This is a genomic window from Glycomyces sp. NPDC021274, from assembly GCF_040641195.1.
In the GTDB taxonomy this organism is placed as follows: domain Bacteria; phylum Actinomycetota; class Actinomycetes; order Mycobacteriales; family Micromonosporaceae; genus Glycomyces.
The window spans coordinates 114,044-169,060 of record NZ_JBFADC010000002.1 but is presented as its reverse complement, the minus strand read 5'-3'; the positions used below and the strand labels follow the sequence as shown (position 1 = coordinate 169,060).

The following is a 55,017-nucleotide window of genomic DNA, read 5'->3' as shown; positions in this document are numbered from 1 at the left end:
GCGGCGATGGGCTTCGGTCTGGCCGCGGCGGTCATCTTCGACGCGTTCGTGGTCCGCATGGCGATCATCCCGGCGGTCATGGCCCTCATCGGCCGCGGCTCGTGGTGGATCCCCAAGTGGCTCGACCGCATCCTGCCGAACGTCGACGTCGAGGGGGACAAGCTCCAAGAGCACCTCCGCGACGACGCGCCGCGCGAAGACGAGCGCGAACTCGTCGGAGCGTCCAAGTAGCCGATGCCTGCAGGGGACCGGGCCGACCCCCGGCCCGGCCCCCTACCGGCACTCGGTGAACGGGGGGACCCATGACGGTCTTCTTCTGGGCGATGCTCATCCTCATCGGCATGGTGGTCGCGGACTTCTTCGCACCCGTGCTCCCGAGCGCGACGCTCGTGACCGCCGCCGCCGGGCTCGTCTTCGGCAACCCGCTCCTCATCGGCGTGCTGCTCGTCGGCGCCGCCGCCGCCTCGTGGCTCGGCGAATTCCTGGGCTACCGGCTGTTCCGGGCACTCCGGACGGGCCTCGCCCGCCGCAGCCCCCGCGTCGTTCGCGGCCTCGTCACCGGCACCGTCGCGAAACTCGAGACGCTCCTGCAGCGCACCATCAGCGACCACCCGTACCGGACGACGATGGTGGCGCGGTTCCTTCCCGCCGGACGCACCGCGCTGGCGTGGGCGGCGTCGGGCACCGCCAAGCCGCCGTACGCGCGCATGGCCGCCCTCGGCGGGGCCCTGTGGGCCGTGTACTCGGTCGGCCTGGGGTTGATGATCGCCTGGATCGCCGGACCGGGGCTGCAGTCGCTCGCCGGCTCGGTCGTCACCATGACGGCGGTGGGGCTGTTCCTCGGCTGGCTCGCCCGCCGCTGGCAGCGCACCCATCCCGAACAGCCCGGCGACACCGCCACCGTCCTCGCGGTCGCGGCGGCACCCGCGGTCGTCCAAGCGCTTTCGCCTGCAGGCGAACCGGACGACGCGAGCGGCACGGCGGCACGCGCCGCCTGAAGCACCAGTGGCATATCACATGTCACATTCCGAAAGGGCCCGTGCACTGGTCCGGCCAAGGCGTCGGTCGGCGAGTGGACGGGCCCTTTCGGCAATGCTCGGGGTGTTGCGGTGTGCCAATGACACTGCCGAACACCAATTGTCGATGATCTGACAATTATTCAGGTTTAGTGTCCTTTGCGGACCGGTACCCTGATGCCTGTACCAGGACCCGCATGCGACGGGTGGGCGTCGGCAGGGACTTGCGAAAGCGACACAGGTGGGAGTCCATGATCCGCGTACTCGTCCAGCACGACCAGTGCCTCTGGCGCACGGCCCTCCGCCGAGGGCTCTCCGGCGAGCAGGGCATCACCCTCATCGACGACGCCGAACGCAATGAAGACGCACTCACGGCCGCACTCCGTCTGCAGCCCGACGTGCTCGTCCACGACACCGGTTTACTGCCTCCCGAACGCGCCGAAGCACTCTGCGCGGCACTGCCGGACATGAGCGTGCTGCTCCTCGTCGACCCCACCCGCACAGCGGGCCTCTCGCAGGACCTCACGCGGCTCGCGCCGCGCGTCGGCTTCATGACCACCGGCGAGACCTTCGAGCGGCTCATCGACGCGATCCACCGGCTCACCGGCGGTGAGGCCGTGATCGACGGGACGATCGCTCTGGCGGCCATGCGGGCCCGGAGCAACCCGCTCACGAAGCGGGAGCGGGAGGTCTTGAGCCAGGTCGGGACGGGCGCGACAACGCGGGAGATCGCGGACCTGCTCTTCCTGCGGGTGGAGACGGTCCGCAACTACCTGTCGAACGCCATCCACAAGTCCGGGGCGCGCAGCCGCATTGACGCGGTGCGCATCGCTCAGGAGGCAGGTTGGATCTGACCCGCCGTGATGCGGTCGGGGCCGGCCGTCGCCTTGTGCGGCATGGACTCCGGGGCGATCGGCTGCTCGTCGCCCCAATGCGCCAGGAGGCTCCTGTAAAGCGGTGACGTGTCGCGCAGGTACTCGTGGTCGCCGATGGCGGCGCGCTCGCCGTCGAGGACGAGGAGCCTACGGGCGCGCATTGCGGAGCTCGCGCGGTGGGCGATGACGATGAGGGTGCCGCGTGCGGCGAAGGCCGCCTCGGCGCGGGCTTCGGCGGCCGGGTCGAGATGGCAGGTGGCCTCGTCGAGGACTGCGATCGGGGCGGGGGACCGGTAGGCGCGGGCGAGCGCGAGGAGCTGGCGCTCCCCGGCCGAGAGCCGGCGCGGATCGAGCACCGCGTCGAGGCCGCCGAGCCGGTCGACCAGGGCGGCGGCGCCCACGGCGGTGAGGGCGGCGGCGAGTTCGGTGTCGGTGGCGGACGGGTCGAGGTAGCGCAGATTGGCGCGGGCGGTGCCGGTGAAGACGTAGGCCTCCTGGGGGATGAGGACGCGCCGGTGGGCGAGTTCGGCCGGGGTGAAGGCGTCGGCGTCGATGCGGCCGTACGCGACCACCCCTGCATCGGGGCGCAGGAGCCCGCAGAGGAGCCCGGCCAGGGTGGACTTGCCGATGCCGCTGGGGCCGATGATCGCGAGGTGGTCGCCTGCGGGGACGGTGAGATCGAGGTCGTCGACGGCCGGTGCGGCGTGCGGGCCGTAGGCGAAGGTGAGACCTTGCGCGGTGAGGGCGGGAGGTCTGTTGCCGGGGTATTGGTCTGGTTCGTCCTGCCCCCGGGGTCGGGTGTGTCCGAACTGGACCGCCCCCGATGCAATGGTGGCGTGAGGGTCCGACAGTTCGGGGGCGCCCGCGCTGTCGATCGGGGTGGCCGGGGTGCTCGTGCCCTTGATTGCGGTGGCCGGGGTGTCCGGTTGGTCGTTGAGGATGCGGCCCAGGGCGACGCAGAGGCGCAGGCCGCTGTTGCCGAGGCCGCTGACGAGGGTGTTGAGGGCGGGCTGGATACCGGTCAGGACGTAGAGGAGCGCCCCGGTGAGTGCTCCGGCGGTGAGGCCGCGGTCGGCGAGCCACGGAGCGGCGGCGAGGACCGCCAGGAGCGGCAGCCAGCCGCCGATCGCGAAGCACATGGCGCGCAACGCGGCCGCTCCGGCGAGCGCCCGCTCGGCGGCGGCGAGGCGCTCGATTGGTCCGGCGGTGAACGCCTCGCCGTACGCTGCGCCGCCGCAACCGGCGAGGTCGGTCGCGGCTGCGGCGACCTGGCGGACGCGTTCGGCCATGCGCTCGTCGGCTTCGGCGGCGCGGCGGTGCCGGGCTGCGGCGAAGCCGATGGTGGCGATGAAGGCGAAGAGCCCCAGGAGGAACGGGGGCAGCACGAACAGTGCGAGTCGGGGATCGAGGGTGAGCAGGCCTGCGGAGACGCCGACTGCGGTGACGAGGCATCCGCGGACGGCGAGCACGACGCCCGCGTAGGAGTCGCGGGCGATCTCGACCTGCCGGGCGAGGCGCGAGACGGCTCCCGAATCGGGTCGGCCGGCCACGGAGGTGTGTAGCGCGTGACATATCACATGGCGTACCAGGCGGTCCCGGAACGGCTCCACTGTGGCGCCGAGGGTGGCGTAGAGACCGCGGGTGCCGAATGCGCCGACGGCTGCGGCGGCCATGAGTCCGCCGAGCCAGGCGGCGCCGGTCCAGGGGCGCCCGGCGAGGAAGCCGTCGTCGAGGGCGCGCGCGACCATGAGTCCGAAGAGCGCGGTCGGGAGCGTCTCGGGGATGGACCAGAGGAAGAGCGTGAGCAGGGCCCTCGGCCGGAGTCCGGAAGCGGCGTAGCGGAGGACGGCTTTCATGGCGTGGCTGCCGAGGGGAGCGGGCGGTGATGCGTGATATGCCACCGTGTTGCGCGAGGAGATGCGGGTGGCAACGCGGGGGAGCTGGAACGGCCGTGGGCACGGGCGGGGTGCCGTTCGGTCGGAAGGTTGAGGTCACAGTGGGTGGGGTGCGGCGGCCTGCAAGATGCGTTCGTCGAGGCGGCGGTGGTCGGTTGCCGGTCTCGGTTCATTGGTGGAAGACCTCCCGGTAGTCGGGGTCGGTCCACAAGGCTCGATGCGGTCCCGAGCCTCGGACTTTGCCCGCTTCCAGCCACACCACGAGGTCCGCCTGCGCTGCGACCCGGACCTGGTGGGTCACGACGAGTCGAGTACGGCCGCTCGCGGCCAGCGCCTCGGCGATGCGCAGTTCGCTGACCGCGTCCAGTGCGGCGGTCGCGTCGTCCAGGACCAGGAGTCGTTGGGCCCGCCAGGCGCGGGCGAGGCCGATGCGCTGGGCTTCGCCGCCGGACATGGGGACCTGCTCCAGTGGTGTGTCGTAGCGGTCCGGGAGGCGTTCGGCGAAGCCGTCGGCGCCGACCGCCGCCGCCGCGGCCGTCACCGCTGCTCGCGGTCGGCCGGGTCCCATAGCGTCGGCGAGGGTGGCCCCGGCGAGTGCGGGGCGTTCAGATGCGATGCCGACCGCGTCCCGCAATGCATCGGATGACAAGTGGTGCAACGGGACTCCGTCCAAGCGCACCTCGCCGCGGTCGGGGTCGCGCAATCGTGCGGCCACTGCCGCGAGCACCGATTTCCCCGAGCCCGATGCGCCCACGATCGCAGCGACCGCCCCGCCCGGGACCGAGAACGTGACCTCATCGAGGAGCGGCCCTGCCGGGCCTTCGACGGTCACCGCGCGCAGTTCGAGGTGACCGCGAGTCGGATGATCCCCGGCGGGGCCGGCAGGCGGGGTCGCCTTCCCGTGGCCGGTCATGGTGTGGGGCGGGGTAGGGAAGAGGATGCGACTCGGGACGGTCGGCAGGTCCGGCCCGGTAGCGGGTGCGAGCTGCCGGCCGGTCGTGGAGTCGGGTGCTGTTGGTGGCTCCGGTGTCGATCCGCCCGCCCAGTGGTCTGTGGATTCGCTGCTGGGCTCGCCGTTCGAGCGGGTGCGCGCGTGGGGCAGTTCGCGGTCGCCGTACTCGAGCATCGGCACCGCGTGGACTTCGCTGAGCCTGGCCACCGCCGCTTTCGCGCGGGCGAGCACGCCGAGCACTCCGGTGAGTGCGCCCAGGCCCGCGCCGAGCATCGCGTACTGGCCCGCCGCCAGCACCTCGCCTGCGCTCAGCCGTCCCTGCCCGACCAGGAATCCGGCGACCGCCAGGACGCCCACGGTCGCCAGTGGACCGGCGAACGCCGCCCGTGCGCCGGCCGACGACAGGGCCCGCCAGCTCGCCTTCCCGTGCTCAGCGAGTTGCGGCAGGTCGGCGAGGACGCGTTTGGTCTCGGTGTCGACCGTGCCGGCCGCCGCGATGGTGCGCCTGCCGCCGATCGCCTCGGTCAGCCGCGCCGCCATGGTCCCCTGCACCCGCTGGTAGGCCATCGCCGCCGCGGCGGTCTCTTTCGCGAAGAGCCGCAGCACCATCGCCACCATGGCGAGGCCGACCGCGAACGCCAGCGCGAGCGTCCAGTCGAGCCAGAGCAGCATGCCCAGTGCGCCCACGGGCGGCAGCGTCGCGGCCAGCGCGCCGATGACGCCGGGTCCGGCCTGGGCGGCGTCCGCTGCGCCGGCCGAGGTGCGGGCGACGAGGTCGCCGGTGTCGAATTCGCGGATGCGGTGGGGGATGCCGAGCATGCGCCGCACGAGCCCGCGGCGCAGCCATGCCGCTGCGTCCGCGGTGCAGGTGGTCTCGGTGAAGGCGTCCGTGAGGTCGCACGCGACGCCGAGCAGGATGAGCGCCGCCGCGATCCACGTCCAGGTCGCGTCGCCGCGGCCCGCGACTGCGCTGTCGATCGCGTTCGCGAGTGCCAGCGGCAGGGCGAGCAGGCTCAGTGTCCCGATGATGGCGGAGGCGCCGAGGAGGGGGAGCGTGCGGCGGGAGCGGCGCACGACGGCGCCGAGTGCGAGTGCGGGGGTGGCCATCGGCGGCTCCGTTCATCGGCCTCGGCCCCGGGCGGCGGTGTGCCGTCCGGGGCCGAGTTCAGGACCGGCTAGTGGCAGAGCAGGACGCTGAGGCTGCTGGTGCCGCCGCAGAGGGTGGCGCTCAGGTTGGAGGGGCAGGAGTGCCCGCTGTTGCTGCTGCCGGCCGTGTTGAGTTCGTTGTTGCCTTCCATGCCTTGCAGGTCGAGGAGAGCCATGTTCGTCTTCCTTTCGTCGTTCTACTGGGAAACTGGATTCACCTGCGCACGCGGCGCGGGTGTCTGTGGGGCAGTTGCACTGCCGATCAGCGGGAGTCGGGCTCCCGGGTCGCCGCCGAGGGCGGCGGCGAGTGCGAGCAGGATGCCCGCGCCGCCGGTGGCGAGGTCCATGGAGAGGCGCAGGAGGCCGGTGCCGGGGAAGGCCATGCCGTCGGCGTACGGCAGGGCGTGCCAGGAGAGGGCCTGGACCTGTTCGCGCACTTCGGGGTCGCCGGCGGGGTGGGGGCTGCGTCCGGCGAGGTAGAGGAGGATGCCGGCGCGGCCGGTGAAGAGGCCGGGAAGGATGTACATGGGTGAGCGTGCCGCGAGTGCGATCTGCGCGGAGGCCTCGGTGAACTGCGGGTCGGGCCGGTGTGCGAGGTACGCGTCGAGGGCGATGCCGAGGCCGACGCTGCCGGCCTCCAGGTAGGGCATGGTCCGCCAGCCTTCGTCGATCTCGCGGGAGCCGTTGGAGCGGACGACGCTGCGGTCGAGGTCGGCGCGCAGTCCGGTGGCCGCGGCGTCGAGGAAGCCGGTGTCGCCGGTCGCTTCGTAGGCGCGCATGAGGAGCATGGCGCGTCCGGCGCCGCCGCGCATGAGCCCGGCCCACGGGTCTTTTCCGCCGCTTCTGGGGCCGCCTGCGGTCTCGGCGCCGAGGCGGTCGGCGACGAGTTCGGCGCAGTGGAGGCCGGTCTGGGCCAGGTCCGGTTCGCCGCGGGTTCCGGCCAGGTGGAGCAGGTGCAGGCCGATGCCGGACAGGCCGCCGAAGAGGTCGCCGCCGAGGGACTTCCAGTCTTCGGCGAGGAGGATGTCCATCGTGTCCAGTGCGGCCTGGTGGTGGCCGAGTCGGTCGAGTGCGAAGGAGGCGCCGGCGAGGCCGTCGTAGAGGCCGAGCCGGGAGCCCGGGGCGGGTGCGACGGCGTGCGTGATGAGCCAGTCCTCGAACCGGTCGATCCGTTCGGCTCCGGCCGCCTCCAGGGCGACCAGGACGCCGGCGGCGCCGTAGGCGAGGCCGAGGCCGCCGGACTCGAACTGCTGCACGTCGCCGGGGAAGAGCCGGTCGTTGCGTTCGGGGGTGGCGCTGGCGGTGATGGCGCGGCAGATCTGCTCGCGCACGTCCGGCCAGGCGTCGGGGTCGGTGCGGGGCGGGTCGTAGGCGAACTCGGGCGGGGCGATGGCGTCGACCGCGTCGTCGAGCCAGCCGTCGGGGACGGGGAAGCGCTCGCGGATGATCTGGGCGAAGTGCCGGGCCTTGAGCCGGTGGAGGCCGAGGAGGTTCGTCATCGGCAGGAACAGGGCGAGCTTCATGCAGGCGAGGGAGTACCGGTCGGCGGCGGCGCCGGTGAGCGAGCGCGGCGCGGCGAAGCCCTGGTTGCCCAGGCCCGCACGGCGTTCGGCGTCCACGTCGCCGGCCACTTCGAAGTCGAGGAGGGACACTCGGCCGTCGGGTCGGACCATCACGTTGAACAGGTGGAGGTCGCCGTAGGAGAGGCCGCGTTCGTGGATGCCGTCGACGATGGCGCTGATCTGGTCGTGCACGTCCACGGCCCAGGCGGTGAACCGGGCGTAGTCCTCGGCGGTCGCGTCGGCGTCCACGAGCGGGTAGCGGGTGACGACGGCCTTGCTCAGCACGTCGCCCTCGATGTACTCCATTGCGAGGAACCGGTGCTCGCCGAGCCAGAACGCGCCGTGTGACTCGGGGATGCCGGGGACGCCGGCGAGGCGGCGCAGTACTTCGTGCTCGTGCTCGACCCGCTGGACGGCGTCGTGGCCCCACGTGTCGAGGCCGGCGTGGGGGCGGCCCTCCTTGAGGACCACTTGGCGGCCTTCGCGGTCGCGGGCGAGGTAGATGCCGCCGCCGTTGGAGAAGTGGAGGACCCGTTCGACGGTGTAGGGGATCTCGTCGACTTTGACGGCGTTGCGGGCTTCGAGGTGGGGGGCGAGGAACGCGGGGAGCTCGACCCAGTCGGGCACGTGGAACACCGGGTCGCGCCGGTCGGCCACGAGCCGGCCTTCGCCGTCGAGGAGCGCGGGGACGATCTGTCCCCGCTCGTCGGTGGTGTACCGGTTCGCGAAGGCGCCGTAGCGGACGTGCAGGGGGCCCTTGCCCCAGCGCAGGTCGCTGAGGATGTACGGGCCCGCCTCCCCTTCCAGGAGCGCTCCCAGCTCGTTGAGCACGGCCTCGCACTCGGCGTCGCTGCCGGGGTAGACGGTGACGAGCTTCCCGGAGTAGCCGCGGGGCGCGTACTTCGAGACCCGCACCAGCAGTGCCGCGGGCGACCGCAGGAACTTGAACTGGATGCCGCGCGGCACGCAGTAGTCCCACACGGTCTCCAGGACCCGCTCCGCGCCGTCCATGGTGGCCGAGGCGTGGATCTTCCAGCCTTGCAGCGGCAGTGCGTCGTCGTCGCGGCGCATGGTGAGCCAGTCGTCGGAGGCCGAGGAGCGCCAGCCTTCGGGGAGGGGCCGCTCGGCCACGGGGAACGACGCGCCGGCCGTCTCGGCCGAGTACATCGCGTCGTAGAACGCGGGATCGGCCATGGTGAAGGCCGCGTATCTGTCGTCCATTCCGGATCTCCTCGGGCCGCAGCAGGGGTGGTGCGTTGGAACTCATCGTGCAGGAACGAAGTACACCGAACCACCCTGATTCATCACGTATTGACCGGTGAAAAACCCATACTCGGGCCCCGCCCGAGTCCACCGGAACAAGGCCGAACCGGACGCTTCCCCTGGGCACACCCTTGGGACACGCCCGGTCCGGTCCGCGGCGACTTGCCGATTCACCACCGCATTGATAGCGTCTGCCAGCGTGACCTCACCGCTGCGAACCTTCGGACCGCTCGACCACAGCCGCACCGGGTGGGCCTCGGCCGCGCTCGCGATCGGCAGGCCCGCCGCCGAGCTGGCCGCCGCCGGCCCCGACGCCACCCCCGTCACCATGTCGAACCACTCCCACGCCGAGGACTGGTTCGAGCTGCTGACCCGCCCGCTCTGGGGCCTGGCCGCCGCCAAGGCGACCGTCCCCGACGACCTGTGGGCCACCCTCGCCGACACCCTCGCCCGCGCCGTCGACCCCGAGGACGCCTGGTACGTCGGCGACCCCGCGAACGGCGGCCAGCGCATCGTCGAGGCCGCCGCGGTCGGCTGGGCCTGCAGCCTCGCCCCCGACAAGCTCTGGGAGCCCTTGGCCCCCAAGGCGAAGGACAAACTCGCCGCTTGGCTCCAGGGCGCCTACAACGGCCCGGTGGCCGACATGAACTGGCACTACTTCCCGGTGTTCGCCGGCCACGGCCTGGCGCGCCTGGGCATCGCCCACGACCGGGCCGTCGCCGACGGGCACCTGGAACGGCTCGGGGAGTTCGCGCTCGGCGACAGCGTCTTCGAGGACGGCCCGGGCGGGCGCGTCGACTACTACAACCCCTTCGCATTCCACACGTACGCGCTCCTGCACTACAAGCTCGCCGGCGACGACCGGTACGTGGCGAACGCGGCCGCGTTCGCCAAGCGCTTCCGCTCCTGGTTCGCCGCCGACGGCTCGGCCGTCCCTTATGGGCGCAGCCTGGGCTACCGGTTCGCGCAGGGCTGCCTGTGGGGCGCGCTGGCCGCCGCTGACGTGGAGGCGGTGCCGTGGGCCGAGGCCGCGGGGTTCAGCCGCCGCCACCTGGAATGGTGGTGGGACAAGCCGATCCTCGACCCGGAGGGGCGGCTCACGGTGGGATACGCGTACCCGAACAACGCGGTCGCCGAGCAGTACTTGACCGCGGGTTCCCCGTGGTGGGCGACGAAGGTGTTCGCGGGTCTCCTGGCCCCGGCCGAGCATCCGTTCTGGACCGTGGAGGCGGCGGTGCCGGGCCCGGTGGTCGAGCCGCACAAGGCCGCTCGGGCGGTGCACGTGCGGGACCGGGGCGGGCACGTGACCCGTTTGAACGGCCAGGCGTGGGTGCCGTGGGCCCGCACGGGCGAGGCCGCGTACGGCAAGCTCGCGTATTCGACGCTGGCGGGGTTCTCGCATGCGACCGGCGGGCCGGGCCTGGAGTCGGCGGTGCCGGACGGGGCGCTGCTCCTGTCGGAGGACGGTCGGCACTGGCGGGGCCGCGAGGACTCCGATGAGGGGTCGATCGATGAGAAGGGGGTGCTCACCGTCAACTGGCAGCCGTGGGAGGACGTGACCATCACGACCTCGCTGGAGGCGGCCGTCGACGGGTGGCACGCCCGCGTCCACGTGATCGAGACCGAGCGGGTGCTGCACACGGGGGAGGGCGGCTGGTGCGTCCCCAAGCCCGGTCACGTCGCGGAGGTCGACGATTCGCGCGTGGTCGTGTCGAGCGCGGGCATGCGTTCGGAGCTCATCGACAGCACGGGGGAGCGGGAGGCGGCCCTCATCGAACCGATGCCGGGCACGCACTTGTACTGGCCCGCAACGGTACTGCCGGTGCTCAGGGGCGTCCTCGAACCGGGTAAGCACGTGCTGAAATCTCTGATATATATCGGTACCGAGGCTTAATGTCTCTCCTCTAGAAACAGACAAAAAGACTGAAACGTGCGCGGCTTCGCCGCGCTCTCACCAGAAGAACGACTGCGAGCCCGGTCACGATCGCGATCGGGGTGTCACAACGGCGGCCCTGTTCGGCTCTTGGAATGCGACAGGCCGACAACGCTGAGGAGGGCCGCCGTGAACGCAGTTCCAGATCCACCGGCCGCGGTGTTCGATGAGCACCGCGAGCTGCTGTTCGGCATCGTGTACGGGATGCTCGGCACGGTCGCCGACACCGAGGACGTGCTCCAGGACGTCTGGCTGGCGTGGGAGCGCCGTTCGCACGGCGCGCCGATCGAGCACGCCCGCGCGTACCTGGTGCGGGTGGGCGTCAATGCCGCGATCGCCCGCCAGGAGGCGGTGAAGCGCCGCCGCGAGACGTACATCGGGCCGTGGCTGCCCGAGCCGCTGCTGACCGAGGCGGCTCCGGACGCCGCGGAGCCCGCGCTGCGGGCGGAGTCGGTCTCCTTGGCGCTCATGGTGGTCCTCGAATCATTGACCCCGGCGGAGCGGGCGGTGTTCGTGCTCGCCGAGGTGTTCGGGTACGCGCACGGGGAGATCGCGGCGCTGCTGGGGCGATCCCCGGCGTCGGTGCGGCAGACCGCGCACCGCGCCCGGTCGCATGTGCAGGCGCGGCGCCCGAAGTTCGCGGTGGACCCGGCGGTGCACCGGCAGGTCACCGAGCGGTTCATGGCGGCCGTCGCGGGCGGTGACATCGACGGTTTGCTCGGTCTCATGGCGCCCGATGTGGTGCTCACGTGCGACGGCGGGGGCCTGGGTCCCGCGGCCGGGCCGCGGCCGATGCGCGATGCCGAGCGGATCGCGGCGCTGCTGGTCAGCCGCCGGTTCCGCCGTTCCGGGGGGCTCGAGGTCGAGTTCCGGCCGGTGAACGGCTCGCCTGCAGCGCTGATGTGCCGCGAGGGCCGGGTCGTCGGCGTCCTCATGCTCGACCTGACCCCGGACCTCGAGCGGGTCGCCGCGGTCTACGCGGTCACGAACCCGCAGAAGCTCACCACCCTCCACTGAACCGTTCGACCCGCGGCCGCTCGGACGCTGCTTTCCCGCACCCATGAACCCACCGTCGTCGCGGCGACGCGCGGAGGCGGCCGTGTTCGCCCGACCCCCCGAAGCGGGCCGTGACGTCACCGCCGTCGTCCGCGATCGACCGGCTCGAGCCGGTTCAACGCCGTCACGGGGCCGGGGTCTCCGTTCCTTCGACGACCCGCGCGCGACGCGGACCCGTATCACCACCGTTCACTGACAAGGAGTCACACATGTCCACGCTCTCTTTCGTCCTCGCGATCGCGTTCGGCGTCCTCAACCTCGGTTCGGGGGTCGGTGCGATGGTGCGCCTCAAGGTGATCCTGCCGCTCATGGACGGCGCGAACGTGCCGCAGTCGATGCTGGTCTTCCCCATCGGGGGGCTCAAGGCCGCCGGCGGGATCGGCCTCCTCGTCGGCGCGGCCGGGTTCCCGCTGGTGGGCACGGCCGCCGCGGCGGGCCTGGTCCTGTTCTGGACCTGCGCGGTCCACACGCATGTGCTCGCGAACTTCTGGCCGAAGGAGACGGTCCTGACGTTCATCTTCCTCGCCTCCTCGATCGCGCTCCTGGCCCTCGGTCCGGTGGTGTGAGCGCGCGAGGGTTCACCGCGAGGCGGGGCGGGGTTCTCCCGGCAGTCTTGAACATTTCGCATTATTCGGGCAATCTGAGGGCGCCATAACCGAAGCCGGGTCCCCCTCGGCCGCAAGCCCTTTGGAGCCGCATGCACCTCCCGCCCCGCCTGGCGGCGCTCACCGCGCTGACCTCGCTCGCCACCCTCGTCCTCGCCGCCGCGCCCGAACCGGTCGGGGCGCAGGAGGTCGCCGCCGGCGGCGACCTCTCCGTCCTCTCCTACAACATCGCGGGCCTGCCGCTCGGCATCGGCGACGGCGACCCGGAGACCAACACGCCGATCATCGGCTCCCGCCTGGGCGCGTACGACATCGTGCACGTCCAGGAGGACTTCAACTACCACGCGGCGCTGTACGCGGCGGACGACCATCCGCACCGGACGGCCACGAGCGGCGGCGTGCCCTTCGGCGACGGCCTCAACACGCTGTCGGACCTGCCGTTCGAGGACTTCGAGCGCGTCAAGTGGAGCCAGTGCTCCTCCGGTTCGGGCGACTGCCTGACGCCCAAGGGCTTCACGTTCATGCGCGCCCGCCTCGCCGAGGGCGTGTGGGTCGACCTGTACAACCTGCACACCGACGCCGGGAGCGAGCCGGCCGACATCGCCGCCCGCGAAGCCAACCTCGCCCAGGTCTCGGCGTACATGGCGTCGCACTCGGCCGGGAACGCCGTGATCGTCTACGGCGACACCAACACCCGCTACACGCGCGGCGACGGCATCGCCGAGTTCGCGGCGGGCAGCGGCCTCACCGACGCCTGGGTCGAGCTCGTCCGCGGCGGCGACGCCCCGAACGAGGGCGACGAGGCGCTCGTCTGCGACGACGCCACCGTCGACGCCGGGTGCGAGGTCGTGGACAAGGTCCTCTACCGCTCGGGCGAGCACGTCAAGCTCGACGCCGGCCAGTACCGCAACGACCACGCCGCGTTCAGGGACGGGAACGGTGCGAACCTCTCCGACCACTACCCGATCAGCGTGGACTTCTCCTGGAGCACGGGCGGTGACTTCATCCTCAGCGACCAGGCCGGCGGCCCGCACGGCGACTTCTTCACCGATGTGGACGACCTCGACCCGCGCGACGCGGCCCGCGTCCTGCGCCTGCGCGCCGGGGAGCGGATCGACCACCTCGGCGCGACCCTCGCCGACGGCACCGTGCTCGCCCACGGCGGCAGCGGCGGCACGCTCAAAGAGCTGACGCTGGCGGTGGGGGAGTACCCGACCGCCCTCCGGGTGTGCCAGGCCAAGCACAACGATCACACGCGGATCTTCTACGCCCGCTTCACGACCAGCACCGGCCGGACGCTCGAGGGCGGTACGGTCACGGGCGACTGCACCACGTTCACGGCCCCGTCGGGCTGGCAGATCGCCGGTTTCCACGGCCGGGCCGGCACGGCGCTGGACAAGGTCGGCGTGGTGTTCACGCGCCGGTGACCGGGGTTCAGTAGCCGTCGGCGTAGACGGGGGCGAAGAACCCCAGCGGGGCGCTGACGGCGGTGAGGATGATGAACCAGACCAGGTAGCCGGGGTCGGCGGCGTGGAGCAGGAATCCCAGCAGGACGACGGCCGCGATGCAGACCAGTGCGAGGAGGCCGAGGAAGAAGCCTCCGGCGGCGTCGATCGCGGCGGTCGTGTGCAGGATGAGCGCGCCGGCGGCTCCTGAGACGAGCATTGCGACGCCGATGGCGACGATGCCCCAGAGCAGGTTGTCGAAGGTGTGCTCGGACCAGGCGACCGCGCCGTCCCAACTGAGGTCGGGTCCCGGGTCCGAGGGCTCCGGCACGGTGCCGCCGGTTTCGGCGGTCTGCTGCTGGGTGCCCTCGGATCCGGTGGGATCGGGTTCGACCGTGCCGGTGTTCTGGGCGGCGCTCGGGGCGAGGGTCCAGCCCTGCTGCTCGAGCCATTGCTGGCCGCCGAACAGAGCGAAGATCGTCGCGATGCCGGACAGGAGCGCGACGGTCCAGGCGAGGCCCTTCACGAACGTGGACAAGGGGTCTGAACCTCCATGGCGCAGTGCACGGCGCCGGCCGGGGCGGCCGGGTGCTCGTGCGGGCGGGCACGACCGAGGCTGATCCTATTGGCATTGCGCCACTGCGCCGGCGCGGGTTGTCAGTGGTCGGCGCGCATGGCCAGGCAGCGGCGTACTTCCCACATGCGGTAGGCGATGTGGTCGCTCGTGTCGACCTCGGTGCTGCCGTTGCTGTGGACGAGCCCTGCCGCCCAGAGGCATTGGGCGGCGTGGCGGGCGGCCATGAGCAGTGGAAGGTGCGCCTCGAGTGCGGTCGGCAGGTCGCGCACGGACCGGTAGCCGTCGAGGAACGCGGTGCGGAGCCGCTTGAAGTGCGGGTAGTCGCTGAGGTTGCCGAGGACGGGGCCGAGGTCGGCGAGGTAGTGGCCCCAGCCGCTTTCGTCGAAGTCGATCACGCCGATGCTCCAGCCTCGCGGTGTGCGCAGGGGATGGCAGTTCAGCAGGATGAAGTCGTGGTGGACGATCCCGTACGCGTCCGGGCCGGAGCCGAGGCGGTCGAAGAGCTCGGCGGTCTGGTCGGCGACGGTGTCGAAGACCGAGCGGTCCGCTGGGTTCAGCAGGTCGTGGAGTGGTCCGGGCCGGTACGGCGAGGCTTCGGTGAAGAGTGCCTTGGCGTCCCAGGTCGGCAGGTGGAAGTCGGCGGGTGCGGTGAACGAGGCGGCCGCCTGGTGGAGGTGGTCCAGGGCGCGGCCGGTCTCGCGTACGCCGCTGAGGCCGAGGCCGGTTCCCGGTCGCTGGACGTAGCCGTCGACCCAGGTCAGGAGGTCGCAGTGGACGGTCTCGTCAGTGCCGGGGACGGTGACCGTGAGGGCGCCGTCTTTGGTCGGCACCGGTTTCGGCACGCGGACGCCGGCGGCGGCGAGGTCGTCGTGGACGGCGTCCAGGTAGGCGAGTTCGGAGCGGGTGTGTTCGGTGAGGCGGTAGCGGGGCCGGTGGACGCGGAGGGCGTAGCGGTGGCCGTCTGCGGCCGTGACCGCATACACCGCGTTGTTGAGCAGGCGGATCGGCTCTACGGTGAGCGGTGCGGGGAGGTCGTAGGCGAGCAGGGCGGCCTCGGCTGCGGTGCTCGCCGCGTCGGCGTAGGCGGTGGGCGGCAAGGAGGCTCCTTCGCTGGGGCACCGGTCGGTGCGGAGTCATCACAGCAGATCGGCCGGTCGTGCGCAATCGGGTATCGAAGGGGCCGAATGCGGTTGCACCGCATGCGCAACCGGGGTGCGGGGGTGGCGCGTGGAGTACGCGTACGCGAAAGCAGCAGGCCCGCGCGGTTGGCGGGACTCGACGAGAACGCGGAAGGACCGAGCGATTGCAGCACGCTTCAGGACAGACCACCGATGAGCGGTTCCAGAAGGTCGACAACTACCGCGACGAGGCCGGCCTCGCGGTCCGGCAAGGGCTCTACGCCTACAAGACCCCGGACTACGATCTCCCCGGCGTCGTCATCTCGCGCCTGGCCGGGCGGCCGAAGCGGGTGCTCGACGTCGGCTGCGGCAACGGCCGCTACACGACCCGCCTCCGTGAGTCGTTCCCCGGCGCGGAGGTGATCGGGGTCGACCTCGCCCCGGGCATCCTCGAGAGTGTGCCGGAGCCGACCGTGGCGGCGGATGTCGCGGATCTGCCGTTCGAGGACGGGTCGGCCGATGTGGTGCTGGCGATGCACATGCTCTACCACGTGCCCGATATCGCGGCGGCGCTCGACGAGCTTCAGCGGGTGCTCGCCCCGGGCGGGGTCCTGTTCATTTCGACGCTCGCCTCGGACGACAAGGTCGAGTACGAGCCGCTCTGGCAGGAGGCGGCGCGAGCGGTGCTCGGTACCGAGTTGCGGTTGCCGCGTTCGGTCCTCATCGAGCGGTTCTCGCTGGAGATCGCCGAGTCGATGGTGACCGAGCGGTTCGGCTCGGTGGAGCTGCACGACCTGCCGGGGGTGATCGAGCTGCCCGAGCCGGGGCCGCTGATGGCGGCGTTCAGGTCCGAGGAGGACTTCTTCGCGTTGTCGCCGGGGGATTTCGGGCGGCTCATGGACGAGATCGAGCGGCGGTTGGAGGCGCGTTTCGCGGGTGGTGGGGTCCTGCGGATCACCAGCCGCAGCGGCATCCTCGAATGCCGGGACGCGAAGCGCTAGCGAGTGTGAAGGAGGCCGGGAGCCGTGCGGCTCCCGGCCTTTCGTCGTTCTTGTGACAGCTCCGACAGATCGTTGGTGACACTAACGAATATGCTATCGTTAGTTCTACGAACGTTAGTATTTCCAATGATCAGCGTCCCTGGAGCGACCACCATGAGCACCACCGACATCCACCCCTTCCGCATCGACATCCCGCAGGCCGACCTCGACGACCTCAACGACCGGCTCGCACGCACACGCTGGCCCAACGAGGTCGCCGATGCCGGATCCGGCTACGGCTTCCCGCTCGCGCGGCTCAAGGCGCTCGCCGAGTACTGGCGCACCGGCTACAGCTGGCGCGAGCACGAGGCGAGGCTCAACGAGCTGCCGCACTTCACCACGGAGATCGAAGGCCAGAACGTCCACTTCGTCCATGTGAGGTCCGCGAATCCCGATGCGGTGGCGCTGGTCCTCACGCACGGGTGGCCCGGTTCGTTCCTGGAGTTCCTGGACGTGATCGAGCCGCTCTCGCGCGACTTCCACCTCGTGATCCCCTCGATCCCCGGCTACGGCTTCTCCGGGCCGACCCACGAGCGCGGCTGGGGCGTGCCGCGCGTCGCGCGGGCGTGGGCCGAGCTCATGCGCCGCCTCGGGTACGAACGCTATGGGGCGCAAGGCGGCGACTTCGGCGCCGGCGTCTCCATCGCACTCGGCGCCCTCGCGCCCGAGCACGTGATCGGCGTGCATGTGAACTACCTGCCGACCCGGCCGGACCCGAACGCCGGCCTGACACTGTCCGCATCGGACGAAGCCCGGCTCGACACGATCCGGCACCTCATGGCGAACCGGCCGCCGTACCAGGCGCTGCAGGCCCTGACGCCGCAGACCATCGGGTACGCGCTGACCGACTCGCCGGTGGGTCAGCTCGCGTGGATCGCCGAGCGGTTCGCGCAGTGGACGGACCCGGCCGCGCCGGTGAGCGACGACCGGATGCTCACCGACATCTCGCTGTACTGGCTGACGGCGACGGCGGCCTCCTCCGCGCGGCTGCACCGCGACTCGCTGCGCGGCACGACCCAGGGCGAGCCGTGCCTGGTGCCGCTCGGGGTCGCGGTCTTCGCGCACGACATCACGTTGTCCGTGCGGCCGCTGGCCGAGCGGCTGTTCGACGTGCGGCACTGGTCGGAGTTCGAGCGCGGCGGCCACTTCGCGGCGATGGAGGTCCCCGAGCTGCTCGCCGCGGACGTGCGTGAATTCTTCCTGGCCCGCCTCAAGGAAGCCGCGTAGGCCGGTGCGGTCGGGCCGGTCGGCGACCGCAGGCGCGGAGGCCGACCGGCCCGGAGGCCGACCGGCCCGGTGGCGTCCACCGAGGCCCGCCTGGGATGCCGGGTGCGGTTGCGCCGCTAAGTCAGTCGGTGCCGATGAGGTGCTCGGCGTTGGCGAGTTTTTCTAGGCCCCAGGCCTGTCCGAACTCGAGGACCCAGAGGCCGGTGGCGACGCGTTCGAGGAATCCCCATTCCCAGATGGCCTGCGGGTCGACGCCCGTTGCTGTGGCGAGTTGGGAGCAGAGGCCGCGGGTGAAGGCGGCGGGGTCGGGTGCGGCGGCGATTTCGCCGTCCCAGTCGCGGAGGATGACGCCGAGGTCGTAGGCGGGTTCGATGGCGCCGCCGTCGGGGTCGATGAACACGTATCCGGATGCTGCTCCGGGGCGGGGCCGCTCGACTCGCAAGGCGTTGCCTGCGTGGGGGTCGCCGTGTGCGTAGACGCATCGGTCGGGGTCGTGTGCGGCGGCGCGGCGTTCGGCGTAGCGCAGGGCCAGGTCGACTACCGCGGCGGAGCAGGGCTTGCCGTAGGTGCGCCAGTTCCGTTCGATGATCTCGGCGAGGTCGTTCGCTTTGCGTTCGCCGAACCACAGGGTCGTCTCGTCGACCGGCACGGTCCACGCCTGGGTGAGGAGGGTGGTGAGGACGGCGATGCGGTGTTCGGGTTCGGGCTCGGTGTCGGCGAGTGTGGGGCCGAGGGCTTCGAGGAGCAGTGCCTGGTCGTGGCGGTCGGCGGCGTAGACCTCGGCGTAGGCGTTGCCTCGGGCTTGTTCGAGGACGTCGATCTGGCTGCGCCGGTAGTCGAGGGGGAGGTTGAGTTTGAAGACTGCCGGTGTTCCGTCTTCGCGTTTCGCGCGGGCGACGTAGCCTTCGCCGGCGCCGGGCAGGGGGTCGGTGACGGTGATCGTCCACCGTGCTTCGTAGGCGGCGACGAGGTCGGGGAGTTCGGTGAGCCATCTGCGGCCGGGTTCGCCGCTGTGTTCGGCGCGGCTGCGGGTGGCGGGGGAGACGGTGACGGGGCGGGTCGGCATCGGTCGATCCTCGTCACTGCGGGTCGGCGTGTCAATCGGTTAGCGGCCGGTGCTGCTGTAGTGGCGGCATTCGCCGGGGAAGAGCACCGCCAAGCGCGCCTGGAGGATCGCGGCGGCGGCGTCGCCGACGGGACGTTCGCCTGCGGCGCGTCCAGGTTCGCGGTAGAGGTCGTCGGCGAGGCCTTCGGTGAGGGCGGCGAGCTCGGTTGCTGCGAGTTCGGCGTCGGTGTCGGGCTCGACTTCGCCGCATTCCTTGCCGTTCTCGACCGCCCTGGCGATCTGGGCCCGAACGACGGCGGCGGTGCGGCGTGCGAGGTCGGCGATGGTGGGATTGTCGAGTGAGCGGGCGAGGAAGACGCGGCCCACGCGGTATTCGCCGCGCCGCGCGTCGTCGAGGGGCCAGAGCTCGGGCATGCAGCGCAGAAGGATCGCGCGGATCGGCTGCCGGTCGGCTTCGCCTGCGGCGATGAGGCGTCCGACCCGGGCGAGCTGGTCGGCGGTCATGCGCTCGTAGGCGTAGCGGAGGAGTTCGTCCTTGGATGTGAAGTAGTGCTGCACGAGTCCGACCGAGATGCCGGCTTCGCGGGCGACGGCGGCCATGGTGGCGGCGTCGAAGCCGGCGTGGGCGATGATGCGCTGGACTGCTGCGGCAATCTGGGCGCGGCGGAGATCATGATCGGCGGTCCTGGGCACCCCTTAACCATATACCTGTATGGTTTTCAGGTAGCCATATATCCGTATGGTTATCGCCGGACCCCACCGCACCCTGGGAGACCCCATGTACACCAACCTCATCGCGACCGCGCTGGCAGCGCTCGCGCCGCTCACCGGCCCGCTGCCGCAGGCACCGGCCGACCAGGAGCAGACCGACACCCTCCGGGCCGTCGGCGACTACCTCGACGCGGCCTTCGCAGACGCCGGCGTCCCCGGTGCCGCCTACGCCGTCCTCAGCCCCGACGGCGACGTCAACACCGCGTTCTGGGGCGAGGACGGCGACGGCGAACCGGTCGGCGAGGACACGCCGTTCCTCTGGGGATCGGTCGCCAAGCCCGTCACCGCCACCGCCGTCATGACCCTCGTCGAGGACGGCCTGCTCGACCTCGACGCACCCGTCGTCACCTACCTGCCCGACTTCGCGCTCGCCGACACCGCGCACTCCGACCGGATCACCATGCGGCACCTGCTCGAGCAGAGCTCCGGGATCCCCGAGGGCACCGGCATCACCGACCGCTTCGAGCACCGCGACGACCCCTACGGCGACGCCGTCGCCGACCTCGCCGACGTCCAGCCCCTCGCCGAACCGGGCGAGGCCTTCGAGTACGCCAGCGCGAATTACGTGGTGGCGGGTGCGGTGGTGGAGGTGGTTGCGGGTGTGTCTTATGGGGAGTATTTGCGTGGGGCGGTGCTGGATCCGCTGGGGATGGACGGTGCGGTGCTGACTGCCGATGATGCTGCGGGCGTGGCGGACGGGTTCGCGCCGGTGTTCGGGCGTGCGGCGAGGGTGGCGACGCAGTTCGATCAGGCGGGTCCGAGTTACGGGTATCTGGGTGGTGATATCGGGGATCTGGCGGCGTTCGCGACCGCGCAGCTGGGCCGGGCGGCGGTGCCGGTGGTGTCGTCGGAGTCGTTGGCGCTCATGCATACGGGTGCGGTCGAGGTGAGCGGCACGATTGACTACGGGCTCGGGTGGCGGGTCGATTCGCGCAATGCGGATTTGGGGACGACGACGGTGTGGCATACGGGTGCGGCTCCGGGGTTCGCGAGTGGGGTGCTGCTGCTTCCGGAGCTGGGTAAGGCGCTGGTGGTGGCGCAGAACCGGTACGGGCATTTTGAGGAGGGTGTGCTGATCGGGGCGATGCTCGGTGCGGTGCGGATCCTCGCTGGGGGTGAGGCCGAGGATCTGGGAGTGGATCCGCTGTACGTCGGGCTGTTGGCGGCATTGTCGTTGTTGGTGGTGGCGGCGGTGGTGTTCGCGGTGTGGTCGTTGACGCGGATCGCGAAGGGCCCGAAGCCGGCGCGCAGCGGTGTGCGGGTGTTCGTGGGTGCGGCTTGCTGGGTGGTTGCTGCGGCGGTGGTGGCGTATGTGTCGTGGGTGGTGGTGCCGGGTCTGGCGCCGAGTCGGGTGTTGTTCTTCCTGCTTGCTCCGGATGTGGCGTGGCTTTTGGTGGTGCTCGGTGTGGTGGGGTGGGTGTTGGCGGTGTCGCGGGTGTGGCTGGGTTGGGTGCGTTTGCGGCGTCGTTCGGTGTGATGGGTGTGAGGTCGGGGCCACTGCTGTTGCGGTGGCCCCGGTGGTTGTGGGTGGTCAGGCGGCGACCCAGACGCTTTGCGGTTCGAGGCCGAGGTCGGGGATGGAGCCTTCGCCTGGGACCAGGTAGGGGCCGCCCATGCAGTCGTCCAGGGCGAACAATGCGGCGTTGGCGGTGTGGGTGTTGATGGCGGAGTTGGCGCGGCCGTCGCCCCAGCCGTGGTCGACGAGGCTGACGCAGGTGCCGGGTTCGACGAGGGAGCCGACGGTGAACCGTGCACCGGTGAAGTTCTCGCCTTCGTAGAGGCAGAGGGCTTCGGTGAACGGGCATTCTGGGGGTGGGGCGGCCGCCGTGGGTGCGGCGGCGGCGGGGGCGGACATGGCGAGGAGTGCGGCCGCGGTGAGTGCGAGTGCGGTGGCCGGTTTCCGCATGCGGTGGAGGGTGTTGGTTCGGGGCTGGTTGCGCATACGCAGGTGGTCCTTTGAACGCGTGGTGTTTTCGTAATCAAGCATATCTATGCCTGGGAGCGGTGTCACCCGTTGAGGAGTGTCATTTTCGAACGGTTTGTCGATCGTTAATCTTGCCTGCGCGTTCTGCGATCGTGCGGGCTTTTTTACGCGCGCGCAACGGGAGTTCATACGGCCGTTCTTGACGTGAACGGCAGTGAAACATCGCGACCCTAGCTTGGATCCATAGCGGATACGACGTTGTATACGCACCTGTACACCGCCGCTGCCTGCGGCGATACCCCTTGCCCGGTCCCCATCGAGCCGGGACGCTCACCCCCGTGAAAGGTCGAACACCGCATGCCACAGCGATTCACGTTTCCTCCCCGAGACCTCGCCCGCTCCTTCGCCGCCACGGCGGCCGTGACCGCGCTCGTCCTGACTTCGGCGTGCGGTTCGCGCGCCGGGGAGGAGACGGCGGCGGCCGAGTCGTGCGTGGACACTTCGGGCGACACGATCAAGGTCGGTGCGCTCAATTCCCTGTCCGGCACGATGTCCATCTCCGAGACCACGGTGCGCGACTCGATCTACCTGGCGGTGGACGAGATCAATGCGGCGGGCGGGGTGCAGGGCAAGCAGATCGAGATCGTCGCCGAGGACGGGGCTTCCGAGCCGACCGTGTTCGCCGAGAAGGCCGAGAAGCTCATCCGCGAGGACTGCGTCGCGGCCGTGTTCGGGGGCTGGACGTCGGCGTCGCGCAAGGCGATGCTGCCGGTCTTCGAGGACAACGACTCGCTGCTGTACTACCCGGTCCAGTATGAGGGTCTGGAGGCGTCGGAGAACATCTTCTACACGGGCGCGACCACGAATCAGCAGATCATTCCGGCGCTGGACTATCTGGCCGAGACGGGCGTGGAGTCGCTGTACCTGGTCGGGTCGGATTACGTGTTCCCCCGGACGGCGAACGCGATCATCAACGCCTACGCGGTCGACAAGGGCATCGAGATCGTCGGCGAGGATTACGCGCAGTTGGGTTCGGTCGAGTTCTCCACGATCGTGAACCAGGTCAGTGCGTCCGGGGCCGACGCGGTGTTCAACACGCTCAACGGCGATTCGAACGTCGCGTTCTTCCGCGAGTACGCGAACGTGGGCCTCACCGCTGAGGCGATGCCGGTCATGAGCGTCTCCATCGCCGAGGAAGAGGTCGGCGGCATCGGGGTCGAGAACATCGAGGGTCAGCTGGCGGCCTGGAACTACTACCAGACCATCGAGTCGCCGGCCAACACGGCGTTCGTGGACGCGTTCAAAGCGGCGTACGGCGCGGACCGGGTCACCTCCGATCCGATGGAGGCCGCTTACAACTCCGTGTACCTGTGGGCGGCGACTGCTGAGAAGGCCGGATCGTTCGCCGTCGCCGACATTCAGGCGAGCGCGGACGGGGTCTCGTTCGAGAGTCCTGAGGGGACTGTGGTGATCGACGGTGAGAACCACCACGTGACGAAGACCGCGCGGATCGGGGAGATCCGGGCCGACGGGCTGCTGTACACGGTGTGGGAGTCGGAGGGCGCGATCGAGCCGGACCCGTTCCTGGAGGGGTACGACTGGGCCGTCGACCTCGCGGTGACCGAGTAGTGGTGCGGGCGATCGGGAGGGGGGCGCTGTGGATCTTCTCGTAGGGCAGTTGTTCACGGGTTTGAGCACCGGTTCGATCCTGCTGCTGGCGGCGCTGGGCTTGTCGCTCACGTACGGGCAGATGGGCGTGATCAACATGGCGCACGGCGAGTTCATCATGGCCGGCTGCTATACGGCGTACGTGGTGCAGCAGGTCGTGGGGGACGCCGGGGTGTCCCTTCTGGTCGCCCTGCCTGTCGGGTTCCTGGTCGGCGGGGCGATGGGTCTGGTGCTGGAGTGGGTGCTGATCCGGCACCTGTACCACCGGCCGCTGGACACGCTGCTGGTGACGTTCGGTGTGGGGCTGGTGCTGCAGCAGGTGGCGCGGGACGTGTTCGGGGCTCCGGCGGTGAACGTGACGGTGCCGCAGTTCCTGCGCGGCGGGGTCGACCTGCTGGGGACGGCGGTGCCGAAGACGCGGCTGTTCATCCTCGCGCTGGCGGTCGTCGCGGTGGCGGCGGTGGCCCTGGTCCTGCGGTTCACGCCTGCGGGGCGGCGCATCCGCGCAGTCGTCGGCAACCGGGACCTGGCCGAGACGGCCGGGATCTCGTCCCGGGCCGTGGATGCGGGGACGTTCTTCATCGGTTCGGGTCTGGCCGGGGTCGCGGGGGTGGCGCTGACGCTGATCGGGTCGACGAGTCCGACGACCGGCCAGTCCTATCTGGTCGACGCGTTCCTGGTGGTGGTCGCGGGCGGTATGGGCCGGATCAAGGGGGCCGTGGTCGCGGCGGTCGCACTGGGGACGTTCCAGGCCGTGTTCGAGACGTACTCGACGGCGTCGCTGGCGAAGGTCGGCGTGTTCGTCGTCATCGTCGTCTTCTTGCAGCTGCGCCCGCAGGGGCTGTTCACGCTGCGGACCAGGAGCCTCGCATGAGCAAGTTCTTTTCGACGCGCGCGGGCGCCTGGGCGGGGTTCGGTGCTGCGGCGCTGGTCCTGTTCGGTGCCGCGCCGCTCGTCCTCTCGGGGTTCCGGCTGGGCCTGCTGGCGCAGTTCCTGTGCTACGCGATCGTCGCGGTCGGCATCGGGCTGGCGTGGGGGCGGGGCGGGATGCTCACGCTCGGGCAGGGCGTGTTCTTCGGCATGGGCGCCTACCTCATGGCGATGCACCTGAAGATGGCCGACGCCGAGTTCCGGGGCGGGGCCGGGGCGGTGCCGGACTTCATGGAGCTGGCCGGGATCCGGGAGCTGCCGGCGTACTGGGTGCCGTTCGCGTCGCCGGTGTTCACGATCGCGATGATCCTCGTCCTGCCGACGGCGTTCGCGGTGCTGCTGGGGTTCGCGGTGTTCAAACGGCGCGTGAAGGGCGCGTACTTCGCGATCCTCTCGCAGGCCCTCGCGGGGGCGTTCGCGATCCTCCTCATCGGGCAGCAGTCGATGGGCGGGTTCAACGGGCTCTCCAGGTTCCGGTACTTCTTCGGGTACAACCTCGACGACCCGGTCAACCAGCAGATGCTGTACTTCATCGCCGCCGGGGTGCTGCTGGTCGTCGTCGCGGTCGCATTGCAGCTGCGGCGCTCGCGGTACGGGGAGCTGCTCGTCGCCGTGCGCGACGCCGAGGAGCGGGTCCGGTTCCTCGGGTACGACGCGGCGAACATCAAAGTGGTCGCCTACGCGACCGCGGCACTGTTCGCGTCGGTCGCCGGTGCGATCTTCGTGCCGGTGGTCGGGATCATCTCCCCGGCGAGCATCGGCATCGTGCCCTCCATCATGTTCATCCTCGGCGTCGCCATCGGCGGGCGCGCGAGCCTGGTCGGACCGGTCGTGGGCGCGCTCGCGGTCGCATGGGCGCAGACGGCCCTGTCCGAGCAGTTCCCCTCGGCGTGGACGTACGCGCAAGGACTGCTGTTCATCGTCGTCATCGCCCTGCTCCCCGGCGGGATCGCCTCGATCGCCGCCGCCACCAAGCGGTTCCGGAAGGAACCGGCCACCGCGGAGGCACCAGCATGAGCACGAACGCACTCACCTGCACCGCCGTCAGCGTCGACTTCGACGGGTTCAAAGCCGTCAACGGCGTCGACCTGACCCTCGAGCGGGGGGAGGTCCACTTCCTCATCGGCCCCAACGGCGCCGGGAAGACCACGCTGGTCGACGCCATCACCGGCCTCACCAAGTACGCGGGGTCGGTCGTCAAAGACGGTGTCGAACTGCGCGGCAGGAAGGTCCACCACATCGCCCGCCGCGGCATCGGCCGCACCTTCCAGACCGCCCAGGTCTTCGAGCAGCTCACCGTCGCGCAGAACCTCGACATCGCCGCCGGCGCCGCACGCCCGGCCCTGAGCCTCCTGCGCCGCCGCACCGCACTGCCGGAGCACGTGGTCGCCGTCATGGACCAGATCGGCCTGGCCCGCCACGCGCAGACCCCCGCCGGGATCCTCGCCCACGGCCAGAAGCAGTGGCTGGAGATCGGCATGCTCCTCGTCGGCGACGCCGACGTCCTCCTCCTGGACGAACCGATCGCCGGCATGGGCCAGGCAGAGCGCGACACGACCGGGCGGCTCCTCCACGACATCGCCCAGACCCGCGCGGTCGCCGTCGTCGAACACGACATGGACTTCATGCGCGCCTTCGCCTCCCGCGTCACCGTCCTCCATGCCGGCGCAGTCCTCGCCACCGGCTCGGTCGACGAGGTCACCAACGACCCCCGCGTCCAAGAGGTCTACCTCGGCGCCGCCCACGAGCAGGAGACCGCCGATGCTGCGACTGCGTAACCTCACCTGCGGATACGGGCGCACACCCGTCGTCCACGACATCGACCTCGACGTCGGCGCCGACGAGGTCGTCGCCGTCATGGGCCACAACGGCGTCGGCAAGACCACCCTCCTGCGCGCCGTCGTCGGCCTCATCCCCGTCATGTCCGGCACCATCGAACTCGACGGCCGCCCCGTCAACCGCACCCCCGCCAACCAGCGCGTCAAAGCCGGCATGGCCTACGTCCCCCAAGGCCAGCAGTGCTTCGCGCACCTCACCACCGGCGAGAACCTCCGCCTCGTCGCCGACGGCCGCAAGCACGGCAAGGCCCTCATCGACGCGCAACTCGACCTGTTCCCCGCCCTGCGCCCACTCCTGGCCCGCCAGGCCGGGCTCCTCTCCGGCGGCCAGCGCCAGCAGCTGGCCATCGCCCGCGCCCTCATCACCGAACCGCGCCTGCTCATTCTCGACGAGCCGACCGAAGGCATCCAGCCGAACGTCGTCGCCGAGATCGAAGCGACCGTCGTCGACCTCGCCGGACGGGGCGGACTGTCGGTGCTGCTGGTCGAGCAGCACCTCGGGTTCGCGTTGCAGGCCGCATCGCGGTTCGCGGTGCTGCGGTCGGGCCGCGTCGCCTCCCGAGGCGAGACCGGTGCCGGCGCGGTGGCGCGCGTGCGGGAGGCGATGGCCCTGTGAGCGGCTTCACCGCACTGCCCGATATGGACGGTCCGCTCGGTGCGCGGGTGTACGTGGCGCTGCGCGCGGACCTCATGGCGGGACGGTACGAGCCGGGCAAGCGGCTCGGTGAGGAGCGGCTGGCCGGGATCTACGGGGTGTCGCGCACGCCGGTGCGGGAGGCGCTGAGCCGCCTGGCCGCCGACGGGCTCGTGTCCCGCGAGGTCGACGGCCTGTACCCGTACCGGCCCAGGATTGACCAGCTCAACGACCTGTACGAAGTGCGGCTCACCCTGGAGCTGCGCGGGCTCGCGCGGGCCGCCGCCGACCCCGAGGTCAGGCACGATGCGGACCTGCTGGGTCCGGAGCTGGAGCGGTGGTACCGGCTGCGGGACGCCCCGCCGGGCCCGGACGCGGGGTTCGTCGAGTCCGACGAGCGCTACCACTTGACGCTCCTGGCGGCGTCGGGGAACCCGCAGCTGGCCGAGTCGCTGCAGCTGGTGAACAACCGGATCCGGCCGGCGCGGATGTTCGACTACTTCACCGCCGAGCGCATGGCCGACACGATCGCCGAGCACATCCAGATCGCCGAAGGCGCCCTCGAGGGCCGGTACGAGGAGGCGACGCAGGTCCTCACCCGCCATATCGAGACGTCCCGCCAGATCGTCGTCGGCCGCGCCGAAGCCGCCCTGACGTGGGCGCACCTGGCGAACGCCGTCCGCCCCTGACCCCCATCTTCTCGAGAGTGAGCCCTGTCGTGTTCGACCGCATCCTCATCGCCAACCGCGGCGAGATCTCCCGGCGCATCACCCGCACCGCCCACCGGCTGGGCGTCGCCACTGTCGCCGTCTACTCCGAAGCCGACGCCGCCTCACTGCATGTGCGGGAAGCGGACGAGGCGGTGTGCGTGGGCCCGGCCGCGCCCGCCGAGTCCTATCTCAACGTGGACGCGATCCTGTCCGCGGCGAAGGACACCGGCGCGCAGGCCGTGCACCCCGGGTACGGGTTCCTCGCCGAGAACGCCGAGTTCGCGCGCCGCTGCGCGGAAGCCGGACTGGTGTTCATCGGCCCGACCCCGGGCCAGTTGGAGCTGTTCGGCGACAAGGTCACCGCGCGGGAGGCCGCCACCCGGGCGGGTGTGCCGCTCGGCGCCGGCACTGCGGCCCTGGACTCGCCCGAGGAGGCCGTCGCGGCCGGGCAGGCGGTCGGGTTCCCCGTGATCGTCAAGGCCTCCGCCGGGGGCGGCGGCATCGGCATGCGCGTCGCCGAGGACCCCGCGCAGCTGGCCGACGTGTTCGCCACCGTCAAGCGCCTCGCGCTGGACAACTTCGGGGACGACGCGGTCTACCTGGAGCGGTACGTGCGGCGCGCCCGGCACGTCGAAGTGCAGGTCTTCGGCGACGGCGCGGGCCGTGTCGTGAGCCTGTCCGACCGCGACTGCACGCTCCAGCGCCGCCACCAGAAAGTCATCGAAGAAGCCCCCGCCCCCGGCCTGCCCGCGCACGTGCGCGAGGCGATGCACGCCGCCGCCCGGGCCCTCGCCGCGTCAGCGGCCTACCAGTCCGCGGGCACCGTGGAGTTCATCTACGACGCCGAACGCCAGGAGGCGTCGTTCCTGGAGTTCAACACGCGCCTCCAAGTCGAGCACCCGGTGACCGAGCAGATCCTCGGCATCGACCTGGTGGAGTGGATGATCCGCGCCGCCGCCGGCGACACCGAGTTCCTGGCGGGCCTGCCCGACTCCGGGCCGGCGGTCAACGGCGCGGCCGTGGAGGCGCGGGTGTACGCCGAGGACCCCGCCCGCGACCACCTGCCCTCGGCGGGACTGCTCACCTGCGTGGACTTCCCGGCCGGCGCCCGGGTGGACACGTGGATCGAGCGGGGCCTGGACGTCCCGGCGACCTACGACCCGATGCTCGCCAAGATCATCACCGCCGGCGCCACCCGCGCCGAAGCCTGGACCGCCCTCGCCGGCGCCCTGGGGGCGACCAGGATCGAAGGCGTCCACACCAACCTCGGGCAGCTCCAGGCCGCCGCCGCCGACGAACGCGTCGCCCGCATCGAGCACGACACCGCCACGGTCGCCACCATCCGCGACACGTCCCCGCGCATCGACGTCACCGCCGCCGGGGTCCTCACCACCGTCCAGGACTGGCCCGGCCGCACCGGGTACTGGCAGGTCGGCGTGCCCCCGTCGGGGCCGATGGACGACTACTCGTTCCGGCTGGGCAACCGGGCCCTGGGCAACCCCGAAGGCGCCCCGGGCCTGGAATGCACCATCGCCGGCCCCACCCTCCGCTTCTCCACCGCCGCAACGGTGTGCGTGACCGGGGCGCCCGCACCGGTCACCCTCGACGGCGAGCCCGTCGCGCAGTGGGAACCGGTCGAGGTCCCCGCCGGGGGCACCCTCGCGGTCGGGGCCGTCACCGGCGCCGGCGCCCGCACCTACGTGCTCTTCCAAGGCGGCCTCGACGTCCCGACCTTCCTCGGCTCCGCCTCGACGTTCCCGCCCGCGCGCATCGGCGGCTACACCGGCGACCAGCTCCGCGCCGGCGACCGCCTCGTCCCCGCCAGCGCCCACGGCCGCACCGCCGCCCCGGTGCCCGTGGCGGAGCGGCCCGCGTTCGGGCACGAGTGGACCCTGGCGGTCACGCCCGGCCCGCAGCCGGCACCGCACTACTTCACCGTGGCGGACATGGAGCGGATCTACGCCGCCGACTGGACCGTGCAGGTCCACGCCGGACGGTCCGGGGTGCGCCTGGACGGGCCGCGGCCCCAATGGGCGCGGACCGACGGCGGCGACGCCGGCCTCCACCCCTCCAACCTGCACGACAACCCGTACTCGGTCGGCACCGTCAACTTCACCGGCGACACCCCCGCGCTCCTGGGCCCGGACGGGCCCAGCCTCGGCGGCTTCGCGTGCCCGTTCACCGTCACCACCGCCGACCGGTGGAAACTCGGGCAGCTGCGCCCGGGCGACACCGTCCGGTTCCTGCCCGTCGGCGAAGACGAAGCCGACCGGCTCCGCGCCGACCCCGTCAAAGTCCCGGTGCCGCTGGTCGGCGCGCAGGACGACACCGCGACCCTCGCCCAGATCCCGGCGGCCGAGGACCGGCCCGCGGTCGCCTACCGGCGCGCCGGCGACGACGCGGTCCTCCTCGAATACGGGCCCATGCACCTCGACCTGGGACTGCGCATGCGAGTCGGCGCCCTCATGGACGCCCTCGCCGCCGCCGCTCCGGCCGGACTCATCGACACCACCCCCGGGGTCCGCTCCCTGCACCTGCACGTCGACCCCGACGTGCTCCCCATCCGGTCCCTCACCGGGCTCCTCGTCGAACTCGAGCAGGACCTGCCGGGCATCGACGACATGGTCGTGCCCTCCCGCGAAGTCAGGCTGCCGATCTCCTGGAACGACTCGGTCGTGGACGAGGCCATCGCCCGGTATGCGACGAACGTGCGCGACGACGCGCTGTTCAACCCGTCCAACATCGAGTTCATCCGCCGCATCAACGGCCTCGACTCCATTGAGGACGTCGCGGGGATCGCGACCAGCGCCCAGTGGCTCGTCCTGGGACTGGGCGACGTCTACCTGGGTGCGCCCGCGGCCGTCCCGGTCGACCCGCGGCACCGGCTGGTCACCACCAAGTACAACCCGGCGCGCACCTGGACCGCCGAAGGCACCGTCGGCATCGGCGGGTCGTACATGTGCATCTACGGGATGGACTCGCCCGGCGGCTACCAGCTCGTCGGCCGCACCGCCCCCATCTGGGCGGGCCTGCGGGACCTCGCGTCCTTCCACGACGGCCTGCCCTGGCTGCTGCGGTTCTTCGACCGCGTCGTCTTCGAACGCGTCACCGAGGACGAACTCGCCCACACCCGCCGCGAACTCGCCGCAGGCAGAGCCGAGATCGACATCCGCCCCGGGCGGTTCGCGTACGCGGACTACCGGCGGCTCCTGGCCGACAACGCCGCCGAGATCGGGGCGTTCCAGTCCCGGCAGGCCGCCGCGTTCGAAGCCGAACGCCGGCGCTGGGCCGCCGCCGGGGAGTTCGACCGCGACCACACCGAACCGGCCCCGCACACCGGGCCCGCGGTCGACCTCGCGCCCGGTGAGACCCTCGTCGAAGCGCCCATGGCCGCCAGCGTGTGGCGCGTCAACGCCCGCGAAGGCGACACGGTGGCCGCCGGGGACACCGTCGTGGTCCTGGAAGCGATGAAACTGGAGATGCCGGTGGCCGCACCCGTCTCCGGCACGGTCGCGCGCGTGCTCGCCCGGCCCGGCGAACAGGCCGCGCCCGGCACACCGCTGCTGGTCATCGCCGAACCGTAGACCACCGTGCACCCCGACGACCGCGGTGCACCGAGACGACAGTGGAGCAAGTGGACAACCAGACAGGGGACCTCGTGAACAGTGACAGCGCTACGCAGCGAGTCGAAGCGGCGCTCGCCCGCATCAGTGCGACCGGCCGCCCCGAAGCGTGGATCGCACTGCGCGGCGAGGACGACCTCCTCGCCGAAGCCGCGCGCATCGACGCCGCACGTGCTGCGGGAGCGGACCTGCCGCTCGCCGGGAACGTGTTCGCCGCCAAGGACAACATCGACGTCGCCGGCCTGCCCACCACCGCCGCCGCCCCCTCCTTCGCCTACCGGCCCGAGCGGGACGCGACCGCCGTCGCCCGCCTGCGCGCCGCAGGCGCGATCTGCCTGGGCAAGACCAACCTCGACCAGTTCGCCACCGGCCTGGTCGGCACCCGCAGCCCCTACGGGGCCGTCCGGTCCGCCGCCGACCCCGCCCTGATCTCCGGCGGATCCTCCTCCGGGTCCGCCGTAGCCGTCGCGCTCGGCATCGCCGACTTCGCCCTCGGCACCGACACCGCCGGATCCGGGCGCGTCCCCGCCGCCCTCAACGGCCTCATCGGCGTCAAAGCGACCCTCGGGCTCGTCCCCGTCGACGGCGTCGTCCCCGCCTGCGCCTCCTACGACTGCCTCACCGTGTTCGCCCCCGACCTCGCCCTCGCCACCACCGCGATCCGGACCATGACCGGACCCAGTCCCGCCGACCCCGCCTCACGGGACTGGCCCGCCGACACCCCCCTCGCCGCACCACCGGCACCGCGCATCGCCGTCCCCCACCCGGACGCACTCCAGGCCCTCGACCCCGACTTCACACCATTGTGGGAGGCCGCGGTCGAACGGTGCCGGGCCGCCGGCGCCGACACCGCCGTCATCGACGTGCAGCCGCTGCTGGACGCCGCGCTCCTGCTCTACGAAGGCGCCCTCGTCGCCGAACGGTTCGCCGCGTTCGGCGAGCACCTCGACGCCGACGACACCGACCCCACCGTCGCCGCGATCGTCCGCTCCGCCGTGAAGTTCTCCGGCGCCGACCTCGCCGCCGACCAGCAGCGCCTGCGCGCCGTCCGCCGCGACGCCCGCACACTCCTGGCCGGGTTCGACGCGCTCCTGCTGCCCACCGCGCCCCTGCACCCGAGCCTCGCCGACGTCCACGCCGACCCCATCGGCGTCAACGCCCGCATGGGCACCTACACGAACTTCGTGAACCTCCTCGACATGGCCGCCGTCGCCCTCCCCGCCGGCACCGCCGGCACCAAGGGCTTCGGCGTGAGCCTCATCGTCCCCGCCTTCCACGACCAGGTCGCCATCGACCTCACCGCCCGCCTCCAGCACACCAGCGCGCCGCTGTTCGCCCCCGCCGGGTCCGACCTCGTCGTCTTCGGCGCCCACCTCACAAAGCAGCCGCTCAACCACCAGCTCACCGACCTCGGCGCCCGCTACGCCGGCGACGTCCGCACCGCACCCGCCTACCGGATGTACGCCCTCGACACCGACCCGCCCAAACCCCTCGTCATCCGCGCGGGCACCGGCGGCGCGAGCCTCCCGGGGGAGCGCTGGCAGCTCAGCCCGGCCGCACTCGGCCGGTTCCTGACCGCCCTCCCCGCCCCCATGACCCTCGGCGGCGTCGAACTCGACGACGGCACCTGGGCCACCGGATTCGTGGCAAGCCCGGCCTCGGGCGCCGACATCACCGCCGCCGGCGGCTGGCGGGCCCACCGGCAGTGACGCCCTACCATCGGCGGGCAGCAGCGCACACCCGAGGAGCCCCATGCGATACGACCCCACCGCCGAAGCCCTGGCCCGCATCGAACGCAAACTCGACCTGGTCATGCAGCACCTGGGCCTCCACGACCACGCACCGCCCGCCCCCGACCCCCTCGCCGACGTCCGGCACCTCGCCCGCCAAGGCAAGAAGATCCAGGCCATCAAGGTCTACCGCGAGCACACCGGCGTCGGACTGAAGGAAGCCAAAGACGCCGTCGAACAGCTCGAACGGCAGTGACCACCATGCGGGCCCGGCCCTGCGCCGGGCCCGCGCCGGCGCGCCCCCGTGCGACCATTCCGGCATGGAACACCCCGCGCTCCGCACCCGCCTCGCGGCCGAAGCCGCCCGCTTCCAGGACGCCGCCGCCGCGGCCGACCCTGACGCCGCAGTCCCCACCTGCCCCGCCTGGACCACGACCGGCCTCCTCGACCACGTGATCGACGTCTACGACCACAAGATCGCCGCGATACGCTCCGGCACCGCCCCCGGCGGCGACTACCGCACCCCACGGCCGGGCACCCTCCTCGACCAGTACGCGGGCGCGCTCGCCGACCTCCTCGCCGTCTTCGACGACACCACCCCCGACAGCCCGGCCCACGCCTGGCCCGGCGCCGAACCGACCGTCGGCTTCTGGATCCGCCGCCTCACCCACGAGACCCTCATCCACCGCGTCGACGCCGAACTCGCCGCCGCACGCGCACCCGGCCCCATCGACACCGCACTGGCCGAGGACGGCATCGACGAAATGCTCACCGTCATCCTCGACCGCGGCCTCAGCGCCCACCGCGAACACGTCAGCCCCGCCCTCGCCAGCCACGCGGGGCTCGTCGTCGCCCTCGACACGGGCGACCGGTCGTGGACCGTCCGCGTCGGCGACGGCACAGTGGACGTCGCCGACGGCGCCCGCCCCGACGCCCAAGCGCTCGTCCGCGCCGAGGCCGGGGCAGTGCTGCAGTGGCTGTGGCAGCGCCTCCCGGCCCAGGCGCTCCCGGCCGAAGGGGACGCGGGCCGCGCTGCGGCCCTGCACGCAGTGATGGGCGCATTCGGCGGGTAGCACCCGCGGGTGGACGTGACGGTCACTCGCGGGATTCGGGTAGGGTCGCGGCCATGAAACCCCCGCCGCAGCCGACGGTCCGCCGCGCCCTCATCGCCGCCGTCTGGCTCGCATGCGTCTTCGCGGGCCTGCTCGCCGCCGTGTGGGCCGTCGGCTGGGCCATGGAAGGCGGGCCCCAGCCGAGCCTCGCCACCGTCGCCTCCGCGACCCGCCTCGAGTTCCCCGACGGCACCGAGGTCACCGAATCGGACCTGTCGCAGATGGAGTCGCCGACCCCCGGCGACCGCGCCGAGGTCACCGTCGAGATCCCCTCGGACGCGTTCGACGACTTCATCGCCGACAACGCCATGGACGCCCCGCTGCTGGCCGGGACGACCCCCAACGGCACCGCCACGGGGACCATCCCGGCCGCCTGCACCGACGAGATCTGCTACAGCGCCGGCATCATCGTCGACGACGACGCCGTCACCGTGCAACTCGTCGTCACCCTCATCTAAGCCCCAAGCACACTGGCCCGCAGACGCCGCCGGAGCAGCGTCTGCGGGCCGTTGATCAGCGTGGCGGATGCGCCCGGGCACCGGCCTAGGCGAACAGGGCCGGCTCGCCCCGCTCGAGGTTCAGCAGCCGCTCCTTGCGCCACAGGCCCCCGGCGTAGCCGGTGAGCTTCCCGTTCGAGCCGATCACCCGGTGGCAGGGGACGACGATCGCGATCGGGTTGCGCCCGTTCGCCAATCCGACCGCGCGCACCGCCTTCCGGTCGCCCAACCGCACCGCGATGTCCAGATAGGACGCCGTCTCGCCGTAGGGGATGCGGCACAGCTCCGCCCACACCCGCTGCTGGAACGCCGTGCCCTGCGCCGCCAGCGGCAGGTCGAACTCCCGCAGATCGCCCGCGAAGTACGCCTCCAACTGGTCGACGGCCGCCTTCAGGACCGGGGTGGCCTCCTCGGGCCCCCACGCGTCCTTCATCTCCTCCACACCCATGTGGACGTACGTGACGCCCTCGTCGACCGCCGAGACGGCCATCAGCCCCAGCGGGGACTCCATCGTCAGATGCCTGGCACTGCTGTTCATCACACGCTCGCTTTCGCTTCGGTCGGCAGGTGGTTCGTCGGATGCTCACTGGAGGCCCACAAGTACTGGACCGCGTACGCCCGCCACGGCCGCCACGCCTGCGAACGGGCCTCCAAGGCCCGCCCGGCCCCGAGCTCCAGGTGCCGGGCGCCCTTGATCACCCCGAGGTCCTTCACCGGGAACGCGTCCGGGTCGCCCAGTGCCCGCATCGCGATCATCTCGATCGTCCACGGCCCCACCCCCGGCACGCCCGCCAGGTCCTCGCGGGCCTTCGCCCAGTCCGCGCCCGGCCCCACGTCGACCCGGCCCGCCGCCAGGGCCCGCGCCAGCGCCAGCACGGTCGCCTTGCGCCTGCCGGGCATCGGCAGGTGGGCGGGGTCGGCTTCGGCCAGCGCCTCGGGGGAGGGGAAGAGCCGGGTGAGGCCGCCGTCGGGGTCCTCGACCGCTTCGCCGTAGCGTTCGGCCAGTCCCGCGGCCACGGTGGCGGCCGAGGCGGTGGCGATCTGCTGGCCGATGACGGCGCGGATCGCGTACTCGGGGCCGTCGGCTTTGCGCGGCACGCGCCGGCCCGGGGTCTTGGCGACCAGGGGCGCGAGCACCGGGTCGGCGCTCAGGGCTTCCATGGGGGCGTGGGGGTCGGCGTCCAGGTCCAGGGCCCGGCGGCAGCGGGCGACCGCGGCGGTGACGTCCCGCAGGTCGGCGACGCGGAGGCGGCATTCGATGTAGCCGGGTCCGGGGCGCAGGGAGGCGGTGCCGGGGCCGTGGGGCAGGCGCAGGGTGCGGCGGTAGGCGCCGCCCTGCCATTCCTCGACGCCGGGGGCCGCGGCGGCGGCGAGGTGGCCGAACAGGTTCGACGGTTCGAACGGTTCGCGGTAGGCCAGGCGCAGGGTGATCGCCCCGCCGCCGGAGACGGTGCGGCCCTTGGCTTTGGAGCGCAGTTCGGTGGGGGAGCAGGCGAAGACGTCGGCGACGACGCGGTTGAAGGCGCGGATGGAGGCGAATCCGGCGGCGAAGGCGACCTGGCCCATGGGCAGGTCGGTGCTCTCGATGAGGGTGCGGGCCACTTGGGCGCGCTGGGCGCGGGCGAGCGCGGCCGGCCCCGCGCCGACCTCACTGATGAGGAGCCGTTCGAGCTGGCGCAGGGAGTAGCCGAGGCGGGCGGCCAGGCCGGCGGCGCCGTCGCGGTCGACGACGCCTTCGCTGATGAGGCGCATCGCGCGGGCGCACACGTCGGTGCGCCAGTCCCATGCGGGCGAGCCGGGGGAGGCGTCGGGGCGGCAGCGTTTGCACGCGCGGTACCCGGCGTCCTGGGCGGCGGCCGCGGACGGGTAGAACCGCTGGTGCTCGCGTTTGGGTTTCACGGCCGGGCAGGAGGGGCGGCAGTAGATGCGGGTGGAGGTGACGGCGAGGAACACCCAGCCGTCGAAGCGGGCGTCGCGTCCGGCGACGGCGGCCTGCATCCGCTCCTCGTCGCCGATGATCGCGTGGAAGTCCATGCCCCAAGACTGCCCCGCGGGTCCGACAACGGCTAGCCAGAAATCGACATCACGATTCGGGGAGCTGGAGGCGGTCGACGGCCTCGCGGGAGCGGCGGGCCGGGCGGCGGTCGTAGCGGGCGGTGGTCGCCGGGGAGGCGTGGCCGACCAGGGACTGGGTGATGGCCAGGTCGACGCCGGCGTCGAGGAGCTCGCCGATGAACGTGCGGCGGAAGTCGTGCGGGGTGTGGCGGCGCTGGCCGGCTTCGACCAGGCGCTTCATGAGGAGGTCGGCGATGGCCTGGCCGGTCATCCCGGCGAGCTGGGTGCCGGTGCGGCGCAGGCGCCCGGCCTTGTTGATGGGGCAGAACAGGGCGCCGGCGTCGTTGCCGCGGACTTTGGTCCAGCGGTCGATGCGTGCCTGGGCGGCCTCGGTGACGTAGACGGCGCGTTCCTTGTTGCCCTTGCCGACGATGCGGATGGAGCGCTCGGCCGGGTCGTAGTCGGCCAGGCGCATGGAGGCGATCTCGGAGCGGCGGCAGCCGGTGGAGTAGAGGGTGGCCAGGACGGCGGCGTCGCGGGCGCCGGCGGGGCCGGGGTCGGCGTCGCACGCGTAGAGGGCGGCGCCGAGCGCTTCGGCGTCGACCTGCTGGCCGACGGGGAGGCGCTGGGCTTTGACCGGTTGCAGGTCGCAGGCCCGCTGGTAGTCCTCGGCGGCCATGAGGTCGAGCCGCCAGGCTTCTTTGAGGACGCGGCGCAGGGCCGCGAGGTGCTTGTTGACGTACGCGCCGGACCAGCCGGCGTCGATCATGGCGGCCCGCAGGCGGGAGGTGTGCTCGTAGCGCAGCAGGTGCCAGGGCTGGCCTTCGCCCACGGTGTCGGGGTCGCCGGAGAGGAGCTGCGCGATGCGGTCGAGGCAGCCGCGCATGGTCCGGCGGGACTCGGCGGACCCGAGCGTGTCCAGGTAGGCGCGGTACGGGTCGGCGCCGGGCGCGGCCGGTGCGGGCGGGCGGCTCCAGTCGATCCCTGCGATCTCAGCGGACATGCGTCCCACGATAGTCCAAGCCTCACTGTCGTTGCGGCGGAAGCAGTTTACGGTGCCCCTGGCGCGTCCGGGTCCGGATCGCCGCGGTCGACGATTGCTCGCCGGCCGGAGGCAGGCCGCCTCCGGCGACCGCCCGCGTCCACGCCCCGCGGCGGCACCACATAGGTCGCGGTCGGTCCCCTCTCACCGCAATGGACGCAACCTACCCCGCCGGTGCGACATGGTGCGGCGTGGCAAGATCGGCGGTTATGAATTCGGCGTTCTACAGCACCACCATCGCCGTCCACACCGGACGCCGCGAGACCGTCAAGGACCTCACCGGCGACTGCGAGGCGTTCCTGGCCGCCCACGGCGCCCGCGACGGCCTGCTCAACGTGTTCGTCCCGCACGCGACCGCCGGGATCGCCGTGATCGAGACGGGTGCGGGGTCGGACGAGGACCTCCTGGACGCCCTCGCCGACCTCCTCCCGCGCACCGACCGGTGGCGCCACCAGCACGGCTCGACCGGGCACGGCCGCGACCACGTCCTGCCCGCCCTGATCGCACCGCACGCCACGCTCCCGGTGATCTCCGGCCGCATCGCCCTGGGCACGTGGCAGTCGGTGCTGCTGGTCGACACCAACCGCGACAACCCCGACCGGACCGTCAGACTCAGCTTCCTCGGCTAAAAGAGGTTCGAGCGGCCCCGGCGCCGGGACCGCTCGAACCTCCCGTTCAGGCCGCCGCGCTCAGCCGCACCCACTGCTCGGCGTCGAGCTTCACGTCGAACGCGGCCGCGACCTCGTCGAGCTGCGCCACCGACGACACCCCCACCAGGGGGATGATCGGCGCCGCGTGCCCGACCAGCCACGCCAGCACCACCTGGTTGCGCGTCGCCCCGGTCTCGGCGGCGACCTCGTCCAGGACCCGCAGGCGCGCCTCGGTCCCGGGGTGCCGGTAGTGCTCGCCCAAGGGCTTCGCCGGATTCGTGTACACGCCCGACAGGAGCGAGGAGTACGCCAGCAGCGCCGTCCCCGGCGTCGCGGCCACGAAATCTAGGTCCGCGTCACCGGCGTGCACATGCCCGCCCTCCGGGAGCACCGTGCCCGGGCGCGGCTGCAGGTACGAGTACCGGTTCTGCATCGCCGTGTAGGCTGCGGCGCCGGTGGCGGCCGCGACCGCCCGGGCCCGCTCGACCCGCCACGACGCGTGGTTCGACGCCCCGACCATCCGGGCCTTCCCGGCCCGCACCACCGCGTCGAACCCGGCCACGGTGTCCTCCAGCGGCGTCTGGCGGTCGTCGCGGTGCGACCAGAACAGGTCCACCCGGTCCGTGCCGAGCCGCTCGAGCGACTCGTCCAGGCCCGCGCCGATCCGCTCGGGCGTCAGCGGCTCCGAATGGTCCATGCCCCCGCCCGGGAACGACGGGCGCCGGCCCACTTTCGTCGCGATGACCAGGTCGTCGCGGTTGCCGCGCGCGGCCAGCCAGCGCCCCAGCAGCAGCTCCGACTCGTCGCCGGTGCCGCCGTCGATCCAGAACATGTAGCAGTTGGCGGTGTCGATGAAATTGCCGCCCAGTTCGACGAACCGGTCCAGGATGGCGAAGCTGGTCGCCTCGTCCTGCACGCCGCCGAGGGCCATGGCCCCCAGGCACAGGCGCGACACGTCGATCCCGTCGGTCCCCAATGCGATCCGCTCCACAGCGGTCTCCTCTCGTTCGCTTCTGTGGTGCCGACGTTAGGACTTGGAGTGGACTCCAGCGCAAACCCGCAGGCAGCCGACGTGAGGTATCGTCGTTGTTCGTGGCAGACAATGCAACGGCCCCCGTGTACACGATCGGCGAATGCGCGCGCCGGTCCGGCTTCACCATGGACACCCTCCGGTACTACGAGCGGATCGGCCTCATCGACGAGGTGCGGCGGACCGCGACCGGGCAGCGGCGGTTCACCGACGGCGACCTCGAGTGGCTCGGCACGTTGAAGTGCCTGCGCGACACCGGGATGCCCGTCGAGCAGATGGCGCGCTTCGCCGCGCTCGTGCGCGAAGGCGACCAGACCATTCCCGAGCGCATCCGGCTGCTGGAGGCCCACCGGGTCGCCGTGGACGCGTCCCTGGACGACCTCGCGGCCAAACGCGACTACATCTCGGGGAAGATCGCGTACTACCGGAGCGTCTGAAAACCGGTCGACACCCCGCCCGGAGGTGGGAATACTCGACGCGTGCACCACACCTCCCACGCGCTGGCGATCGCCGAGCGGCTCGCGGCCGACCTCGCCCCCAGTGCGCTCGGCGTCGCCCTGTTCGGATCGGTCGCCCAAGGCACCGACCACCCCCACTCCGACATCGACCTGTTCGTCGCCGTCGACGACCGCACTGTCGACAACCGCGCCCTCGAAGACCAAGCTGTCGAGCACGACGCTGTCGCCGCCGGTCCCGGGACCGAGATCCGGCAGGTCGACGGCCGCATGGTCACCCTCTCCCGCAAGACCCTCACCGATCTTGCAGGCGCCTTCGCCAACCCGTGGGAGGCGGTCGTCGCCGTCGGCGCATGGCGGCGGGCGCGCCTGCTCCACGACCCCGACGGGCACATGGCCCGCCTCCAAGCCCAGGCGAACGCCTGGACGTGGGACGTGATCGGCCCCGAGGCCGACCGTTGGGCCGCAGGGGAACTCGTCGGCCTGGCCGAGGAGGTCCACAAGACGTACGGGATGCTCGCCCGGGGCCGGTCCCGGGCCGCGGCCGCCAACCGGGCGATCCTCGTCCTCCAACTGGGGTACGCCATGTCGGTCGCGAACCGGCTGGTGTGCGACTCCGAGAACGACCTGTGGGACGCCGTGGCCGCCGCCGAAGGCCCCGCCTGGGCCGAGGCGTGGGACGCTGCAGCCGGGGTCGCCACTGTGGAGCACGAGGCCGGCTGCCGGGCGGCCCTGGCCCTGTACCGGCACGCCGCCGCCCGCCTCGAGGGGCACCTCGAAGGCGAGGCGAAAGCCGTCGTGCGCACCGCCTGCGACCTCGTGAAAGGCACCCCTTGACCGACATCACCGCCGAACTCGTCGCGGACCTCGTCGCCGAGCAGTTCCCGCAATGGGCGCATCTGACCGTCGCGCCCGTACCGCGCCAAGGCTGGGACAACCGCACCTTCCGGCTCGGCGAGGCGCTGTCGGTGCGCCTGCCCAGCGGCCCCGGGTACGTCGCCGCCGTCGCGAAGGAGGACCGGGCCCTGCCCCTGCTCGCCGCGCACCTGCCGCTCCCGATCCCCGAACCGGTCGCCGTCGGCCGCCCCACCGCCGCCTACCCGCACCCGTGGTCGGTCCGGCGCTGGATCGGAGGCGACACGCTCCTGGACGCCGACCGCGTCGACCGGGCCCGGCTCGCCGGCGACCTCGGGGCGGTCCTGGCGGCGCTGCGCGCCGTGCCCGCAACGGGCGGCCCGGCCGCCGGGGCCCACTCGTTCTACCGCGGCTGCCACCCCAGCGCCTACGCCGACCAGGTCCAGCAGTCCCTGCGGCTGCTCGGCGGCACCGTCGACGTCCGCGCGTGCGAAGCCGTGTGGGAGCAGGGGATGCGCACGGTCTGGACGGGTCCGCCGGTGTGGTTCCACGGCGACATCGCACCGGGGAACCTCCTCACTTCCGGCGGGGCGCTCGCGGCGCTCATCGACTTCGGCACGTGCGGGGTCGGCGACCCCGCCTGCGACCTCCAGATCGCCTGGACCTTCTTCACCGGCGACGACCGCGCCCGGTTCCGGGACGCGGCCGGTCTCGACGACGGCACCTGGGCGCGCGCGAGGGCCTGGACACTGTGGAAGGCGCTCATCATGATGTCCGGCGTCTCCGGCAGCGACCCCGACGGCGTCCAGGCGGCCAACCTGGCAGCGGTCCTGGCCGACCCGCTCAACTGAGGCCGGGGACCAGCGCCGACGAGGACCACCGGCTCCGCGCTGGATCGGATCGCGAGGTCCAGGGCCGCAACGCGATCGGCGAGCACCAGGGGCTGACCCGGAGGATCGAGCGCCCACGCCCAGCCCGGCCGCGAGGCCGATGCGCGCTGCCAATGCGTCGCCTCGGGGACGCCGCGCCCGGGACTGCCAGAAACGGCATGCGCCGGTCCTCCCAGTGCCGGTCAGCTGCGGCGGCGGTGCCTGACGGTCACCCGCGCCTTGGGGGTGGGGCGGGCGACCTCCTCGAACCCGGCGGCCAGGAACAGCGGCAGCGTCCCGGTGTAGGAGCCGCCCGGGCTGCGGTCCACCACCGCCGGATCGACCGGCACGCCTTCCACCGCCGTCGCGCCGTGGCGGTAGGCGAAGTCCACGGCGGCGGCCAGCAGCGTCCGGGACACGCCGCGCCCGCGCCACTGCTCGGGCACGAAGAAGCAGGACACCACCCACACGCGGTCCAGGTCGGCGTCGGCCGGCGGCCGGGTGTCCCGGGCGGTGTTGAGCCGCGGGTACGCCGAGCGCGGCGCCACGGCGCACCAGCCGACCGGCGTGTCGCCGTCATAGGCGATCAGCCCCGGCGGCGGCCCCTGGTCGACCACCTGCCGGGCCGCTTCCGCCCGCGGCCGGCGCAGGCGCTCGCCGCGCTCCTCACGCCACCACATGCAGTAGCAGGACCGGTTGCCGCCCATCTGCCGGGCCAGCGCCACGAAATGCGGCCACCGGTCCGGGTCCAGTTCGGCCACGGTCAATCGCGGATCCACGCCATCGAACCTATCGCCCCGGGTGCGCCGGCGGTCAGGCTCGCCGGAAAAGCGGTCCGCGCGCGTCCTAGCCGACCGGGTCTTCCTCGACCAGGCCGCGCGCGTAGTTCACGGTCGACCGCTGGTAGCGCGGCAGGTGCAGGGCGAGGGCGATGAGCGCGACCGAGAGGCCTTCGCGGTCGCGGCCGAGTTTCGCGAGGGTGAGCGCCTCGCACATGGCGAGGGCGCCGTCGTACTCGTCGGACCCGCGGCCTTTCTCCGCATCGATGAGTGCCAGGGCCCGCTCGGGCCGCCCGAGTTCACGCAGGGACGAGGCCATCTGGATCGACACGCGCCGGCGGCGCACGCCGGAGAGTCCGGCGGCGACGGCCCGCTCGTAGTAGCCGACGGCGGCCTCGGTGCGGCCGGTCGAGTCGTGCGCGCCGCCGACCTCGAACAGCGCGACCGGGTCGTCGGGGCCGCATTCGGCGGCGAGGTCCGTCATCGCCTGCACGAACACGTCCTCGTCCATGTCGTCCAACCGGTCCCACAGCGCGGCGGCGCGCGCCTCCCAAGCCTCGGTAGCCATGGGCAGCAACTCTATGCCCCGGTGAGGACGACTCGCCTACCGGTCGGCGAGGCCATCGGGCAGCGCGCCCAGGCCGCCCAGCAGTACCAGACGCTCGTCGTCGTCCAGCACTTCGTAGACGGGCGCGTCGAGCCGGTTCGTCTCCTCCTCGATCGCCTCGCGCTCCGGCCCCGGGGCCAGCGCCTGGACCTCCTCCACGGTCAACTCGGCTCCGACCCACGCAGCCCGGTGCGCGTCGGCCCGATGGTGCCGCAGCGCCTCCAACCGGGAGGACAGCCGCGCCGACGGCGACGCGTCCGCCGCGTCCCACACCGGTGTCAGCGCCTGGAACACCGGTCCGCCGGTGGCCTGCCCGGCCTCCAGCAGCCGCTCCACCAGCGGCAGCACCGCGTCCACCGCGGCCAGGCCCGGCATCGACGGCGAGGGCCGGTGCGACCACAGCCGCTCCGCGGTCGCTCCGAAGACCCGTTCGGCCTCCACTACGACCTCGCGGCCCGCGTCGGTCAGATGCCAGTACCCGTCGATGCGGCGCACCAGACCCGGCGCCTCGGCCGCGACCGGATCGAACGGCCAGTACACCATCCGCGCCGCCAGCGCCGCCTCCGGAACCGGGTGGTCCAGCAGCGCGTAGAACACGTCGATCTCCAGGCCCGGCGTCAGCCCCCGCCGCGCGTACAGGTCCTTGATCCCCTGTCGCGCCGCGTGCCGCAGCGACACGTGGACGCGGTCGATGACGGGGCGGATCACGGCGGCGTACAGCATCGGCACTCCCAGCGGCGCAGGACAATAGGATGCCGCCCATGATGCCATCCGCACTCGCCGCGCTCAACCGCGAATCCGAGCGGCTCTCAACCGTCCTGGCCGGGCTCGACGCGGACGCCTGGGCCGCACCGACCCGCTGCACCCCCTGGGACGCCGCCGCACTCGCCGCGCACATCACCATGACCCTCGCGCGCCTGGAACCGATGCTCGACGCCCCCGAACCCCCGGCCGCCACTGTGGACGCCGCCGGCTACTACCGGCCCGACGACCGGTTCTCACCCGCCGTCAACGCGACCCGCATCGACACCGCCGCCGAAGCCGCCGCCGATGGGGGACCGGCCGTCGCCGCCCGCTTCCGCACCACCTGGCGCACCGCGGCCGACCGGTGCGCCGCCGAACCCCCGTCCCGGCGCGTCACCACCCGCCACGGCGACCCCATGACCCTCGAAGACTTCCTCACCACCCGCGTCGTCGAAGTCGCCGTCCACGGCATCGACCTCGCCGACGCCCTCGGGCGACCCCGCTGGACCACCCCCGAAGCCGCCGCCCACACAGCTGCGCTGCTCCTCGGCCCCGCCTACGGCACCGCACTGGCCGCACTCGGCCTGGACGCGGTCGCGTTCATCGCGAAGGCCACCGGCCGCGACGCGTTCACCGGCACCGAGCAGGCCGCGGCCACTGAGCTCGGCGTCGCCTGGCTCGCGCTCGGCTAGCAGGCGCTGGCGGTGTAGTCCAGGAGCGCGGTCTGCTCGGCCTGGTCGACGCTGAGATGCCATTCGGTCTTGACCTCGACCCACGCCCAGATGTAGGCACACCACACGGTCTCGTCCTCGGGCATCCACTCGGCCGGGTCCTGGTCCGATTTGGAGCGGTTGGAGGAGGCGGTGACGGCGATGAGGTGCCAGTTGTTCTCCTGCCAGTTCGCGTAGGCCTGCCGGTCCTCGGTGGTCCAGTCGACCGCGCCCGAACCCCAGGCCTCCTTCAACGGCACGAAGTGGTCGATGTCGATGTCCCCGGAGGCGGTCACCGTCTCGGCGTCGTACATCGACACCCACTCGCCGGTCATCGCCCCGTCGCAGTCGGCCTCAGTGAGGGCCCCGGTGCGGTCCTGCTTGACCAGGACGTCGTCGCGGGCGTCGCAGCCGTTGCCGTCATCGTCCTTCCAGTGGGGGAACAGGGACCGGTCATAGCCGTCGTCGCGCTCATCGGCGACCTCGAGCGACTCGATGGACGCCTGCAACGCGGCAGGGTCCACCGTGACCGTGAACGGCGCAGTGTCGGTGAACTCGTTCGAGACCTGCGAACCGGTCCCGGACGGGGGAGCGGAGGTCGCCTCCTCCACCAGACCGGACAGGTCCGAGCAGCCGGCGGCGAGCACGAGCGGAAGGAGCAGGAGCAGACGGGAGGCGCGCATGGGCAACGTCCTAACGGGACACGAGACGGGCGGGGTCGACGCAGCGGTGCGCCCGGGGTGTTCGCAACGTAACACAACCGGCGCTTCCCGCACCGCCCCGCTCCTGCTAGATTCCCCCGAATGATCGTATGGCTCAACGGCACCTACGGCGCCGGCAAGACCACCACCGCGCGCCTGCTCAAAGACGCCCTCCCCGCCCGCCTCTTCGACTCAGAGCACATCGGATACCTCCTGCGCGGCATCATCGGCGACCTCCCGCACCACGACTTCAAAGAATGGGACCCCTGGCGCGGCCTCACCATCGAGACCGCCCGCCAAGTCCTCGCCTACACCGGCGGCACCCTCGTCATCCCCCAGACCGTCCTCCAGCACCAGTACTGGACCGAACTCACCGACGGCTTCACCAAAGCCGACATCCCCCTGCGCGCCTTCACCCTCCACACCGACGCCGACACCTTCCGCCACCGCGTCGACCACGACACCGACGAACCCACCGCCCGCCAATGGCGCCTCGACCACCGCGACACCTACGAAACCGCCCTCACCACCTGGATGCGCGACGCCACCCACCTCATCGACACCACCCACCGCACCCCCGACCAGGTCGCCGCCCACATCAAAGCCCTCCTGACCCAGTGAAACCCGCAACCGCCTGAAAACGTCACACCCGAGCGCGACGATGGGACCAGTAGCCACCACGACACGGCAAAGGAGCCCACCATGGCCTACCTCGTCCTCATCGGCACCCGCAAAGGCCTCTTCACCGCCCGCAGCGACGACCGCCGCCACTGGAGCGTCGACGGCCCCGCAAAACTCGACGACGACGGCTTCACCGCCGTCGCCGAAATCTACGCCGCCGCCTGCGACCCCACCACCGGCCGCGTCCTCGTCGGCGCCTCCACCTTCTTCGGCCCCAGCATCTGGCACTCCGACGACCACGCCACCACCTGGTCCGAACCCGAGAACGCCCCCATGGCCTTCCCCCAAGACCTCCCGTACCGGCCCCTCGACTTCTCCGACACCGCCGGCATCGACCAGCCCGACGCAGAGCAGACCAACACCGTCAAACGCATCTGGCAACTCGCCTTCGGCCCCGGCCAGCGCGTCTGGGCCGGCGTCGAACCCACCAGCCTCTGGACCTCCGACGACGGCGGCCACCACTTCACCTTCAACCAAGCCCTCTGGGACCACCCCCAGCACACCACCTGGGCCTCCGGCGCCGGCGGCCCCGCCGTCCACACCATCGTCCCCGACCCCGCCGACCCCCGCACCCTCACCGTCGCCATCTCCTCCGGCGGCATCTACCAGACCCACGACGACGGCCAGACCTGGGACGGCATCACCGCCGGCATCACCGTCGACTACGCACCCGACGAAACCCCCGAATCAGGGCAGTGCATCCACAAGGTCACCCGCGACGCCGACGGCACCCTCTTCGTCCAAAGCCACGGCCCCGCCTACCGCGCCACCAAACCCGACGGCGGCTGGACCAACATCTCCCAGAACCTCCCCTCCAACTTCGGATTCGCCATGGTCGCCCACCCCACCCAAGCCGGCACCGTCATGGCCTGGCCCGTCGGCGAATCCATGGACCGCACCCCACCCGACCACCGCATCAGCGCCTGGCGCACCACCGACGCCGGCGACACCTGGAACCCCTGGGGCACCGGCCTCCCCACCGAACCGTACTTCGGCACCGTCATGCGCGACGGCGCCTGCACCGACGGCGCAACCGACCCCGGCTGGTACTTCGGCACCCGCTGCGGCGACGTCTGGGCCGCCGACGACCAGACCGGCGAATGGCACCTCGTCGCCGCCCACCTCCCCGACGTCCTCTGCGTCCGCGCCATGGAGACCCCGTGACCATCGACGTGAAACTCCCCGCCGCACTCGCCTCCGAATGCGGCGGGGCCCGCCACCTCAACGTCGACGCACCACCCGACGCCACCCTCGCCGACGTCCTCGACCAGATCGCCGCCACCCACCCCCGCCTCGGCCGACGACTGCGCGACGAAGCCGGCAAACTCCGCCGCTACGTCAACATCTACATCGGCGACGAAGAAAGCCGCCGCCTCCAAGGCCTCGACACACCAGTCGACGGCCACGACATCCAGATCCTGCCCTCCATCGCCGGAGGCTGACACCACACAAAAAAGGGGGGCGCCGCGCGTTGCGCGACGCCCCCAGAAAAACCCTGCAGACTACTTGCGGCCGTTGATCGACACCACATCGACCACGAACACCAGCGTCTCATTCGGACCGATCACACCACCGGCACCCGCCGCACCATAACCCAGCTCCGGCGGAATCACGATCAGACGCCGCGCCCCCACCTGCGCACCCGCCAGACCATCGTTCCAGCCCTGGATCACCGGCGCCGAACCCAGCGGCGACACCGCGAACGGCTGCGCCCCCCGGTTCCACGACGCATCGAACTCCTTGCCGTTCGACCAGTTGAACCCCGCGTACTGCACCGAGACCGAATCACCGGCCTTCGCCTCCGCACCCGAACCCTCGACCACGTCGAACGTGAACAGCTCCTTCGGCGGCTCCTCACCGCTCGGCACCGTCACCACCGGCCGCGAATCCATCTCAGCCGAGACCGACACCTCGACACCCTCACTGATCTGCACCACGTCAGCACTCCCTTCCTCAGCGGCGCCGTCATCCACGCCGCAACCGGCCAGCAGCCCCACGCACACGCACGCAGCGACCACCGGCTTCCAAACTCGACTCAGCAGGCTCAATGCCACCGAGGGAACCTACCACCCGCACCCACCCCCGCACGCCCTCACGCCCGACCCCAGCGAACCCCCGCACAACAGCACCCACCGACTACCCTTCAACACGAACCACCCCGCACCGCCGCACGACCGCACCACACCAAAGGACCAGCGATGACCAACCCCACCACCCCCGCACCCATGCACCCACTCCGCCGCGCCCTCACCCTCTGGGGCACCGTCATCGCCCTCCTCTGGCTCCTCCTCATCACCGACTGGATCCTCCCCGCCCACCTCACCGCCTACGGCATCACCCCCCGCAACCTCGAAGGCCTCACCGGCATCGCCACCGCACCCTTCCTCCACGCCAACGCCGCCCACCTCGCCTCCAACACCGTCCCCCTCATCGTCATGGGCATCATCGCCGCACTCCGCGACTGGCGCGGCATGTGGACCGCGCTGGCCGTCTCGCTGCTGGCCTCGGGCCTGGGCGTGTGGCTGTTCTCGCCGACGTACTCAGTGACCGTGGGCGCCTCAGGGGTCGTGTTCGGGCTCTTCGGGTACCTGCTCGCGCGCGGGGTCGTGATGCGGCGCATCGGGGACCTGCTCATCGCGCTCGTCCTGGTTGCCGTGTACGGGTCGATGGTGTGGGGGATCTTCCCGTCCCAGCCGCAGATCTCCTGGCAGGCCCACCTGTTCGGGTTCCTCGGCGGTGTGGCGGCGGCGTTCATGGTCCGCAGCGCCGCCAAGGCGAGCACGCCCGCATGAGCGCCGCCAGCGGCTTCGGCTACACGCAGCGCTCGGACGGCACGATCGTCATCGTCCACCGGGGCCGGAACGCGGCGACCCTGCGCGGCGGCCGCGCGGCGAAGTTCCTCGACGAGATCGCCGCCGGAGACGAGCAGCTCGTGATGGCCCGCTGGACCGGCGCCTACAAGTTCGGCAACGAGCGCCAAGCCCGCCGCCACCCCCGCAACCAGGGACGATAGCCCCCGGCGGGGGAGTAGCGGGACCCCGCGTTCGACGCGGGCACCCCCATAGCCCTATAGTGCTAACATCCTAGTGAAATAGAGAAACTTCGTGATCGACTTCCACCTCGAACCCCGCTCCGGCGTGGCCCCGTACATGCAACTCGTCCACCAAGTCCAGCAAGCCCTCCGCCTGGGCATGCTCGACGTGGGGGACCAGCTGCCCACGGTCAAGCAAGTCGTCGCCAAGATCGCCATCAACCCCAACACCGTCCTCAAGGCCTACCGCGAACTCGAACGCCAAGGCCTCGTCGCACCCCAGCCCGGACGCGGCACCTTCGTCACCGCGACCCTCGCCGACGCCAGCCTCGACGCCCACGCCGAACTCGGCACCGCACTCCAGCAGTGGATCGCCACCGCCCGCGCCGCCGGACTCGACGACGCCGCCATCCGCGCCCTCTTCGACACCACCATCAGAAAGGCACCCAGGTGACCCCATGAACACCCCAGTACTGCGCGCCGACACCCTCACCAAGCGCTACGGCAAGCACACCGCGCTCACCGAAGCCACCCTCGACATCCCCGCCGGCCGCATCGTCGGCCTCGTCGGCCCCAACGGCGCCGGCAAGTCCACACTCCTGGCCCTCGCAGCCGGACTCATCCGGCCCACCAGCGGTCACATCGAAGTCCTCGGCCGCACCCCCGCCGCCGACAGCGCCGCACTCGCCGACGTCGGCTTCGTCGCCCAGGACACCCCGGTCTACGCCGGCCTCTCGGTCGACGACCACCTGAAACTGGGGGAGCACCTCAACCCCACCTGGGACGGCGCCTTCGCCCGCGACCGCATCGCGCAACTGGGCCTCGACCCCGCCAAGAAGGCCGGACGCCTCTCCGGCGGCCAGAAAGCCCAGCTCGCGCTCACCATCGCCGCCGCCAAACGCCCCCGGCTGCTCATCTTCGACGAACCGGTCGCCGCCCTCGACCCCCTCGCGCGCCGCGCGTTCCTGCAGAACCTCATGGAGCTCGTCGCCGAACTCGACGTCTCCGTCATCCTCTCCTCGCACCTCATCGGCGACGTCGAACGCGTCTGCGACCACCTCATCGTCCTGGCCGAGTCCCGCGTCCAAGTCGCCGGCGACATCGACGACCTCCTCGCCGCCCACCACCGCGTCGTCGGCCCCCGCGGCACCCTCGACACCCTGCCCGACGGCGTCCAGGTCATCGCCGCCGACCACACCGACCGGCAGACCACCCTCATCGTCCACAACACCACCGGCCGGCCCCTGGACCTCCCCGGCGCCGACACCATCGGCCTCGAGGACATGGTGCTCACCTACCTCCACCGCGCCGAAGGCATCGGCACCCCGACCCTCCAGGAGACCCGCGCATGATCTGGTTGACCTGGCGCCAAATGCGCGCCCAGACACTGTGGACCGCGGGCGTCGTCGCGGCCGTCGCCGCCTACCTGCTGTACCTCGCGGCCGACATCCGCGACGCCTACCGCGTCAACATCACCGACTGCACCACCGCCTGCGAGGAGGCCGCGCACACCCTCGCCGACCAGTTCGGGTCCGGTCTGCTCCTCATCGGCGTGCTCCTGCTCGCCGCCCCGGCGCTCATCGGCGCGTTCTGGGCCGTGCCCCTCATCACCCGCGAACTCGAGACCGGCACCCACCGCCTGGTGTGGAGCCAGTCGGTCACCCGCACCCGCTGGCTCGCAGTGAAACTCGCACTGGTCGGGGGAGTGAGCGTCCTCTTCACCGGAGCGCTGAGCCTCCTGCTGACCTGGGCCGCAGGCCCGTTCGACAAGGTCGTCGACAGCCGGTTCGAACCGCTCACGTTCGCCGCCAGGGACCTCGCCCCGTTCGGGTACGCCCTGCTGGCGTTCACGCTCGGCCTCGTCGTCGGCGTCCTGGCCCGCAAGACCCTCGTGGCGATGGCGGTGACCCTACTCGTCTTCGTCGTCTTCCAGCTGGTCATGGCGAACGTGCTCCGCCCGCACTTCGCCGAGCCGGTCACCGAGACGATCGCGTGGGCCGACGCCAACACCGTGGGCCAGATCGACTCGTTCGGGATCGGGCCGGCAGGCGCGGGCATCCAGGAGTACAAGATCCCCGGCGCATGGGTGATCTCCGGCTACATCGCCGTCGACAAAGGGGACGGCACCGAGGTCACCGGTGCCGACATCGAGGCCTGCGAAACCCAGGGCGGCACCCCGGACGACTGCATGATCGCCATGGACGCCACGTTCGACGTCACCTACCAGCCCGCCGACCGCTACTGGGACTTCCAGTGGATCGAATTCGGCATCGCCGCCGGGCTCGCGGCCATCCTCGCCGGCGTCGCGTTCTGGCGCCTCCCGCGCGGCCTCAACTGAGCCGCCACGACCGCTCCGCAGCAACCGCGCGAGATTCCCGCAAGTAATGAATGCGACGACGGGTGTCGGACCCTAGGGTCCGACACCCGTTCGCGTCCCGCAGTGTCACTTGTCGGTGATGTCGACCATCCAGTTGACGCCGAACCGGTCGACCAGCGCGCCGAACTCGTCGCCCCACATCTGCTTCTCCAGCGGCATGGTGACCTCCGCGCCGTCGCTGAGGGCCTCCCAGTAGCCGCGGAGGCGGTCGCCGTCGTCGCCGGAGATGCTGATCGAGATGTTCTGGCCCGGCTTGTGCTCCATGCCGGGCGGCATGTCCGAGGCCATGATCGTGTAGCCCGCCTCCGAGGTCAGCTGGGCGTGCATGACCTGGTCGGCCCCCGGCCCCGACATACCGGATTCACCGAAGGTCATCACCTTCAGCTCGCCGCCGAGGACGCTCTGGTAGAACTCCATGGCCTCCCGTGCGTTCCCGTCGAACGAGACGTACGGATTGAGGATCGAACCCATTGCGGGCTCCCTTCGTCGAAGCGATACCCCGACATCCTCGCAAGTGGAACCGGCGCGGGGCCGCGATTCGCCGATTCGGCACGCACGCGCGGGGGATCAGGACACGGCGCGCTTGACCAGCTGGAACAGGGCCGCTTCGGCGTCCTCGCTCAGCTCGGTGACGGCGTACGAGGTCGGCCAGAAGCCGTCCTCGTCGAGGTTCGCCTCGGCGGTGAAACCGAGGCTGGAGTACCGCTCCTTGTCCTTCAGGCCGCTGCGGAAGAAGCAGACGACCTTCCCGCCCTTGCCGGGCCGGGCGTAGGCCGGCTGGCCGTACCAGGTCTTCGGCGCGAGCTCGGGGGCCGCGGCGGTGACGATCGCGTGGACGCGCTCGGCCAGCGCCCGGTCCGGTTCGCCCATCTCGGCGATGGCCGCGAGGAGGGCCGCTTCGTCCTTGTCCTTGCCGCGGCCGGCGTTTTTGAGTTCCTGCGCGCGTGCTTTGACGGCGGCGCGTTCCTCTGCGGAGAATCCTTCGGTCATGGCGGTTCCTTCCGTTGCGTGGGTTGATCTCCACGCTAACGGCGGCGCCAGGTGCGGGGCTTCTCGATTCCTGACCGGTCCGGGGCCCGCTAGTGCGCCTCGGCGGTCTTCCAGTCGTGGACCAGGAGGCCGAGGAGCACTTCGTCGAGGAACTCGCCCATGACCCAGGAGGCGTCGCGGCGGACGCCTTCGCGGACGAAGCCGTTGCGTTCGGCGGCGCGCTGCATCGGGAGGTTGTCGGCGAGGGTCTCGATCTGGAGGCGGTGGAGGCCGTGCACGGTGAACCCGTAGTGGCACAGCACCGCGACGACGTCCGTGCTGAATCCTTTGCCGCGGGCCAAGGGCAGCAGGCCGAGGCCGATGTGCGCGGCGCGGGCGTGCTTGTCGATGCCCCAGAGGTTCGCGGTGCCGACGAGGGCGTCGTCGGCGAGGTCCACGATGGAGAAGTGGACGACGTCGTCCTTCGTGTCGCCGACGACGAACGGCGCTTCATTCGATCCGGGGGTGAACGGGCGCCAGGGCTGCCCGGTCGCGCGTGCCGTGGTGTGCGGGTCGGCCAGTTCGTCCTGCAGGACCGGGATGTCGGCCTCGTGCCGGGCTCTGAGCCCGATCTTCTTGCCTTTGAGCATTCACGTTTTCTACCAGGCCCCGCCGCGCGGCATCGCACCGCCGGGCACGCACCCCAGCGGGCCCGGAACGCCGCGGCCGGGCCGATCGCGCTAATTGGGTCACCGACCCGACGAATGAGGCGCGAGTTCGCGGAAGGTCGTGTGCGGCCCCCAATCATCATTACTTGCGGGAACGGCACTTCTCGTGAGTTATGTATCTAGGCGGGACACGCTTGTTTTTCAGTTATTTAAATATTAAAAACGGAAATTATTAATGGTAGGTTGTGGGCATGACGAAAACAGGTACGACCACCGCCGCGACGACGACCAAGACGCCCGCCAAGGGCGCGACGCTGTGCAAGCGGTGCGGGACGCCGATCCCGCAGCAGCCCGGGCGCGGACGCCCGCGCCTGTACTGCGCCGAGGGCGACTGCGCGGCCCAGGCGAAGCGCCAGCGCGAGCTGCGCCGGGCGACGCCGGGGCTGGAGGGCGCGCTCGCGCGTGCTGAGGAGCTGTACGAGCAGATCGAGCAGTCGATGGCGTCGGCGCTCGCGCCGCTCGCTGAGGCGCTGCGGGCTGAGACCGATCCGGCGGAGGTCGAGGCGCGGCTGGCGGAGGTGCGGTCGGATGCGGCGTCGTCGGTGGCGGCGGCTCGGGCCGAGCGGGACGAGGTGGCCTCGCGTGCGGCGGTGCTGCGTGAGGAGTTGGCGTCGGCGCAGGTCGAGGTTGAGCGGGTGGCCGGTGCGTTGGAGGCCGCTGAGGGGCGGGCGAAGGAGGCGGTCGCGGCGCGGCTCGCGGCGGTGCGGGACGCTGAGGCGGCGAGGGCGGAGGCGTCGTCGGCGCAGGATGCGGCGGTGTCGGCGGTGGCCGGTCGTGAGGAGGCGGAGGCGCTGGCGCGTGCGGCCGAGGAGGCGCGGGCGGCGGCGTTGGCGGAGAAGGACGCTGCGGTTTCGGCCCGTGAGGAGGCTGAGCAGGCGGCGGTGGTGGCGCGGGGTGAGGCGGAGGCGGCTCGGGCGCGGGCGGATCAGGTGGCGGCGGAGGCCGCAGAGGCGCTGCGGGCCGGTGAGGCGGCGTTGGAGCGGGCTGAGGCGCGGGCGCTGGGGTTCATCGGTGAGCGGGACCGGGAGCGGTCGCGGGTGGAGTCGCTGGTTGCGGAGGTGGCGGTGGCGCGGCGGGATGCCGAGCAGGCGGCGGCCAGTGCGGAGGCGCTGGTGGCCGATGTGGAGCGGTTGCGCAGTGAGCTCGCTAGCGCGGTGGCCGATGCGCGGGTGTCGGTGTCGCGTGTGGAGGCGGCCGAGGCTGCCGGTGCGGAGGCGCGTGCGGCGGTGGAGTCGTGGCGTGAGCGCGCTTTGGCGGCGGAGGCGCGGCTGTCGGAGCGGGAGGGCGGGAAGGGCGGGCCTGCTTCGTAGTCGTACTCCCCCGCACTGGGCCGCGTGGTTTGTCCGGTTCGCGGTTCGGGCCCCGGCACCGCCGGGGCCCGGTGGTGTCAGCGGCCGGCGGCTTTGCGGGCGTTGGTTTCGACGAGGTCGAAGTAGTCGGTCCAGGACTGCTCGTCGTCGCGGCCGAGGTTGTCGTTGCCTTGGCGCATGCCGATGGCGCCGTCGATGCCTTCGCGGACGATGTCGGCGTGGCCGGCGTGGCGGTGGGTCTCGGCGATCATGTGGGTGAGGATCTGGCCGAGGGTGACCGCGGAGCGCTCGGTGGGCCACCAGGGGACGTTGCCTTCGGCGTCGAGGTCGAGTTCGCGGATGGTCGTGTCGGAGTGGTCCCAGACGCGACGGTAGAGGTCGGTGACGTAGTCGCGGCTCTCGTCGGGGGTGGCCCAGAGGTCGGCGTGGGCGTCGTCGTCGCTGAGCCAGGGCAGGGTCTCGGGGAAGGGTCGGGCGAAGGTCTCGCCGAAGTAGCCGACCTCGACGCTGGCGAGGTGTTTGACCAGGCCGAGGAGGTTGGTGCCGGTGTGGGTGAGGGGCCGGCGGATGTCGTACTCCCCCAGGCCTTCGAGCTTCCACAGGACGGCGTCGCGGCCGGATTGGAGATAGCGTGCCAGGTGTGTCTTGAGGTCGGTCATGCGTGCGAGTCTCCTACAGGGGTGTGACGTCAGAGGCCGATGGGGGTGGATTGGAAGATCTGGATCTCCCCGGGTCGGGAGCGGTAGGCGTCGAGGGCGGCGCTGCCGGCGATGTGGTGGGGTGCGTCGAGGTGGGCGGTGAGGGCGTCCATGTCGGTCCACTCTTCGACGCAGACGAACGCGTTCGGGTCGTCGATAGACGCCCAGAACTCGTAGCGGAGGCACCCGGGGTCGTTGGCGCGGGTGGCGGCCTGGAGGGCGCGCAGGCCCTCGATGTAGGCGTCGCGGTGCGCGGGGAGGGCGTGGACGTAGGCGTGGACGGTGATCATGGGGGCCACGGTAGTGGGCGGGGGCGGGCGGGGCAATCCGATTGCGGACCGGGGCGGGGCGTTGTTACCGTGGCGTCCGATGACTGCTCATGACGCGCCGACACGATACGGCTTCCTGGACTGCAACTCCCCCATCGCCGCTTGGCGCCTCGACCGGCAGGTCGAGGAGTGCGCGGCGGCGAACCCGCAAGTGATCGTCGACATCGGTTGCGGCTGGGGCGAA

Annotated in this window: 59 protein-coding genes (2 of these 59 only partly in view); 36 read left to right on the top strand and 23 right to left on the bottom strand. The window is 71.6% G+C overall.

Annotation, left to right across the window (positions count from 1 at the left end; all coding sequences use genetic code 11):
- From AB0I03_RS04705 to AB0I03_RS04695, 3 genes are all read left to right on the top strand, one after another.
- A protein-coding gene (locus AB0I03_RS04705; protein ID WP_360406408.1) for an MMPL family transporter crosses the window boundary here: on the top strand, positions 1–231 show its 3' end. Its footprint begins 2,013 nt before the window's first position; only the last 231 of its 2,244 coding nucleotides appear in the window; its start codon lies beyond the left edge, outside the window; the stop codon is at positions 229–231.
- A 71-nt stretch (positions 232–302) separates the two neighbouring features.
- Positions 303–998, top strand: a complete 696-nt coding sequence (locus tag AB0I03_RS04700) for a hypothetical protein (RefSeq protein WP_360406405.1) — start codon at positions 303–305, stop codon at positions 996–998.
- A 269-nt stretch (positions 999–1,267) separates the two neighbouring features.
- Positions 1,268–1,870, top strand: coding sequence for a response regulator transcription factor (locus AB0I03_RS04695; protein ID WP_360406402.1), 603 nt, complete (start codon positions 1,268–1,270; stop codon positions 1,868–1,870).
- Here the strand turns inward: AB0I03_RS04695 and AB0I03_RS04690 are convergent.
- From AB0I03_RS04690 to lanKC, 4 genes are all read right to left on the bottom strand, one after another.
- Positions 1,849–3,747 (bottom strand): ABC transporter ATP-binding protein, encoded by a 1,899-nt coding sequence (locus tag AB0I03_RS04690; protein ID WP_360406399.1) that lies wholly within the window; start codon positions 3,745–3,747, stop codon positions 1,849–1,851. The genes AB0I03_RS04695 and AB0I03_RS04690 overlap by 22 nt on opposite strands.
- Before the next feature lie 208 nt (positions 3,748–3,955).
- Positions 3,956–5,845: an ABC transporter ATP-binding protein gene (locus tag AB0I03_RS04685; protein WP_360406396.1), complete on the bottom strand. Its 1,890-nt coding sequence runs from the start codon at positions 5,843–5,845 to the stop codon at positions 3,956–3,958.
- Positions 5,846–5,913: 68 nt separating this feature from the next.
- Complete coding sequence (locus AB0I03_RS04680; protein WP_360406393.1) at positions 5,914–6,060, bottom strand: SapB/AmfS family lanthipeptide; 147 nt, start codon at positions 6,058–6,060, stop codon at positions 5,914–5,916.
- 21 nt (positions 6,061–6,081) lie between these two features.
- On the bottom strand, positions 6,082–8,667 hold the full coding sequence (gene lanKC / locus AB0I03_RS04675) for a class III lanthionine synthetase LanKC (RefSeq protein WP_360406389.1): 2,586 nt from the start codon (positions 8,665–8,667) through the stop codon (positions 6,082–6,084).
- A 241-nt stretch (positions 8,668–8,908) separates the two neighbouring features.
- On the opposite strand from lanKC, the gene AB0I03_RS04670 reads away from it, so the two are divergent.
- The 4 genes from AB0I03_RS04670 to AB0I03_RS04655 all read left to right on the top strand — a co-directional run bounded on the left by AB0I03_RS04670 (position 8,909) and on the right by AB0I03_RS04655 (position 13,730).
- Positions 8,909–10,603 (top strand): DUF2264 domain-containing protein, encoded by a 1,695-nt coding sequence (locus tag AB0I03_RS04670; protein WP_360406386.1) that lies wholly within the window; start codon positions 8,909–8,911, stop codon positions 10,601–10,603.
- 168 nt (positions 10,604–10,771) lie between these two features.
- Complete coding sequence (locus AB0I03_RS04665; RefSeq protein WP_360406384.1) at positions 10,772–11,659, top strand: sigma-70 family RNA polymerase sigma factor; 888 nt, start codon at positions 10,772–10,774, stop codon at positions 11,657–11,659.
- A 248-nt stretch (positions 11,660–11,907) separates the two neighbouring features.
- Positions 11,908–12,264 (top strand): DoxX family protein, encoded by a 357-nt coding sequence (locus tag AB0I03_RS04660; protein ID WP_360406381.1) that lies wholly within the window; start codon positions 11,908–11,910, stop codon positions 12,262–12,264.
- 131 nt (positions 12,265–12,395) lie between these two features.
- On the top strand, positions 12,396–13,730 hold the full coding sequence (locus AB0I03_RS04655; protein WP_360406378.1) for a jacalin-like lectin: 1,335 nt from the start codon (positions 12,396–12,398) through the stop codon (positions 13,728–13,730).
- 7 nt (positions 13,731–13,737) lie between these two features.
- Here the strand turns inward: AB0I03_RS04655 and AB0I03_RS04650 are convergent, their stop codons facing one another.
- Both AB0I03_RS04650 and AB0I03_RS04645 read right to left on the bottom strand, forming a co-directional pair.
- Positions 13,738–14,286, bottom strand: coding sequence for a hypothetical protein (locus AB0I03_RS04650; RefSeq protein ID WP_360406375.1), 549 nt, complete (start codon positions 14,284–14,286; stop codon positions 13,738–13,740).
- 119 nt (positions 14,287–14,405) lie between these two features.
- The gene (locus AB0I03_RS04645; protein ID WP_360406372.1) at positions 14,406–15,422 is read right to left on the bottom strand and encodes a phosphotransferase; all 1,017 of its coding nucleotides are present in this window, start codon (positions 15,420–15,422) and stop codon (positions 14,406–14,408) included.
- Positions 15,423–15,628: 206 nt separating this feature from the next.
- On the opposite strand from AB0I03_RS04645, the gene AB0I03_RS04640 reads away from it, so the two are divergent.
- Positions 15,629–16,444: a class I SAM-dependent methyltransferase gene (locus AB0I03_RS04640; protein ID WP_360406369.1), complete on the top strand. Its 816-nt coding sequence runs from the start codon at positions 15,629–15,631 to the stop codon at positions 16,442–16,444.
- Between the two features lie 153 nt (positions 16,445–16,597).
- Positions 16,598–17,710 (top strand): epoxide hydrolase family protein, encoded by a 1,113-nt coding sequence (locus tag AB0I03_RS04635; RefSeq protein ID WP_360406366.1) that lies wholly within the window; start codon positions 16,598–16,600, stop codon positions 17,708–17,710.
- A 121-nt stretch (positions 17,711–17,831) separates the two neighbouring features.
- Here AB0I03_RS04635 and AB0I03_RS04630 read toward each other — a convergent pair whose 3' ends face one another.
- Both AB0I03_RS04630 and AB0I03_RS04625 read right to left on the bottom strand, forming a co-directional pair.
- The gene (locus AB0I03_RS04630) at positions 17,832–18,776 is read right to left on the bottom strand and encodes an aminoglycoside phosphotransferase family protein (RefSeq protein WP_360406363.1); all 945 of its coding nucleotides are present in this window, start codon (positions 18,774–18,776) and stop codon (positions 17,832–17,834) included.
- A 39-nt stretch (positions 18,777–18,815) separates the two neighbouring features.
- Positions 18,816–19,469 carry a TetR/AcrR family transcriptional regulator gene (locus AB0I03_RS04625; protein ID WP_360406360.1) on the bottom strand — a complete coding sequence of 218 codons (654 nt, stop codon included), beginning with the start codon at positions 19,467–19,469 and terminating at the stop codon, positions 18,816–18,818.
- Positions 19,470–19,554: 85 nt separating this feature from the next.
- On the opposite strand from AB0I03_RS04625, the gene AB0I03_RS04620 reads away from it, so the two are divergent.
- Positions 19,555–21,024, top strand: a complete 1,470-nt coding sequence (locus tag AB0I03_RS04620) for a serine hydrolase domain-containing protein (protein WP_360406357.1) — start codon at positions 19,555–19,557, stop codon at positions 21,022–21,024.
- A 54-nt stretch (positions 21,025–21,078) separates the two neighbouring features.
- Here AB0I03_RS04620 and AB0I03_RS04615 read toward each other — a convergent pair whose 3' ends face one another.
- Entirely contained in the window at positions 21,079–21,489 is a 411-nt protein-coding gene (locus AB0I03_RS04615; protein WP_360406354.1) for a peptidase inhibitor family I36 protein, read from the bottom strand.
- Positions 21,490–21,828: 339 nt separating this feature from the next.
- On the opposite strand from AB0I03_RS04615, the gene urtA reads away from it, so the two are divergent.
- From urtA to AB0I03_RS04560, 11 genes are all read left to right on the top strand, one after another.
- The gene (gene urtA, locus AB0I03_RS04610; RefSeq protein ID WP_360406351.1) at positions 21,829–23,100 is read left to right on the top strand and encodes an urea ABC transporter substrate-binding protein; all 1,272 of its coding nucleotides are present in this window, start codon (positions 21,829–21,831) and stop codon (positions 23,098–23,100) included.
- Positions 23,101–23,128: 28 nt separating this feature from the next.
- Positions 23,129–24,013, top strand: a complete 885-nt coding sequence (gene urtB, locus AB0I03_RS04605) for an urea ABC transporter permease subunit UrtB (RefSeq protein ID WP_360406348.1) — start codon at positions 23,129–23,131, stop codon at positions 24,011–24,013.
- The gene (gene urtC, locus AB0I03_RS04600) at positions 24,010–25,086 is read left to right on the top strand and encodes an urea ABC transporter permease subunit UrtC (protein WP_360406345.1); all 1,077 of its coding nucleotides are present in this window, start codon (positions 24,010–24,012) and stop codon (positions 25,084–25,086) included. The genes urtB and urtC overlap by 4 nt, the downstream gene beginning before the upstream one ends.
- Positions 25,083–25,847, top strand: coding sequence for an urea ABC transporter ATP-binding protein UrtD (urtD, locus tag AB0I03_RS04595; RefSeq protein WP_360406342.1), 765 nt, complete (start codon positions 25,083–25,085; stop codon positions 25,845–25,847). Before urtC ends, urtD begins: the two co-directional genes overlap by 4 nt.
- A complete protein-coding gene (gene urtE / locus AB0I03_RS04590; RefSeq protein WP_360406339.1) occupies positions 25,831–26,523 on the top strand; it encodes an urea ABC transporter ATP-binding subunit UrtE in 693 nt (230 codons plus the stop codon). The genes urtD and urtE overlap by 17 nt, the downstream gene beginning before the upstream one ends.
- Positions 26,524–26,546: 23 nt before the next feature.
- Positions 26,547–27,230, top strand: a complete 684-nt coding sequence (locus AB0I03_RS04585) for a GntR family transcriptional regulator (protein ID WP_360408083.1) — start codon at positions 26,547–26,549, stop codon at positions 27,228–27,230.
- Between the two features lie 29 nt (positions 27,231–27,259).
- The gene (gene uca, locus AB0I03_RS04580) at positions 27,260–30,835 is read left to right on the top strand and encodes an urea carboxylase (RefSeq protein WP_360408080.1); all 3,576 of its coding nucleotides are present in this window, start codon (positions 27,260–27,262) and stop codon (positions 30,833–30,835) included.
- Between the two features lie 50 nt (positions 30,836–30,885).
- A complete protein-coding gene (gene atzF / locus AB0I03_RS04575) occupies positions 30,886–32,583 on the top strand; it encodes an allophanate hydrolase (RefSeq protein WP_360406336.1) in 1,698 nt (565 codons plus the stop codon).
- Positions 32,584–32,626: 43 nt separating this feature from the next.
- On the top strand, positions 32,627–32,860 hold the full coding sequence (locus AB0I03_RS04570; RefSeq protein WP_360406333.1) for a ribosomal protein L7/L12: 234 nt from the start codon (positions 32,627–32,629) through the stop codon (positions 32,858–32,860).
- 64 nt (positions 32,861–32,924) lie between these two features.
- Entirely contained in the window at positions 32,925–33,677 is a 753-nt protein-coding gene (locus AB0I03_RS04565) for a maleylpyruvate isomerase family mycothiol-dependent enzyme (protein WP_360406330.1), read from the top strand.
- A 53-nt stretch (positions 33,678–33,730) separates the two neighbouring features.
- A complete protein-coding gene (locus AB0I03_RS04560; protein ID WP_360406327.1) occupies positions 33,731–34,174 on the top strand; it encodes a hypothetical protein in 444 nt (147 codons plus the stop codon).
- A gap of 85 nt (positions 34,175–34,259) precedes the next feature.
- Here the strand turns inward: AB0I03_RS04560 and AB0I03_RS04555 are convergent, their stop codons facing one another.
- Genes AB0I03_RS04555 through AB0I03_RS04545 form a run of 3 tightly spaced genes read right to left on the bottom strand, consistent with a single transcriptional unit; the run spans position 34,260 to position 37,271 of the window.
- Positions 34,260–34,751 (bottom strand): methylated-DNA--[protein]-cysteine S-methyltransferase, encoded by a 492-nt coding sequence (locus AB0I03_RS04555; protein WP_360406324.1) that lies wholly within the window; start codon positions 34,749–34,751, stop codon positions 34,260–34,262.
- Positions 34,751–36,247, bottom strand: coding sequence for an AlkA N-terminal domain-containing protein (locus AB0I03_RS04550; protein WP_360406321.1), 1,497 nt, complete (start codon positions 36,245–36,247; stop codon positions 34,751–34,753). The genes AB0I03_RS04555 and AB0I03_RS04550 overlap by 1 nt, the downstream gene beginning before the upstream one ends.
- A gap of 49 nt (positions 36,248–36,296) precedes the next feature.
- Positions 36,297–37,271, bottom strand: coding sequence for a tyrosine-type recombinase/integrase (locus AB0I03_RS04545; RefSeq protein WP_360406318.1), 975 nt, complete (start codon positions 37,269–37,271; stop codon positions 36,297–36,299).
- Positions 37,272–37,519: 248 nt separating this feature from the next.
- Here AB0I03_RS04545 and AB0I03_RS04540 point away from each other — a divergent pair, with 248 nt between their 5' ends.
- Positions 37,520–37,939, top strand: coding sequence for a secondary thiamine-phosphate synthase enzyme YjbQ (locus AB0I03_RS04540; protein WP_289959473.1), 420 nt, complete (start codon positions 37,520–37,522; stop codon positions 37,937–37,939).
- Between the two features lie 46 nt (positions 37,940–37,985).
- On the opposite strand, the gene AB0I03_RS04535 is transcribed toward AB0I03_RS04540, so the two are convergent.
- A complete protein-coding gene (locus AB0I03_RS04535) occupies positions 37,986–38,951 on the bottom strand; it encodes an aldo/keto reductase (RefSeq protein ID WP_360406315.1) in 966 nt (321 codons plus the stop codon).
- A gap of 101 nt (positions 38,952–39,052) precedes the next feature.
- On the opposite strand from AB0I03_RS04535, the gene AB0I03_RS04530 reads away from it, so the two are divergent.
- Genes AB0I03_RS04530 through AB0I03_RS04520 form a run of 3 tightly spaced genes read left to right on the top strand, consistent with a single transcriptional unit; the run spans position 39,053 to position 41,151 of the window.
- Positions 39,053–39,427 carry a MerR family transcriptional regulator gene (locus AB0I03_RS04530; protein WP_360406312.1) on the top strand — a complete coding sequence of 125 codons (375 nt, stop codon included), beginning with the start codon at positions 39,053–39,055 and terminating at the stop codon, positions 39,425–39,427.
- A gap of 42 nt (positions 39,428–39,469) precedes the next feature.
- Positions 39,470–40,282: a nucleotidyltransferase domain-containing protein gene (locus AB0I03_RS04525; protein WP_360406309.1), complete on the top strand. Its 813-nt coding sequence runs from the start codon at positions 39,470–39,472 to the stop codon at positions 40,280–40,282.
- Positions 40,279–41,151, top strand: coding sequence for an aminoglycoside phosphotransferase family protein (locus tag AB0I03_RS04520; protein ID WP_360406306.1), 873 nt, complete (start codon positions 40,279–40,281; stop codon positions 41,149–41,151). Before AB0I03_RS04525 ends, AB0I03_RS04520 begins: the two co-directional genes overlap by 4 nt.
- A 221-nt stretch (positions 41,152–41,372) precedes the next feature.
- Here AB0I03_RS04520 and AB0I03_RS04515 read toward each other — a convergent pair whose 3' ends face one another.
- The 3 genes from AB0I03_RS04515 to AB0I03_RS04505 form a co-directional block, all read right to left on the bottom strand.
- A complete protein-coding gene (locus AB0I03_RS04515; RefSeq protein ID WP_360406303.1) occupies positions 41,373–41,948 on the bottom strand; it encodes a GNAT family N-acetyltransferase in 576 nt (191 codons plus the stop codon).
- A gap of 67 nt (positions 41,949–42,015) precedes the next feature.
- Entirely contained in the window at positions 42,016–42,516 is a 501-nt protein-coding gene (locus AB0I03_RS04510) for a tetratricopeptide repeat protein (RefSeq protein ID WP_360406300.1), read from the bottom strand.
- A gap of 36 nt (positions 42,517–42,552) precedes the next feature.
- Complete coding sequence (locus tag AB0I03_RS04505) at positions 42,553–43,278, bottom strand: hypothetical protein (protein WP_360406297.1); 726 nt, start codon at positions 43,276–43,278, stop codon at positions 42,553–42,555.
- Between the two features lie 38 nt (positions 43,279–43,316).
- Here AB0I03_RS04505 and AB0I03_RS04500 point away from each other — a divergent pair, with 38 nt between their 5' ends.
- On the top strand, positions 43,317–43,991 hold the full coding sequence (locus tag AB0I03_RS04500; protein WP_360406294.1) for a maleylpyruvate isomerase N-terminal domain-containing protein: 675 nt from the start codon (positions 43,317–43,319) through the stop codon (positions 43,989–43,991).
- On the opposite strand, the gene AB0I03_RS04495 is transcribed toward AB0I03_RS04500, so the two are convergent.
- Positions 43,988–44,692, bottom strand: coding sequence for an HNH endonuclease family protein (locus AB0I03_RS04495; RefSeq protein ID WP_360406291.1), 705 nt, complete (start codon positions 44,690–44,692; stop codon positions 43,988–43,990). The two genes, AB0I03_RS04500 and AB0I03_RS04495, sit on opposite strands and share 4 nt — an antisense overlap.
- Before the next feature lie 120 nt (positions 44,693–44,812).
- On the opposite strand from AB0I03_RS04495, the gene AB0I03_RS04490 reads away from it, so the two are divergent.
- From AB0I03_RS04490 to AB0I03_RS04480, 3 genes are all read left to right on the top strand, one after another.
- Positions 44,813–45,331: an AAA family ATPase gene (locus tag AB0I03_RS04490; protein ID WP_360406288.1), complete on the top strand. Its 519-nt coding sequence runs from the start codon at positions 44,813–44,815 to the stop codon at positions 45,329–45,331.
- An 81-nt stretch (positions 45,332–45,412) separates the two neighbouring features.
- Positions 45,413–46,555: a sialidase family protein gene (locus AB0I03_RS04485; RefSeq protein WP_360406285.1), complete on the top strand. Its 1,143-nt coding sequence runs from the start codon at positions 45,413–45,415 to the stop codon at positions 46,553–46,555.
- Positions 46,552–46,833 (top strand): MoaD/ThiS family protein, encoded by a 282-nt coding sequence (locus AB0I03_RS04480; protein WP_360406282.1) that lies wholly within the window; start codon positions 46,552–46,554, stop codon positions 46,831–46,833. Before AB0I03_RS04485 ends, AB0I03_RS04480 begins: the two co-directional genes overlap by 4 nt.
- A 60-nt stretch (positions 46,834–46,893) precedes the next feature.
- Here AB0I03_RS04480 and AB0I03_RS04475 read toward each other — a convergent pair whose 3' ends face one another.
- Positions 46,894–47,445, bottom strand: a complete 552-nt coding sequence (locus AB0I03_RS04475; RefSeq protein ID WP_360406279.1) for an FKBP-type peptidyl-prolyl cis-trans isomerase — start codon at positions 47,443–47,445, stop codon at positions 46,894–46,896.
- Between the two features lie 144 nt (positions 47,446–47,589).
- Here AB0I03_RS04475 and AB0I03_RS04470 point away from each other — a divergent pair, with 144 nt between their 5' ends.
- From AB0I03_RS04470 to AB0I03_RS04450, 5 genes are all read left to right on the top strand, one after another.
- The gene (locus AB0I03_RS04470; RefSeq protein ID WP_360406276.1) at positions 47,590–48,183 is read left to right on the top strand and encodes a rhomboid family intramembrane serine protease; all 594 of its coding nucleotides are present in this window, start codon (positions 47,590–47,592) and stop codon (positions 48,181–48,183) included.
- The gene (locus AB0I03_RS04465) at positions 48,180–48,404 is read left to right on the top strand and encodes a hypothetical protein (RefSeq protein ID WP_360406273.1); all 225 of its coding nucleotides are present in this window, start codon (positions 48,180–48,182) and stop codon (positions 48,402–48,404) included. Before AB0I03_RS04470 ends, AB0I03_RS04465 begins: the two co-directional genes overlap by 4 nt.
- Positions 48,405–48,495: 91 nt before the next feature.
- The gene (locus tag AB0I03_RS04460) at positions 48,496–48,876 is read left to right on the top strand and encodes a GntR family transcriptional regulator (protein WP_360406270.1); all 381 of its coding nucleotides are present in this window, start codon (positions 48,496–48,498) and stop codon (positions 48,874–48,876) included.
- 4 nt (positions 48,877–48,880) lie between these two features.
- Entirely contained in the window at positions 48,881–49,774 is an 894-nt protein-coding gene (locus AB0I03_RS04455) for an ABC transporter ATP-binding protein (protein WP_360406267.1), read from the top strand.
- Positions 49,771–50,760 carry an ABC transporter permease subunit gene (locus AB0I03_RS04450; RefSeq protein ID WP_360406264.1) on the top strand — a complete coding sequence of 330 codons (990 nt, stop codon included), beginning with the start codon at positions 49,771–49,773 and terminating at the stop codon, positions 50,758–50,760. The genes AB0I03_RS04455 and AB0I03_RS04450 overlap by 4 nt, the downstream gene beginning before the upstream one ends.
- 105 nt (positions 50,761–50,865) lie before the next feature.
- Here AB0I03_RS04450 and AB0I03_RS04445 read toward each other — a convergent pair whose 3' ends face one another.
- From AB0I03_RS04445 to AB0I03_RS04435, 3 genes are all read right to left on the bottom strand, one after another.
- On the bottom strand, positions 50,866–51,270 hold the full coding sequence (locus tag AB0I03_RS04445; protein ID WP_360406261.1) for a VOC family protein: 405 nt from the start codon (positions 51,268–51,270) through the stop codon (positions 50,866–50,868).
- Positions 51,271–51,366: 96 nt separating this feature from the next.
- A complete protein-coding gene (locus tag AB0I03_RS04440) occupies positions 51,367–51,789 on the bottom strand; it encodes a DUF1801 domain-containing protein (protein WP_360406258.1) in 423 nt (140 codons plus the stop codon).
- An 89-nt stretch (positions 51,790–51,878) separates the two neighbouring features.
- Complete coding sequence (locus AB0I03_RS04435) at positions 51,879–52,418, bottom strand: GNAT family protein (protein WP_360406255.1); 540 nt, start codon at positions 52,416–52,418, stop codon at positions 51,879–51,881.
- 269 nt (positions 52,419–52,687) lie between these two features.
- Here AB0I03_RS04435 and AB0I03_RS04430 point away from each other — a divergent pair, with 269 nt between their 5' ends.
- Positions 52,688–53,806: a hypothetical protein gene (locus AB0I03_RS04430; protein ID WP_360406252.1), complete on the top strand. Its 1,119-nt coding sequence runs from the start codon at positions 52,688–52,690 to the stop codon at positions 53,804–53,806.
- A 77-nt stretch (positions 53,807–53,883) separates the two neighbouring features.
- On the opposite strand, the gene AB0I03_RS04425 is transcribed toward AB0I03_RS04430, so the two are convergent.
- Positions 53,884–54,465, bottom strand: a complete 582-nt coding sequence (locus AB0I03_RS04425) for a DinB family protein (RefSeq protein WP_360406249.1) — start codon at positions 54,463–54,465, stop codon at positions 53,884–53,886.
- A gap of 29 nt (positions 54,466–54,494) precedes the next feature.
- Entirely contained in the window at positions 54,495–54,794 is a 300-nt protein-coding gene (locus AB0I03_RS04420) for a putative quinol monooxygenase (RefSeq protein ID WP_360406246.1), read from the bottom strand.
- Positions 54,795–54,873: 79 nt separating this feature from the next.
- Here AB0I03_RS04420 and AB0I03_RS04415 point away from each other — a divergent pair, with 79 nt between their 5' ends.
- Positions 54,874–55,017, top strand: partial view of a class I SAM-dependent methyltransferase gene (locus AB0I03_RS04415; RefSeq protein ID WP_360406243.1) — the 5' end (the start) only. 603 nt of this gene lie beyond the right edge of the window; only the first 144 of its 747 coding nucleotides appear in the window; it begins with the start codon at positions 54,874–54,876; its stop codon lies beyond the right edge, outside the window.

Bases quoted from the DNA above. Each gene is read 5' to 3' on its own strand.
- AB0I03_RS04700 (WP_360406405.1), top strand. From the start codon at position 303: ATGACGGTCTTCTTCTGGGCGATGCTCATCCTCATCGGCATGGTGGTC.
- AB0I03_RS04695 (WP_360406402.1), top strand. From the start codon at position 1,268: ATGATCCGCGTACTCGTCCAGCACGACCAGTGCCTCTGGCGCACGGCC.
- AB0I03_RS04690 (WP_360406399.1), bottom strand. From the start codon at position 3,747: ATGAAAGCCGTCCTCCGCTACGCCGCTTCCGGACTCCGGCCGAGGGCC.
- AB0I03_RS04685 (WP_360406396.1), bottom strand. From the start codon at position 5,845: ATGGCCACCCCCGCACTCGCACTCGGCGCCGTCGTGCGCCGCTCCCGC.
- AB0I03_RS04680 (WP_360406393.1), bottom strand. From the start codon at position 6,060: ATGGCTCTCCTCGACCTGCAAGGCATGGAAGGCAACAACGAACTCAAC.
- lanKC (WP_360406389.1), bottom strand. From the start codon at position 8,667: ATGGACGACAGATACGCGGCCTTCACCATGGCCGATCCCGCGTTCTAC.
- AB0I03_RS04660 (WP_360406381.1), top strand. From the start codon at position 11,908: ATGTCCACGCTCTCTTTCGTCCTCGCGATCGCGTTCGGCGTCCTCAAC.
- AB0I03_RS04655 (WP_360406378.1), top strand. From the start codon at position 12,396: ATGCACCTCCCGCCCCGCCTGGCGGCGCTCACCGCGCTGACCTCGCTC.
- AB0I03_RS04635 (WP_360406366.1), top strand. From the start codon at position 16,598: ATGAGCACCACCGACATCCACCCCTTCCGCATCGACATCCCGCAGGCC.
- AB0I03_RS04630 (WP_360406363.1), bottom strand. From the start codon at position 18,776: ATGCCGACCCGCCCCGTCACCGTCTCCCCCGCCACCCGCAGCCGCGCC.
- AB0I03_RS04620 (WP_360406357.1), top strand. From the start codon at position 19,555: ATGTACACCAACCTCATCGCGACCGCGCTGGCAGCGCTCGCGCCGCTC.
- AB0I03_RS04615 (WP_360406354.1), bottom strand. From the start codon at position 21,489: ATGCGCAACCAGCCCCGAACCAACACCCTCCACCGCATGCGGAAACCG.
- urtA (WP_360406351.1), top strand. From the start codon at position 21,829: ATGCCACAGCGATTCACGTTTCCTCCCCGAGACCTCGCCCGCTCCTTC.
- urtC (WP_360406345.1), top strand. From the start codon at position 24,010: ATGAGCAAGTTCTTTTCGACGCGCGCGGGCGCCTGGGCGGGGTTCGGT.
- urtD (WP_360406342.1), top strand. From the start codon at position 25,083: ATGAGCACGAACGCACTCACCTGCACCGCCGTCAGCGTCGACTTCGAC.
- urtE (WP_360406339.1), top strand. From the start codon at position 25,831: ATGCTGCGACTGCGTAACCTCACCTGCGGATACGGGCGCACACCCGTC.
- AB0I03_RS04585 (WP_360408083.1), top strand. From the start codon at position 26,547: ATGGACGGTCCGCTCGGTGCGCGGGTGTACGTGGCGCTGCGCGCGGAC.
- AB0I03_RS04570 (WP_360406333.1), top strand. From the start codon at position 32,627: ATGCGATACGACCCCACCGCCGAAGCCCTGGCCCGCATCGAACGCAAA.
- AB0I03_RS04565 (WP_360406330.1), top strand. From the start codon at position 32,925: ATGGAACACCCCGCGCTCCGCACCCGCCTCGCGGCCGAAGCCGCCCGC.
- AB0I03_RS04560 (WP_360406327.1), top strand. From the start codon at position 33,731: ATGAAACCCCCGCCGCAGCCGACGGTCCGCCGCGCCCTCATCGCCGCC.
- AB0I03_RS04555 (WP_360406324.1), bottom strand. From the start codon at position 34,751: ATGAACAGCAGTGCCAGGCATCTGACGATGGAGTCCCCGCTGGGGCTG.
- AB0I03_RS04550 (WP_360406321.1), bottom strand. From the start codon at position 36,247: ATGGACTTCCACGCGATCATCGGCGACGAGGAGCGGATGCAGGCCGCC.
- AB0I03_RS04545 (WP_360406318.1), bottom strand. From the start codon at position 37,271: ATGTCCGCTGAGATCGCAGGGATCGACTGGAGCCGCCCGCCCGCACCG.
- AB0I03_RS04540 (WP_289959473.1), top strand. From the start codon at position 37,520: ATGAATTCGGCGTTCTACAGCACCACCATCGCCGTCCACACCGGACGC.
- AB0I03_RS04510 (WP_360406300.1), bottom strand. From the start codon at position 42,516: ATGGCTACCGAGGCTTGGGAGGCGCGCGCCGCCGCGCTGTGGGACCGG.
- AB0I03_RS04505 (WP_360406297.1), bottom strand. From the start codon at position 43,278: ATGCTGTACGCCGCCGTGATCCGCCCCGTCATCGACCGCGTCCACGTG.
- AB0I03_RS04500 (WP_360406294.1), top strand. From the start codon at position 43,317: ATGATGCCATCCGCACTCGCCGCGCTCAACCGCGAATCCGAGCGGCTC.
- AB0I03_RS04495 (WP_360406291.1), bottom strand. From the start codon at position 44,692: ATGCGCGCCTCCCGTCTGCTCCTGCTCCTTCCGCTCGTGCTCGCCGCC.
- AB0I03_RS04490 (WP_360406288.1), top strand. From the start codon at position 44,813: ATGATCGTATGGCTCAACGGCACCTACGGCGCCGGCAAGACCACCACC.
- AB0I03_RS04485 (WP_360406285.1), top strand. From the start codon at position 45,413: ATGGCCTACCTCGTCCTCATCGGCACCCGCAAAGGCCTCTTCACCGCC.
- AB0I03_RS04470 (WP_360406276.1), top strand. From the start codon at position 47,590: ATGACCAACCCCACCACCCCCGCACCCATGCACCCACTCCGCCGCGCC.
- AB0I03_RS04465 (WP_360406273.1), top strand. From the start codon at position 48,180: ATGAGCGCCGCCAGCGGCTTCGGCTACACGCAGCGCTCGGACGGCACG.
- AB0I03_RS04455 (WP_360406267.1), top strand. From the start codon at position 48,881: ATGAACACCCCAGTACTGCGCGCCGACACCCTCACCAAGCGCTACGGC.
- AB0I03_RS04450 (WP_360406264.1), top strand. From the start codon at position 49,771: ATGATCTGGTTGACCTGGCGCCAAATGCGCGCCCAGACACTGTGGACC.
- AB0I03_RS04445 (WP_360406261.1), bottom strand. From the start codon at position 51,270: ATGGGTTCGATCCTCAATCCGTACGTCTCGTTCGACGGGAACGCACGG.
- AB0I03_RS04440 (WP_360406258.1), bottom strand. From the start codon at position 51,789: ATGACCGAAGGATTCTCCGCAGAGGAACGCGCCGCCGTCAAAGCACGC.
- AB0I03_RS04435 (WP_360406255.1), bottom strand. From the start codon at position 52,418: ATGCTCAAAGGCAAGAAGATCGGGCTCAGAGCCCGGCACGAGGCCGAC.
- AB0I03_RS04430 (WP_360406252.1), top strand. From the start codon at position 52,688: ATGACGAAAACAGGTACGACCACCGCCGCGACGACGACCAAGACGCCC.
- AB0I03_RS04425 (WP_360406249.1), bottom strand. From the start codon at position 54,465: ATGACCGACCTCAAGACACACCTGGCACGCTATCTCCAATCCGGCCGC.
- AB0I03_RS04420 (WP_360406246.1), bottom strand. From the start codon at position 54,794: ATGATCACCGTCCACGCCTACGTCCACGCCCTCCCCGCGCACCGCGAC.